Origin of the sequence: Providencia sp. wls1943 (assembly GCF_009706275.1) — a bacterium.
Classification (GTDB): domain Bacteria; phylum Pseudomonadota; class Gammaproteobacteria; order Enterobacterales; family Enterobacteriaceae; genus Providencia; species Providencia zhijiangensis.
Window position 1 is genome coordinate 115,343 of the sequence record NZ_WLTU01000024.1, and the last position, 57,671, is coordinate 173,013.

Sequence of the window (57,671 nt, forward strand, 5' to 3'; positions counted from 1 at the left end):
AAGGAAGTACCTATCAAATGCTTAGTACCAGGGGATATCGTTTTATTATCGGCAGGGGATATGGTTCCCGCGGATTTAAAACTAGTGGAATCTCGAGATCTATTTATCAGCCAAGCCATTTTAACGGGGGAATCTATCCCTGTTGAAAAATATGACACTCTCGCAAATGTGTCCGCAAAAAGCTTGGAGCCCGCATCACCGACAGAAAATGAATTACTTGAAATTTCAAATATCTGTTTGATGGGCACCAATGTGACAAGTGGGACAGCGAGAGGTATTGTGGTTGCAACGGGGAGCAAAACGTACCTAGGTTCGCTGGCCAAATCGATTGTTGGAACTCGAGCTCAAACTGCTTTTGATCGCGGTGTGAATAGTGTGAGTTGGTTGCTGATCCGCTTTATGCTGGTAATGGTGCCGATTGTCTTATTAATCAATGGATTCACTAAAGGCGATTGGTTTGAGGCAACACTATTTTCATTGGCAGTTGCAGTAGGGTTAACCCCAGAAATGTTACCGATGATTGTGAGCTCGAACCTTGCAAAAGGGGCGATAGCCATGTCTAAGCATAAGGTTATCGTTAAACGGCTCAATGCGATTCAGAACTTTGGTGCGATGGATGTACTCTGTACGGATAAAACAGGCACGCTAACGCAAGATCGCATTATTTTAGAGCATTATCTCGACAGCAATGGGCAAAAAGATAGTCGAATTTTGCAATTGGCGTGGTTAAATAGTTTCCATCAAAGCGGTGCCAAAAACATGATGGATCAGGCAATTATTCGACGTGGCCGTGGTAATGATAAGGTCGAGCAGTTGAAGGCTTATCAAAAAATTGATGAACTACCATTTGATTTTATTCGCCGAAAATTATCGGTCACAGTAAAAACCCCTGAAGGTGATGCTTTATTGATCTGTAAAGGGGCTGCGGAAGAGATGTTGGCTGTTTGTCATAGTTATCAGCATGATGGACATACCACCTTATTAGATGCTCAAGCTAAAGCTAGGATTGCGGAGTTAGTCAGTGACTATAATAAACAGGGTTTCCGGGTATTACTGCTGGCAACGCGTTCATTAAATGATGCAGAAGCTTTGTTACCGTTATCAGCTCAAGCAGAGCAACAGCTTGAGTTACAAGGTATTCTTACATTTTTAGACCCTGCAAAAGATAGTGCAATTTCGGCTATTGCTGCACTAAGAGAAAATGGTGTGATGGTCAAAGTGCTTACTGGCGATAATGCCGTGATCACTGAAAAAATTTGCCATGATGTAGGTTTGAATATTGATGAGATTATGACGGGTCTTGAAGTCGAGGCGATGAATGATGAGGAGCTGAAAACAAAAGTTGAACAAGTTTCCGTTTTCTGCAAATTAACCCCACTGCAAAAATCTCGGATCCTAAAATTACTACAAGCAAATGGACATACGGTTGGTTTTCTGGGGGATGGGATCAATGATGCGCCGGCTTTACGGGATGCGGATGTCGGTATATCCGTGGATACAGGCACCGATATTGCGAAAGAATCTGCGGATATTATTCTGCTAGAAAAAGATTTAATGGTATTAGAACAAGGCGTTATCAAAGGAAGAGAAACGTTTGGGAATATTATTAAGTATTTAAATATGACCGCAAGCTCTAACTTTGGAAATGTGTTTTCCGTTCTGATTGCGAGTGCATTTATTCCGTTCTTACCGATGCTAGCTATTCATTTACTCGTTCAAAACCTGCTGTACGATATGTCCCAACTCGCATTACCGTGGGACAAAATGGACAAAGAGTTTTTAAAACGTCCCCGTAAATGGGATGCGAAAAATATTGGGCGCTTTATGATTTGGATTGGTCCAACATCGTCCATTTTTGACATCACGACATTCGCCTTAATGTGGTATGTGTTCCAAGCCAATAGTATCGCCCATGAAGCGCTATTCCAATCCGGTTGGTTTGTTGAGGGATTACTGTCGCAAACCTTGGTTGTTCATATGTTACGGACACAAAAAATCCCATTCATTCAAAGTACGGCTGCGTTACCCGTGTTACTGACAACAGGAATCATTATGGCTCTTGGGCTTTATATTCCGTTCTCATCATTTGGTTCGATGATTGGCTTGCAGCCTTTGCCAATGGAATATTTCCCGTGGTTAGTACTGACATTAGTGAGTTATTGCTTTGTCGCGCAAGGTATGAAGCACATCTATATTAAACGCTTTGGAACGTGGTTATAACCTGATTGGGTTACGTGACTTGAGCGGAATCTATCGCTTGAAGTTAAATAAAAAAGAGCCATATAGGCTCTTTTTTTACAGAATAGTAAGGCTTATTGCAGACCTAAAGCTGTTTTCATTTGTTTCATCGCATCAATGCCTTGCTGGCAAGCTTGATCTTGTTGGTCTTTAGGTAAAGCAGCAACTTGCTTTTTACCTTCTTCTAACTGACCTTTCATCGCATCTAATTGAGCTTTGGCTTGTGGGTTCTCAGAAGCTTTAGCAATTAAGCTATCAACTTCAGCGAAGTAAGCGTTACAAGTTTCAGTTGCACCAGCAACTTGACCTTTTTTCTCTTCTTCTGAGCACGCAGTAATTGTTAATGCCAATAAACCCAGTCCACAAGCTAAAATCATCTTTTTCATAATCAACCTTATTAAAATTATTTATATATAAAACAAATTAAGTATATAAGAGGATCTTCTTTTATCAATGTAACAAATCCTAAAAAGGAAATTGATAATCAATTCAAATAATTAATCTCTGTTATGAAAATTTATGCTTTATAAATGACTTTTGTAGTGATAATTATCTATCATATTTTTTGTTAGCCTATTATGACGAATAAAAAATAAAGATGGATTATTATTAATTAGTATAAATACGTAATTGACACTGAGTTCACATATTTATGAAATAAGAATAACAGCATGAAATACCAAGTGAGTAGCAAACCACTTTGTAAAAAATACGTTAAGTAAAAGTAACTAAAGATTGTCTATAATAAGAGAAAATTAAACTCCTTATAACTTTTCTAATGATGTTAATAACTTTTTTTTATATGCAGTAAAAATAATTAAAATTGAGAATAAATGTAAAAAATAATTTACACTATACGTATAAAACTGGATTATCGAATATTTATAGAATTAATGGCTGTACATTTAAAATGCGATTATAGAAGTGAAAGGTGAGCTGTATCACAAATTTATTAATAAAATGCTTTTCACTATATAATATTGATTTTTAAATTAAATTTCCTTTGAATCGTTAGGGGGTTATCAGGTAAAGTCTCTGCCTCCAAGGGTGTCCCTCTTTCGAATCTTGGTTTTTTAAGTGATAAAACTTTGCTATTTAGGTTAACAACGATTAGGTTCGTTAGGTTGACGCTAGGTCAAATTTACGTGCAAAATTACTCTCATAAGAAATTCGCCAAAGTGTTTTAGACAGGTTAGAATGCTTCGGACAAAGGGAAATAAATTTTCTTACATTACATTCCCAGAAGGATCCACCTTACAAAGGGAAAGTAAGAAAATGAGATAAGGTAATTACACTTATCTCGATATGCAACATAGCAGACAATCATTAATGCTATGGGCATGGTATGTATGTAACCGGATTTATCTTGTTACTTTTTATTTTTATAATTACACACAGGGCTTTACCATTATGTCTGCTTCTATTGTAAAGAAACGGCCGTTGAGTCGTTATATTAAAGATTTTAAACACAGCCAAACTCATTGTGCACACTGTAATAAAACTCTTGATCGTATCTCCCTCGTTTTCAACGATAGTATCTTGAATAAAGAAGCTATCGCTGACATGACCGATTTGGTTGATGAAGCGGCTTGGGGCGAACTTCAAGGGCAATTTACAGCACTTTGTCGTTTTTGTAGTGAAATTTTCTGTAATAGCAATACAGACTATTTCGATATTATGTCTTTTAAACAGTATTTGTTCTTACAGACAGAAATGAGTCATAGCACCGTCCGCGAGTACGTTGTTCGTCTGCGCCGCTTAGATGAACTGCTGTCATCCTCTAACTTTTCAATGAAAGACTTTACCGCAAGTAAAGTTCAAGAACAGTTGAGTGATAGAATGACTGATTCAGCATTTAGCAACTACAATATTGCACTACGTAAATATGAGCAGTATTTAAGCTGGCAGTCAGAAAAAAACTAATAATATTTTAAGTTAATAAAAATAATTAGTTATACGATTATTTTTAATACTAAAATAGGCAAATAGGTGTCCAATAGGGCACCTTTTTTTATTTTTGAATAATAGTCAGTATAAATGATATAAATTGAACAGATTTAGAATTAAATTTCATCAGCTGTTATAGCTAATGCTTAATATATAATAATAAAAATTAATGGGAACTATTTAATTAAATTTATAGATAAATAAGGATGACAAAAAACAAAAAAGGCAGTGAATATTTGGATTTAATGAAAAAGGAATAGAATATTATGAATGTAGTTCAAGAGTTTATAGTGAGGGGAGAGCCTGAGTTAATCAACCTATATTATACTGGGCTGAAAAACTCAGGCTTTTGGCCTATTATCCGATAGTCATTAAGCTTGCATTACCACCTGCTGCGGCAGTATTCACACTTAAAGAACGTTCATGCACTAAGCGTTCAATGAGCAAGTTAGTTTCACCACGCTCAAAGCCTTGGACTGAAATAATCGGCCCTTTGCGTTTGGCAATCGCTTCACAAACGTGTTTCAGTTGATCGCAATCTCCGTGATAAATCACACCTTCAATTGGCTCCACTGTGTTTTGCCAATCTTTGGTGAATGATATAGTTTTGCGGACTTTTTCTGGCAGTGATTTAAATAGCTTCTGATGCAGTTCGCTATTTTCCCACAGTGTTTGACAACCACTTGCGAGCACGGCAGATAACTGAGTCAAACAATCACGTTCATTATCGCTAAGGCATAAAATAGTGCCGCGTGGACGCAAGGTGTAGGTGTTCTTTTCACCCGTTGGCCCTGGTAATAAACGTGTTGTACCGGCTTGCGTTAAACGAGCAAATTGTTCAACCGTAGATTGTTCAATTACAGACTGTTCAACATCCGTTTTCTGTTTTTGTACCCATGCAGAAAAAGCTTCAAATGGTGCGAGTAACTCTGCGCGAGCACTTGCGTCCATTGGTAAGTGGCTGTCTTGCTGCTCCAGTGTTTGGCAAACTGCATTCTCAGGACGCTCGCTTAATAAACGGTAGAGATAAAGCGGCCCACCGGCTTTAGGTCCTGTACCTGAAAGTCCTTCACCACCAAATGGTTGTACACCGACAACAGCACCGACCATATTGCGGTTAACATATAAGTTGCCCACTTTCGCTTTAGCAACTACTTGATTGATGGTTTCATCAATGCGGGTGTGAACACCTAATGTTAATCCGTAACCCGCCGCATTAATTTGGTCAACTAATTGTTCTAATTCATCACGTTTGAAGCGAACAACATGCAGAACAGGTCCGAAAATTTCTTTTTTCAACTCACCAATATTATCTAACTCAATCAGAGTTGGCTTAACGTAGGTTCCTTCGGCTTGTTCTTGCTGATCTTGGCTGTCTGCAAAGACAGCTTGGAAAACGTTTTTACCTTTACTGCGCATTTGTTGAATATGTTGGTCAATATTCTCTTTGGCTTCACTATCAATGACAGGACCAATATCGGTGGAGATGTGTTCAGGATTTCCCATCCGGCACTCTTCCATTGCACCTTTCAACATGCGAATTGTTCGGTCAGCGACATCTTCTTGAACACAAAGAATACGCAATGCGGAGCAGCGTTGACCCGCACTGTCGAATGCAGAAGCGACGACATCGGTGACAACTTGCTCAGTGAGTGCTGAAGAATCAACAATCATCGCATTCAATCCGCCAGTTTCTGCAATCAGAGGCGTTGGGCGACCCTGAGTATCTAAGCGACCCGCAATATTACGCTGCAATAAGCCCGCAACTTCGGTTGAACCAGTGAACATCACGCCACGAACGCGCTGATCGCCGACTAATTTTGCTCCGATAGTTTCACCTTTACCCGGTAAAAATTGCAGAACATCACGAGGTATGCCCGCTTGGTGCATAATGGATACCGCAATAGCACCAATTAATGGTGTTTGTTCCGCAGGTTTAGCCAGCACAGTGTTACCTGCAGCTAATGCCGCTGCGATTTGTCCAGAGAAAATGGCTAATGGGAAGTTCCATGGGCTGATACAAACAACAGGGCCAAGAGGGCGGTGAGTGTTATTATCAAAATCTTCACGGACTTGAGTAGCGTAATAGTTTAAGAAATCAACCGCTTCACGCACTTCAGCAATCGCATTGGCGTAAGTTTTCCCAGCTTCACGCACTAGCACATCCAATAATGGCTGCAACTGTTGCTCCATAATATCGGCAGCACGTAACAGGATAGCTGCACGTTCAGATGGTGGTGTTGCAAACCAAATCGCACCTGCATCAGTGGCGATATTCAGTGCATGTTCAGCTTCTTGTTCGCTGGCTTCACGTACTTTACCCACGATATCGCGATGGCAGGCTGGGTTGATAATTGCGACGGCTTCAGGTAGCGCTTGTTGTGCCACAAATTCGCCACCCAATAGTGGTTCTGCGATTTTTTCTTGCGCCGCGGCATTGAGTAATGCGCTCGAGAGTGATGCTAAGCGGTGTTCGTTAGATAAATCTAAGCCCATTGAGTTAACACGGCGAGTTCCATACAGGTCACGCGGTAATGGAATTTTAGGGTGTGGTAAGCCAATTTGCCCTTCAGTTTTAGATAGCTCACGAACGTCTTTAACCGGATCAGCAACCAATTCATCTAATGGGATCGTGGCATCCGCAATTCGGTTAACAAACGAAGTGTTTGCCCCGTTCTCTAAGAGGCGGCGAACTAAGTAAGCTAATAATGTTTCGTGGGTACCGACTGGGGCATAAATACGACATGGTCGGTTGAGTTTACCGTCTGCCACTTTACCAACGACTTGTTCATATAATGGTTCACCCATGCCATGTAGGCATTGGAATTCATATTGACCAGGGTAGTAGTTTTTACCTGCAATTTGGTAGATAGCCGATAGTGTGTGCGCGTTATGCGTCGCAAATTGTGGGTAAATTAAGTTAGGTACAGACAGTAATTTACGTGCGCAAGCGATATAAGAAACGTCGGTATACACTTTGCGGGTATAAACTGGATAACCTTCTAGGCCGTCAATTTGTGCACGTTTAATTTCGCTATCCCAATAAGCCCCTTTTACAAGACGGATCATCAGGCGGCGTTGGCTGCGTTCGGCTAAATTGATAATTGAGTCGATAACAAATGGGCAGCGTTTTTGGTAAGCCTGAATGACAAAACCAATACCGTTCCAGCCAGCCAATTTCGGTTCAAAACACAATTTTTCGAGTAAATCTAACGAAATTTCTAAGCGGTCAGCTTCTTCAGCATCAATGTTGATACCAACATCGTATTGGTGAGCTTGCAAGACTAAAGAGAGTAAGCGCGGATACAGTTCTTCCATCACGCGCTCGTATTGCGCGCGGCTATAACGTGGATGCAGAGCGGATAATTTGATGGAAATACCCGGCCCTTCATAGATCCCGCGTCCATTCGAGGCTTTACCAATTGCGTGGATCGCTTGTTGGTAAGAGACCATATAATCTTGGGCATCTTTTTCGGTTAATGCAGCTTCACCTAGCATATCGTAGGAGTAGCGGAAACCTTTGTCTTCTAATTTACGTGCGTTGGCAAGGGCTTGGGCGATGGTTTCGCCGGTGACAAATTGTTCACCCATCAAGCGCATTGCCATATCCACGCCTTTTCGTACCAGCGGCTCACCACTTTTGCTGATAATGCGATTTAGCGAGGAGGATAGTTTTGCTTCGTTGTGGGTAGAGACTAATTTACCCGTAAATAAAAGCCCCCATGTTGCTGCGTTCACAAACATTGAGCTGCTTTGACCAACATGGGATTGCCAGTTACCTGTACTGATTTTATCTCGGATCAGTGCATCGCGAGTGGCTTTATCGGGGATACGTAATAGTGCTTCGGCAAGGCACATTAATGCCACGCCTTCTTGAGAAGACAGGGAAAATTCTTGTAATAACCCTTGGACTAAACCTGAACGACCCACTCCATTTTTTTGATTACGCAATTTTTCTGCGATGGAATAAGCCAGTTTATGAGCCGCATCAGCTTGTTCAGGAGGCAGTTCAGCTTGTTGTAAAAGCATTGGAACGGCTTGAGTTTCAGGAATGCGGTACGCCGATGTAATTGCAGAGCGTTTCACCGATTGGGGCAAAATATGTTCAGCGAACTCAAGGAATGGCTGATAAAGGGTTTCTGGAGACGAAATTTCGTCTCCAGAATGCTGATCTTTTGTATCCAAAACCGTTGATAATTCAGGTATAATTTGATTGTTATCGAGTTGCTCTAAATAATTATATATAGCTTGTTTAATAAGCCAATGGGATGTGCGATCAAGACGTTGAGCGGCGGCTTTAATGCGGTCACGAGTTTCTTCATCAAGTCTCACACCCATAGTTGTTGTGCTACTCATCTTAATTTCTTCCTTTTCACAGGTGTTAAATACCAAAAGTTACACACCATTATGATGATGTTGCAACTTTGTGCAACATTGTTAATGTGCTATGTGAAGGAAATGTGAAACAACTCTTATTTTTATGAGTAATTTATGAGACTCATTGATTGGGTTTTTATGATTCACTTGTAAATCAATGTGTTGGGTTTTCTTTGGGGATGATGACAAGTTAAACGCTTAATTAAGAATTTGACTTAAAAGTTTAACATTTGTGATGTGTCTTTTATTTATTGAACAAAAAATAGTTAATTTCTTGTTAAAAGCATCTGAGTCTGTCTAGCATGATGTGGCAAAGTTATTGAGTTATTGCAACACAAACAATCACAACATAGATAAGGTGTGCATCAAAAAATGCAAAATTGTGCAATTAAGTGCAACACCTTGAGATTAAAAGTTATCAAAGAAAATTATAAAGATAACGACAAAATAGACGCACTATGGAGACGACAGGATGACTGTAAGCACTCCGATGATCATTATGTTCATCGTATATATCACGGGTATGTTATTGATCGGCTATTTAGCCTATCGCTCAACGAAAAACTTTGATGATTACATTTTAGGGGGACGAAGTTTAGGTAGTGTGGTAACCGCATTATCTGCAGGGGCTTCAGATATGAGTGGCTGGTTATTGATGGGGTTACCAGGCGCTATTTTCCTCGCTGGTATTTCTGAAAGCTGGATTGCAATTGGTTTATGTTTAGGGGCTTATTTAAACTGGCTGTTTGTTGCAGGGCGTTTACGTGTACAAACTGAAAAAAATAATAATGCCTTAACGCTGCCAGACTATTTCACAAGTCGTTTTGAAGATAATAGTAAGATTTTACGTATTATTTCTGCGGTTGTTATTTTAGTTTTCTTTACTATCTATTGTGCATCTGGGGTTGTAGCAGGGGGCTTGCTGTTTGAAAGCACCTTTAATATAAGTTACGACAAAGCTCTGTGGTTAGGAGCACTGGCGACCATTGCTTATACTTTCTTAGGTGGTTTCTTAGCGGTAAGTTGGACGGATACTGTTCAAGCATCATTGATGATTTTTGCCCTGATCTTAACGCCAATTGTCGTGATTTTATCCCTTGGCGGGTTAGATACTTCAATAGAAGTGATTAAAGCGAAAAACCCTGAATACCTTGATATGTTTAAGGGCATGAACTTTGTTGCCATCTTATCATTGCTGGGTTGGGGACTGGGTTACTTTGGTCAGCCTCACATTTTGGCGCGTTTTATGGCGGCAGATTCACATCGTACTATTCGTTCAGCACGTCGTATCAGTATGACATGGATGGCATTATGCTTAGGTGGAACGATTGCTGTTGGCTTCTTTGGTATCGCCTATTTTGAAAATAATCCTGCATTAGCAGGTTCTGTGATGAAAAATAACGAACGTATTTTCATGGAATTAGCCGGATTACTGTTTAACCCATGGGTTGCGGGTATCTTATTATCTGCGATTTTGGCGGCGGTAATGAGTACATTAAGTTGCCAATTATTAGTGTGTGCTAGCGCATTAACCGAAGACTTATATAAGCCATTCTTCCGCAAATCAGCTAGCCAGAAAGAGCTAGTGTGGGTAGGGCGCGGAATGGTGCTGTTAGTGGCAGCGATCGCAATCTATATTGCCCAAGACCCAAATAACAAAGTCTTAGGATTGGTGAGTAACGCGTGGGCAGGTTTTGGTGCCGCGTTTGGTCCAGTCGTTTTACTCTCTGTTATGTGGAAACGTATGACACGTACTGGGGCCTTAGCAGGGATGATTGTCGGTGCGGTAACGGTATTAGTTTGGATGAAATTCAAATGGTTAGGTTTATATGAAATCATTCCAGGCTTTATTTTTGCGACCATCGCTATCATAGTTATCAGCTTAATAACTAAGGCGCCAAGTGCAGCAGCACAAGCCCGCTTTGATGAAGCAGAAGCTGAATATAATACAAAATAATTGATAGATTTAGATTTTATAGATAGGTCTAGTTATAGATAGTAAAAAGGCTGAAAGGGAAACCTTCCAGCCTTTTGTTTTGTTTGTTAATTGCATATCCGTCAAATAATTAACGTGGTTTACGGCGTTTGACGACTTGGTAGCCAATAAACAGAATAACAAACCACAGTGGCGTCGCAATTAAAGCTTGTCGGGTGTCATGTTGGAATGCGAGTAATACAACCATAAAAGCAAAGAAAGCGAGACTGACCCATGACATAAAAATACCCCAAGGCATCTTATAGCGAGATGCGGCATGTTTTTCTGGGCGATTCTTACGGAAATTCAGGTAGCTTAATAAAATCATACTCCAGATAAACATGAACAGAATCGCAGACACGGTTGTGACTAAGGTGAATGCATGCATGATATCGGGAATAAAGTAGATCAAGACAATACCGAAACTTAGGCAGATACAGGTGAAAATTAAGCCTGTTGCAGGTACCGCTTTTTTTGATAACTGACTAAATTGTTTCGGCGCATCTCCCTCTTTAGATAACCCAAACAGCATACGGCTGGTGGAGAAAACACCACTGTTTGCTGATGAAGCCGCAGAGGTAAGTACCACAAAGTTCACGATACTGGCAGCAGCTGGCAGGCTGATTAGCACGAACATTTCTACAAAAGGACTTTTGTCCGCCAAAATGGTGCGCCAGGGAGTAACGGCCATAATCACAATCAGGGATAATACATAGAAAGCAATGATCCTGATCGGGATAGCATTAATGGCTTTTGGTAGGGATTTTTCAGGATCACGGGTTTCTGCTGCTGCGGTACCCACTAATTCAATTCCTACAAAGGCGAAAATCGCAATTTGGAATCCAGCAAAGAACCCACTGAGCCCCATTGGGAACATACCACCATCGTTCCAAATATTACTTAAAGATGCTGTGTGTCCGGTCGGTGATTGGAAATTCATCGCAATCAACGTACCGCCGACGGCAATTAGCGTGACAATAGCGACAATTTTGATCATCGCGAACCAGAACTCCAGTTCACCAAACAGTCGAACAGAAACTAAGTTAAGTGTCAGTAGCGTGGCAACACAGATAAATGAAGTCACCCATTCCGGGAAATTAGGTACCCAGAAACTGACATACGAGGTGATCGCGATAATATCGGCTATTCCCGTGATCACCCAGCAGAACCAGTAAGTCCATCCCACAAAGAACCCTGCCCATGGACCGATTAAATCCGCAGAAAAATCACTGAAAGATTTATAGTCTAGGTTGGAAAGCAGCAATTCCCCCATGGCTCGCATGACAAAAAACAGCACAAAGCCGATGATCATGTAGACAAAGATAATAGAGGGACCTGCGAGGGAGATAGTCTTTCCTGACCCCATAAATAGCCCTGTACCAATGGCGCCTCCAATGGCAATTAACTGAATATGACGGTTACTGAGGCTACGTTTTAGTTGATTTCGGTCAGAAGATGGCCGAGGGGTGGTTGTCGTTGCATTTTCTTCCATATTGTTATTTATCCGATAGTCATTGTGATATTAGCCCACACTATTTTTTTAAGTTTGAGGCTGTGTTTGCTCGAAATATTGTGACATAAATCTCAATTAGAGTAAGAGAAAATTTACAAATGTCTGAGAGACCGCTGGTTTAACCAACGGATCTATCTAGGTCATTAACATTATTAACGAAAAATTAACCTAAAATTAAAAATAGCAGAATAAGTTGAAATGCACCAAATGCTTCATTCTAAATGATGACAGTTGTGGTGTGGGAAATATATAAAGGTGATGTAGCTCATTTTTTAACTGAAAATATCACGGTTTTTCTTATTTCTAACAGTTATCTTTATTGGCTATTTCTAAATGATAGGGCTAACTGTCACTTTCACATCATATCCCACGACAAATAAGGCTTGTTCTAGCGCTTCAATTTTTGATGCATATTGTAGGTCAAGTAATCGTTCTATTTGTTGAGCGCTGATATTGAGTGTTCTAGCAAGTTTGCTGCGCGGGGTTTGAGTTTCAAGAATGGCATTGTGTAGTGCGATTTTTAAGCAGCTCAATATAGGCAAATGAATAACAAACGCATCAGAGACTGAATTTTGGGGAAGAGGAATAGGATTTCTTGATGTGATCAGCTCAGAAAGCGTGGCTAGCAATGTTTCTTGAGCTTCTAATTCGACATCTTCTGCGCAATAAGTCACACCTTGAATATCGGGGAAGTCACAAAAATTAATTTCGTATACACCTTCATCTTCGATAAATTCAACCGTTGCTAAATAATTAAACATAGTAAACCTCAAAAATTAGTTTCTTCATAAGATAAATAGTACAAAACATCACAGAATAGACAATGAGTAGCATGTTAATAAAATGAAAAACGGATAGTGATAGTTTGTAGATTGAACATTTTTTACCACCTACAAGTCTGATTGGTTAAAGAATAGATGCGTTTCATAATGAAACTGTCATGTAAACCTATTACCTCTTTGTGAGCCAAGTCCCAGTTTTAACAATATTTAATTCACCTCTTGTCCCAGTATCAATATGCCAATTTTACCCTTTTAGTCATCATATAATTTTTTAAATAAAACATATGAGAACGCATATGCATCCTAATTCGAATAAGCAGTTATACGTAATTTTGTCGTTGTGGTTAAGTAATTTGTTAAAATAAAAGTATATAGTAACACAATGTTATAATCATTGGTTGTTACTAACTAATGAATAAACGGCGATATGTCCATTGGAGTAATAAGTTAAATTACTTATTTACATAAGTCATATTTATACTGTCATGATTTTGGATTTACACCTTAAAGTGGTTAATTTAGATGAGAATAATATTGTTTATAAATTCGCTAGCAGAATGGTGCTTAGTTTTTTTATTTTTTCCTTTTATCAATAACTCAGTGCGCTAACTAATGCTGTAGACTGATTTTTTTATGCAAAAAATAATAGCAAAAAAGGTTAATCAAATGTTTGAAAAGTTAATTTAATTAAAATGAGTTTGTCATACAAAAATAACAATCTTGCTTATTAATATGGCAATACTCGATGAGAATTCATGACAATTTTATCTGAAATCTTTAATGGTATTGCCTGTATATAAAACGGGCTTAATTAGAATTTTTAATGTCATTACCATTGGTTAATAATGAAACAGTTAAATTTAATTAATATAAAGTTACTGTGGAATAATAATATGTATGACAAATTTAACTTTAATTTAGGCGAGAAAAAATTGAATTAATTTGATTAAGATTTGTGATTTTGATTAAACACATTGAAAAATAATGTTTAATTTTTCTTCCTAAGATACCGATATTACTAAGCCTGTAAACAAATTACATTTTTACGGGCGTAATAAAGATTGATTTAGATCAATATGTAGATTCTTTGGTTATGCTTGGTGTTTATTGCTTATAAATCCCCTCATATGTGTGAGATTTTTGCTTAAAATACTAGTATTTCGCTTATGGTGAATCTAAATGTTGCGAATATTTGAGATAAGTAGGGTTAAGATATAGTTGTAATAAAGAATTGCTAATATATAGATGGATAATTATCCCGATAGACCAAAAAGAAACATAAATGTCTTGAATAGTTAATTTAGTGGTGCATAATAATTAACGGCTAATAATGAAATCGGTATATTCTGAGATTTACTGAAAATGCTAAATTTTTAGCCACTCGTTATTGTTGTAGGTAATCAGGAAATATATTTAATTTAAGTTTGAACCTATGTGTTTATATACTCCAAACTGGGTATTTCAACGGATCTCATGGGATAGTAACGGATTACGCTATCCAGCTTTAATTATTTTCATATTTAAAATTTTGGCTAACACATTTGGCTCAAATTGATATTTGTTCTTTGTGCATACGGATGTTAATAATTATTCGAAAGGTATAAAAAAATGAGCTCTACCACTGATTTTCTGAAGCATATATACGATATTAATCTTTCATATTTGCTTTTAGCTCAAAAGCTTATCTCCCAGGAAAAAGCCACTGCCATGTTTAGACTCGGGATTTCAGATTCAATGGCAAACACTTTAGCAGAACTTTCATTACCTCAATTGGTTAAATTAGCGGAAACAAATCAGCTAATCTGCCAGTTTAGATTTGAAAATAGTGACATCATTGAAAAACTTACCCGAGAATCTCGAGTCGATGAATTGCAACAAATTCATACGGGTATCCTTCTATCGACTCGATTATTGCAAACGCATAATGAGTCCGATTCAGATATAGCGAGAAAAAGATGAGTAGCGTAGCTGAAAAAAGTATTGTCAAGGAAGCTAATGATATTCGTTTGGCAATGGAATTGATTTCTCTTGGGGCTCGTCTCCAAATGTTAGAAAGCGAAACTCAAATTAGTCGTGGACGTCTAGTGCGTTTATACAAAGAGCTCAGAGGCTGCCCACCACCAAAAGGGATGCTCCCTTTCTCAACAGATTGGTTCATGACATGGGAACAAAATATTCACTCATCCATGTTCTATAACGCCTATCAATTTTTACTGCAAACCGGTCAATGCGAAGGGGTTGATGCTATTCTCAAAGCCTATCGACTCTACCTAGAGCAGTGTTCACCTAATGCAGGAGATGAGCCAATTTTGGCATTAACCCGAGCGTGGACATTAGTTCGTTTTGTGGAAAGTGGTATGTTGCAAAGCTCCGATTGCAATTGCTGTAGTGGTTCATTTATCACCTATGCCCACATTCCTGAAAATAGCTTTACGTGCAGCTTGTGCCAGCCTCCATCACGAGCAATAAAAAAACGTAAACTTTCCGAGCATCTCGCCGATATTACGGAATATCGACAAGATGGCATTACCAAAGCGGTAATGTAATTGGATTAATTTGGTTTACAGGCAATTTCATTGCCTGTCCTTCCTCATATTCCCTTTGACTGCCATCTGTTAACCAACGGAGTGAAAGGGAATACTGTGTTAATACTCATCGGATATATCATTGTTACAGCTGCCGTTATCGGTGGCTATGTCATGGTCGGTGGTCATCTTGGCGCGCTGTACCAACCAGCTGAGTTTGTCATTATTTTGGGGGCTGGTTTAGGCGCATTTGTTGTGGGTAACAGTGGTAAAGCCATCGTTGCATTATGCAAAGTATTACCAAGACTCTTCCGTCGCTCTTCTTACAACAAAGCCATGTCAATGGACTTAATGGCTTTGTTATTTCAGCTTTTGAATAAATCTCGCCAACAAGGCCTACTTGCACTCGAAAAAGATATTGAAAATCCGCAAGAGAGTGAGATTTTCTCTCAGTATCCTCGCATTATCAAAGATCAAACTGCCATGATGTTTATCGTGGATTATTTACGTTTAATGGTGACGAGTAACCTGCAAGCGCATGAAATCGAAGCATTAATGGATGAAGAGCTAGAAACATTCCGTCAAGAAAACGAAGTACCAGCATCCGGTTTGAACATGGTGGGCGAATCCATGCCTGCGTTTGGGATCGTGGCGGCCGTTCTAGGGGTGGTAAATGCGCTAGCAGCTGCAGACCGACCTGCGGGTGAATTGGGCGCCTTGATTGCACATGCAATGGTAGGAACTTTCCTCGGTATTTTAGTGGCTTATGGTTTTGTTTTACCACTGGCTAGTTTGATTCGTCAGCGCAGTAGCGAACAATTAAAAATGATGGAGTGCATTAAAGTTACTTTCCTCTCTTCGTTGCAAGGGTATGCGCCTCAAATTGCGGTTGAGTTTGGTCGTAAAGTCTTATTTAGCGTCGATAGACCATCATTCCTTGAGCTGGAAGATAAAGTCCGCGAAGTCAAAGTCGGTAATCGCGCAACAGAAACCACTGAGGAGTAATCGCTAATGGCAGCCAATGGCCCTCAAATTATTCGTGTTAAGAAAAAAGGCGGTCATCAGCAGCACGCCCATGGCGGTGCATGGAAAATTGCATACGCTGATTTTATGACTGCGATGATGGCATTCTTTCTGGTTATGTGGCTGATCTCCATCTCCAGTCCTCAAGAATTAACCAAGATAGCGGAGTATTTTCGTACTCCGCTCAGTACTGCCATCAATCCAGGAACGAAAAGCGGAGATGCCACTAACCCCATTCCCGGCGGTGGAAAAGATCCGATTTTTCGTGATGGTGATGTAATGCCAGAGCCAAATAACATCATTTCCGGTGATGCAAATTATCGCTTTGAAAAATTAAAAGAAAATCTAGAGCAAGCGATTTTACAAGACCCTCGTTTGAATGAATTAAAACCCCATTTGTTGATTGACATGATCAACGATGGTTTACGAATTCAAATCGTAGATAGCGCCAATCGCCCTATGTTTAAAGTAGGCTCTGCCATCGTTGAACCTTACATGCGCGATATTCTGCGCGCGATTGCACCACTACTCAATGATGTTCCGAATCGCATTAGTATTTCTGGACATACGGATGACTTGCCGTATGCCAGCGAAGCCTATTACAGCAACTGGGAACTCTCATCCGATAGAGCCAACGCTTCTCGCCGTGAGCTGATCATGGGGGGAATGGATGAGCGCAAAGTTTTACGCGTAGTAGGAATGGCCTCGTCCATCCATTTAGACAAAGAAAACGGCTTAGCACCCGTCAACCGGCGGATCAGCATCATCGTATTGAATGAAGATGAAACAAATCAAATTTTACATGAATACGATGGCGCAACACCGATTAACGATGTGCTGAAAAAAGGCCCACAAGATGTGCCAATACCGGCAAACAGTGATGTCGTGACTGTGAAGGTGACAAAGTCACCCGATAAACAGTGATGATAAAAACCATAATCACCCGAATCTCACTACTGCCGGATTTATCCGGCAGTCAGTGTTAAGTGAAACTTAAGCGAAATTGGATAAAAAGCATGGATATTACCGAGTTTTATCAAACATTTTTCGATGAAGCCGATGAGTTGCTTAGGGATATGGAACAGCATTTGCTTGAGCTTGATCCTATTGACCCAGATAGCGAGCAGCTCAATGCCATATTCCGCAGTGCCCACTCAATTAAAGGTGGGGCGGCAACCTTTGGTTTCACTCATCTGCAAAATACCACACATACCTTAGAAAACTTGCTCGATAAGGCACGTCACGATGAGCTGACATTAACGCCAGATATTATTGACGTTTTCTTAGATGCAAAAGATGTGATGGTGTCCCAATTGGATGCCTATAAAAATGACTCATTACCGGATGATGAGACATTCAAACGCATTTGTGATGTGCTCAAAAGCATTGAACATGATGTCAGCGAGATCGGCTCGGAAGAGGTTGCAGCGATTGTTAACGCGAGTACCAAAGAGACTGACGATGTTGTGGATGACAGTGTTGTAGATGACGATGCTGCGACGGATGAGTCTTCCTCAGAAACCGCGATGCAAACTCATGCCGCATTGACAAATAACGAATTCTCTCACTATTTCATCATTACGTTGAACGGTCTGAAATCAACGGAAGTGGATGTATTAGCAGATGAATTAGGCTTATTCGGTAGCTTGTTTGGCTCTGAAAAAAGTGATTCTAGCTTAAAAGCGTGGCTAGGAACCAATACGGATATCGACGATATCTGTGGCGTGCTGTGTTTCGTCGTGGATGAGTCTCAAATCCAGCATAGCGAAATCAGTTTTGAAGAGTGCCAGCGTGCAACACAAGGTAGCAACCAGAAAAGTAAAGTTGCTGCAACTCTCGAAGAACTGGAAGCAACGGTGGAAGAGTTGGCGGCAATGGTTGAAACACCAACCGAGCCAGTTGAATCGCCTAAAGTGGCGGTTGCGGCACCGGCACTTGTTACAGCGCCAGCACCATCATCTGTACCATCATCCGCTGCCGCTAAAAAAGCAGTTGCAGCGAAGCCCAAAGGGGATTCAAGCAGCATCCGTGTTGCCGTTGAAAAAGTTGACCAACTGATCAACTTAGTGGGCGAACTGGTGATCATCCAGTCAATGCTAACTCAGCATAGCCAACAAGTTGACCAAAACGAATATGCAGATTTACTCAGTTCTATCGTTCAATTAGAGCGTAACTCACGGGCTCTACAAGAGTCAGTCATGTCTATTCGTATGATGCCGATGGATTATGTCTTCAGTCGCTTCCCACGTATGGTGCGCGATATTGCCTCTAAACTGGGTAAGAAAATCGAATTGAAAGTGGAAGGTAGCTCAACTGAATTAGACAAGAGCCTTATCGAACGCATCGTCGATCCACTCAATCACCTTGTCCGTAACAGTCTCGATCATGGTATTGAAAAACCAGAAGTTCGTTTGGCAAATGGTAAGCCTGAAGCGGGAACATTGACGCTGTCTGCGGCGCATCAAAGCGGCAATATTTGCATCGAAGTACGCGATGATGGAGCCGGGCTAAACCGCGAACGAATTCTGGCTAAAGCTCGCTCTCAAGGCATTAATGTTCACGATGGCATGACCAATGACGAAGTTGCGATGTTGATCATGGCGCCAGGCTTCTCAACCGCCGAAGTTGTGACTGATGTATCGGGCCGTGGTGTCGGAATGGACGTGGTTAAACGAAACATTCAAGACATGGGTGGGCGCATTCAAATCGGTTTCACGGAAGGTAAAGGCACCATCATTCGTATTTTACTGCCATTAACCTTAGCCATTCTTGACGGTATGTCAGTCAAAGTCTCTGACGATGTGTTTATCGTGCCACTTAGCGCGATTATTAGCACATTACAGCCACGTCCAGAGGATATCTATCGCCTCGCAGGTGAAGAAAAAATGCTGCTCGTTCGCGGTGAATATTTACCACTGGTCGAATTGCATCACGTCTTTTCTATCGAAAACGCCGAACCAAATCTCGCCAATAGTATTGCGCTGATCATCCAAAATGCGGGGCATCGCTTTGCTTTATTGGTTGACAAGCTGGTAGGGCAGCAGCAGGTCGTGGTGAAAAACATCGAAAGTAATTATCGCAAAATTCCGGGAATTTCGGCTGCCACCATCATGGGTGATGGTTCTGTTTCGCTGATTTTAGACGTCGCAGAATTGCAGAGAATGAACAATAACATTTTGATTAATAAGAAACAGACTGTTTCTCAACCAGTAATGCACTAAATAGAGGTTATATACCATGTCTATGTTAGATGACGATTTAAATAAGCTTGAAGAAGAAAAGAATGGCGAAGGCTACCTCATTTTTACGCTTGGTGAAGAAGAGTACGGCATCGAAATTTTAAAAGTGCAAGAAATCCGCGGTTATGAGCAAGTGACACGGATTGCGAACACCCCTGACTTTATTAAAGGCGTCACCAACCTGCGTGGCGTGATTATTCCGATCATCGATCTGCGCATTAAGTTTTCCCATGAAAATGTGGTCTACAACGACAATACCGTCGTCATTGTTGTGAACTTAAAAGATCGCGTTGTTGGAATTGTGGTTGATGGTGTTTCTGATGTGCTAGTTCTACATGAAGAACAAATTGCACCGCCGCCAGATTTCGCTGTGACGTTATCGACTCAGTATCTAACAGGGTTAGGTACTGTGGGGGAGCGCATGTTGATTTTGGTTGATATTGAAAAGTTATTGACCAGCGAAGAAATGGCGTTAATCGACAACATCGCGGAATAATGCGCAGTTAAATCCGCTGATAATTTGCTCAAAAATGGTAAGTGATTAACTAAAGTTTTTGAGCAACTGTCCGATATCCAAACTACAACAACACTATGTTAGTAAAACACCATGTACAGTCGAATTAAAATCGTATCAGGACTTTTGTCCGTTATTTTTGTATTTATTTTATTGCAGCTGGTATCGAGTGGTTTGATGTTTACCAAACTCGGGGATAACAGCGACAGTATTAATTATTTGAATTCTCTCCAACGCCAAAGACTCGTTCTGACTCAAAGCTGGGTCAACTTATTGCAAGCTCGTTCTGATTTAAACCGCTCCATTAACGCGTATTTATTAGAAGAGTTAAGCATTAAAGATGATGCTTCTGCTGCGGATCTTATTGCTTCAGCGAAAGGTAAATTTAAAGCCGCCGATGAAGCGTATGACAGCTACAGAAAGTTGATGGCAAATGCAGATGTGGATAAGGGGTTATTTGATAACTTACTGAAATCCTATGAGGATTACCGTGTTGCATTAACCAAATTGGCGGAATATGCAGAGAAGGGGGACTTAAACGGCTTCTATGCGCATAGAACCTCAGGGCTACAAGCCAAATTTGAAGAGCAGTTTGGCCTCTATTTTGGTGAAATTTCTTCAGATTTTGAAAATGAAGTGGTGAATGCAGAATCCAATTACCGTCAATCTCTATATTTACTGGTTATTTTATCGGTACTGTTAGCGGTGATCAGCGTGATTAGCTATCGCTATGTACGTAAAGGGATTACTGAGCCATTAAATACACTGATCGAGCGCATTAAAGTGTTCGCTTCAGGGGATTTAACACCAAAAATTGATACCTCAGCGAACAACGAAATTGGTGAGCTAGCACGTGGTGCCCAGCACATGCAACAAGAGCTGATCAATACGGTTCGTGGTGTACTGGATGGTAGTGAAACTATCTATCAAGGTACCACTGAAATCGCAGCGGGTAATAATGACTTATCTTCACGTACTGAGCAGCAAGTGGCTTGCTTAGAAGAGACGTCTGCTAGCATGAGTGAGCTGACAGCAACCGTTAAGCAAAACACGGAATATGCTCATCAAGCCAGTGAGTTTGCAAGCCAAACTTCTGTTATTGCAAAAGAAGGCGGCAAAGTGGTGTCTAACGTGGTTCATACCATGCGTAACATCGCCGATAGCTCACAAAAAATCTCTGATATTACCGCTGTTATCGACAGCATTGCTTTCCAAACCAATATTCTTGCACTGAACGCTGCCGTTGAAGCCGCGCGTGCTGGTGAACATGGTCGTGGATTTGCGGTGGTTGCCGATGAAGTTCGTAGCCTTGCTCAACGCAGTGCAGATGCAGCAAAAGAGATCAAAGGCTTGATTGAAGACTCTGTTTCTAGAACAGACGTCGGGGCTCGCCAAGCAGAAGATGCTGGTGAAACAATGACAAAAATTGTCGACTCAGTCACACGTGTTACTGACATCATGACGCACATCGCAACCGCGTCTGATGAGCAGAGCAAAGGTATTGCTCAAGTGAGTATTGCCGTGGAAGAGATGGACAAAGTGACTCAGCAAAACGCCTCACTCGTTGAGCAATCCGCTGTTGCTGCAAATGTACTGGAAGAGCAAGTCGCTAAGCTTTCTCAGTTGATCTCCATTTTCCGTTTACCTGCAATGGATCAAGCAAAAGTACGCAACGCACAACCTGCACCAAGAACAGTATCTAATATTGTTAAAACACCAGATTTATCCAAAATCGCATCGAAAAATCATAAAGATGACGATAACTGGGAAACCTTTTAAGGGTAAATCTGTTCGAGCGCTGTGAGAGTTTCTCTCGCAGCGCTTTTATATGTTTAAGCTCGATAATTAAAAAAGGGCCAAACTTTTGGCTGGCATAAGTAGGGGATTAAATATGTTAGGAAAGAATATCCGAATTTCAGTGAGCTTATACTTACTCCTGATTTTATTTTGTGGCATGCAGTTAACCTCAAGCGGCGTCTCTGTCGGTATCGTTAACAGCGAATTAAAAGCGCTAGAAAGAATCGATATGGGTTCTAAGAAACGCGCATTACTGGAAGAGACTAGTAAAAACTTAATGCAGGCGCGTAATAGCCTGACCCAAATTGCCTTATTGATGAAAGTGGGCGACCACGTCCCATTAATCGAAGAAACCCGTGTTGTTTTCGATAACTACTTAGTTTCAGCTAACAAATCGTATAACGAATTCAAAACTCAGCCAGTACTAAGCGAAAAAGAAAACTTAGCGGTATTGGAAGAGAAATATAATGCCTTTGTCGTCACATTAAATGCATTGAAAGGCAATCTTGATAACAACGATGTTGCAGCTTATATCAATCTGCCAGCACAACAAAACCAAGATGAATTAATCAGTGTTATTAATAACTACCTCTCTGTTTTAAACGACGAAAGCAACGCTTCTATTGCGGATGCAAGATTTTATAACCAATTTGCATGGGGCTCATTCTTCACCGTGATTGTCATTATTTTCGGTGTGATTGCCGTTGTACACCTATGGTTAAAACGTAAAGTCATTTCACCATTAAACAGCATGAGTGAACACTTTATGCACGTTGCGGAAGGGAAACTAAATCAGAATATTGAAATTAATTTCCGTGATGAAATCGGTGATGTATTCGAAAAATTAAAAGTCATGCAGCAGTCACTGGCAAAAACCGTCACCTCTATTCGTTCTAATACAGACCAAATGTATACGGGTATTCGTGAGATTGCTTTAGGGAATAATAATTTATCATCAAGAACAGAACAGCAGGCTGCCTCGTTAGAAGAGACGGCGGCGAGCATGGAAGAATTAACGGCGACGGTGAAACAAAACGCGGATAACGCCCGTCAAGCTAGTGAACTTGCAGTAAGTGCATCGCGTACGGCGACCAAAGGCGGTGAAATCACGGAAGGTGTGATTGACACCATGACTGCAATTTCGAACAGCTCTCAGAAAATTAGCGCCATTATCAGTGTTATTGATGGCATCGCTTTCCAGACCAATATTCTTGCATTGAATGCAGCAGTAGAAGCGGCGCGTGCGGGTGAGCAAGGTCGTGGATTCTCGGTAGTTGCAGGTGAAGTTCGCGCATTAGCACAGCGAAGCGCTGAAGCGGCGAAAGAGATTAAAGGCTTGATTGACGAATCGGTTGGACGCGTGAACCAAGGTTCTCAGTTGGTGAATGAAGCAGGTCAAACTATGAATGAATTGGTTGCCGCCGTTAATCAGGTGACCGAATTGATGGGCAACATTGCGTCTGCATCGAATGAACAGAGCCGAGGTATTGAGCAAGTCGCGATTGCGGTAACCCAAATGGATTCTGTTACACAACAAAACGCCGCATTAGTAGAGCAATCAACGAGTGCAACAGCGGCACTTGAAGACCAAGCCAATAATCTGGTCGAGACAGTGGAGTTTTTCGAATTACCAGAACAATCCACCCGAGTTAGACGGTAATGGGTATCCACGCAATAGCGTGAATAATGAAGTCTCAATCTAGATAACGTGAGTTGGGGTGAGACGGTTAGCTAGACAATTCACAAGTTAGACGATGATAGTTAGGCAGCCACTTTCGGCTGCCTCGCCGGTTTTTATTGAATAGGACGACAAGTACGATGCTATTAGTACCACAGATAGAACCTTTGACTGATGACGAGTTTGGTCGGGTTTGTCGATTTATTCATAAAAAGTCTGGAATAGTCCTTACGATGAATAAGAAAAATATGGTCTATAACCGCTTATTAAAGCGTTTACGTGACTGTAATATCGACAATTTTTCTGACTACTTACTAATGTTAGAACGTGAACCGTTGAATGCGGAATGGCAAGCATTCATCAATGCACTGACCACAAACTTAACGGCATTCTTTCGAGAGCCTCACCACTTTGCGACATTGACGGATTTTTTAAAAAGCCGCCGAAATAGCAATATCAATATTTGGTGTTCGGCCTCTTCGACAGGGGAAGAACCTTATTCTATCGCCATGACAGTGAGTGATGTTCTGGGAGCTAACGCCATCAATGCCAAGGTTGTTGCCAGTGATATTGACACGGAAGTATTAGAGAAAGCGAAGCAAGGGATCTATCGAATCGAAGAGCTCAAAACCCTGACAGCACTCCAACGGCAGCGCTACTTCATGAAAGGGGTGGGTGAATACGAAGGGTTTGCTCGCGTAAAACCCGCTCTTAGCAACATGATTGAGTTTCGTTACTTAAACCTGACTGAAGGCGATTGGCAATTACAACATCGCTTCGATGCGATTTTTTGTCGTAACGTCATGATTTATTTTGACAAGGAAATGCAGATAAAACTGCTAGAGCGCTTTGCGCCACTGCTCAAGCCGGATGGCTTATTGTTTATTGGTCACTCTGAAAATATTTCGCAATTGACAAAACAGTTCGTGATCAATGGGCAGACTGTCTACAGCTTAGCGTCGGCGAGGAGAGAACAATGAAAAAAATAAAAGTATTGTGCGTCGATGACTCTGCACTAATGCGCCAATTGATGCGTGAAATTATCAACAGTCACTCTGATATGGAAGTGGTCGACACGGCGCCAGATCCGTATGTTGCTCGGGATTTGATTAAGCAACTGGAGCCAGATGTTATTACCCTCGATGTTGAAATGCCGAGAATGGATGGGATTGATTTCTTAGAAAAATTGATGCGGCTACATCCAATTCCGGTCGTCATGGTATCCACATTAACCTCTAAAGGTTCTGAAGTGACATTAAAGGCTTTAGAGCTGGGCGCTGTGGATTTTGTGACAAAGCCACAAATTGGTATTCGCGAAACCATGATGAGTTATCGCGATATGATCGGTGAAAAAATTCGCGCAGCGGCGATGTCTAAAATGTCGCAGCGTAACCGTTTTGCTCGAACAGAGAAAAAAGTCGCAGAGCCGACGACTCTAGCTAAACCTCTGACGCCATACGTGTGCAACAACCGCGTGATAGCAGTGGGCGCATCAACCGGTGGAACAGAAGCAATCCGTCAATTTTTAGAGATGCTGCCTAGAGAGTGCCCTCCTGTGGTGATCACTCAGCATATGCCTGCAGGCTTCACCCGCTCTTTTGCTGAACGTTTAAATAAACTGTGTGCACTCACGGTTAAAGAGGCAGAGCACAACGAAGTTTTACAAAAAGGCTGTGCGTATATCGCGCCGGGTGATTCACATATGCTGATTGCCGATAAAGGTAAAGGCTACCAAGTGGTGTTGGAGCAGAGCGATCCGGTTAACCGCCATCGTCCTTCCGTTGATGTGCTATTTGACTCAGTCGCTAAGCATGTCGGACGTAAATGTATTGGTATTTTGTTGACGGGGATGGGAATGGATGGTGCCAAAGGCCTACTCAACCTGCGTCAACAAGGGGCTTTCACTTATGCCCAGAACGAGAGTAGTTGCGTGGTATTCGGCATGCCTCGTGCAGCAATTGAAATGAACGCAGCGGATGAAGTACTCGACTTGCTAAAAATCGCGCCAAGCGTATTAACAAAACTTTCTACTGTTACCGTGTAGTGGTGGCAGTTTTTTATCATTGTATTTTTGAAGGAGTGGTTATGGCCGCTAAAGATCTGAGTTTTCTGGTTGTCGATGACTTTTCTACTATGCGTCGCATCGTCCGTAACTTATTAAAAGAACTTGGTTTTAACAAAATTGAAGAAGCGGAAGATGGCGTTGATGCCCTCGAAAAAATCCGTGCTGGGAATATTGATTTTGTGGTTGCAGACTGGAATATGCCAAACATGGATGGTTTAGAGTTACTTAAAACCATTCGTGGTGATGATGCACTAAAACATATCCCTGTCTTAATGGTGACCGCAGAAGCGAAAAAAGAAAACATCATTGCGGCAGCACAAGCTGGTGCAAGCGGCTATGTTGTGAAACCGTTTACCGCCGCTATCCTCGAAGAAAAATTAAATAAAGTATTTGAAAAAATGGGGCTGCAATAATCGCGGGCGGTAAAGGAGACAGTGATGATTGAACAAGTAGCAATGAATGGCAGCCGTAGTGGCACTGGCAACGAAGATCTAAAACACGTCATTACACGCATTGGAACTCTGATGAGAACCTTACGTGAAAGTATGCGTGAGTTGGGTCTTGAGAAAAGTGTTCAGCAGGCAGTAGCAAGTATTCCAGACGGTAAAGATCGCCTGCGTTATATTGCCCAAATGACAGCCCAAGCGGCAGAAAAAACACTCAACGGCATTGATGTTATCAAACCGCTGCAAGTGGAAATGAACAAAAATGCGATTGCGTTGCAGCAACAGTGGGAAGAAGTGGCATCCGGTGAAGTCTCCGAAGCGTTACGCGGCTCCACTCAAGCATTTTTGGGACAAGTTATCCAAGATAGCGAAGTGACTAAAGCTGAATTACTAGAAATCATGATGGCGCAAGACTTCCAAGACTTAACGGGTCAAGTCGTCAAAAAAATGATGGAAGTGGTTGAAGAAGCAGAGAAACAGCTATTAGCGTTGCTGATGGAAAATACACCACCAGAAATGCGCGTGAAGACTCAAAGTGAAAGCCTGCTCAATGGTCCTCAGATTAATAAAGAAGGTGTGAATGTGATGGCATCACAGTCGCAGGTGGATGATCTGTTAGATGAATTAGGTTTCTAATTCGTTCGCTTCTTCGTGATATTTTGAGCTATAGCGTTATTGGCTGAGTTTGCCTTCTTGCTATGGCTCAAATTATTTAGGGTAGTTGTGCATCATTATTTTATTCGCGATTTTTAATCAAAACCCATCGACCAGTAGGTCTATCGCACTTTTGATTTTATCTCTTTGGTACTCAATGCAAATAATCTCTTTTCCTAGCATGGATTTAGAGATGGCTGACATCAAATGAGTCATCAGTACAAAGGGTTGCCCTTCAATATCAATAATTGGGTTAAGTCGAATCGGCAGGGCAGCTTGCAGATGACGTGTATCAAATAATGGAATGATAAGGCGTGTTGTTAGGTCATCAATAATGTCACTTTGTACATCCAAAAGATAAGGATAGTTGGTTAGCTCTTCGTAGAGGGTGTGCAATAAGATGCAATTTCTGATAAATGGCTGGATAGCGCGCCGAAAAATGAAACTATAATGCTGGAATAGAGAGACGAAGGCTGGAAATGCAAGGCTAACAGTCGGAAGAAACGCAGGCTTGAATAGCATTTCAAACCTGCGAGAACAAAATGCGGATGCGATTATTTCTTTTTATCTAGCATCGCTTTTAAATCGGCAAATGGGTTATAAGTGGCTTCACCCACATCTTTTTGTGCATCTTCACCCGCAACCACATTCGTTCCATACTGGTCGGCTTCTGTATACTTAGAATGTTCATGATCGTGACAGAAGAGACACAATAACTCCCAATTACTCCCATCTTCAGGGTTATTGGTATGGTCATGATCGATATGATGAACGGTTAATTCTCTCAGATTCGAATAAACGAATTCCCGCGTGCAGCGCCCGCATATCCATGGATAAATTTTAAGTGCTTTTTCACGGTACCCACTTTCTAAGCGAGCATAGTTTTTAGGGATCAGAGCCATAACGAATATCACCTGCTATAAATAGAGTATTTTACATTGATGTTATCAATATACCCCATTTTACGGAGTGGGTATTATAGGACGTGATTTTTTAGGTCATCTTTTTTGACTTTCTTTCTTTTTACCTTTCATTTACCTCTTTGCGAAGCGCTTCGCAAAGTTGTTGTCATATTGCTCAATAGCCAAAAAACCCCTGCGAAGTACGTCTATTTTCCACCATTGATTTTTTTACACTCTGTCATGCTATAGCGACTATGCGTATAGCCTAATTTTTTGGAAGTCACGTGTCCGACGAAAGTGATGTAGAAAAAACAGAAGAACCCACGCCCCATAAAAAGCAGAAAGCGAAAGATGACGGGCAAATTGTTCGCTCCAAAGAATTAAGCTCCCTCATGATGATGTTGGCTGGAGTCAGTTTGCTGTGGCTAAGTGGCGGGCATTTGGCAAACCAGCTACGACAAATCATGCGCCAAGGATTTATCTTTGACGGTCATTATCTGCAAAACACCGGGTTGATGCTCAGTTATTTGGGGAGGGTAGTTAGTGAGGCGTTATTTGCGCTATTTCCAATCATTGGGGGGTTAGCGCTGGTGGGGATCTCTGCATCGTCATTGGTGGGTGGATTGTTATTTAATAGCAAATTGATTAAGTTTGATTTGAAAAAATTAAATCTAATCAAGGGATTAAAGCGAATTTTCTCCATGAATGCCTTATCTGAATTGTTTAAGGCAATATTAAAATCACTGTTTGTGGGGTTAGGCGCGTCCATATTTCTCTGGCAAAGTTGGCCATCGTTACTCCATTTGGTGATGGAACCACCGACAACGGCGTTGGCAAACGCACTCGAGAAGGTGATTTTTGCAGGTTATTTAATTGTTTTTCTATTAATCCCAATGGTGGCATTTGATGTGTTTTATCAATTTCGCTCTCACTTGAAAAAGTTACGGATGAGCCGCCAAGAAATTAAAGACGAATTTAAGCAACAAGAGGGCGATCCTCACATTAAAGCCAAAATTCGTCAGCAACAACGAGCGATTGCGCGTAACCGAATGATGGCAGATGTACCCAGTGCGGATGTGATTGTCACCAACCCGACTCACTACGCTGTCGCCCTAAAATATGACGATAAAAAAATGGGGGCGCCGAAAGTCTTGGCAAAAGGCGCGGGGGTTATTGCCCAACGTATTAAAGAAATTGGTGCAGAGCACCGTATTTTACAGCTTGAAGCTCCACCGCTCGCGCGTGCGTTATATCGCCATGCGGAGATTGGACAAAGTATCCCTGTTGCGCTGTATGCAGCGGTAGCAGAAGTTTTAGCATGGGTTTACCAATTACGCCGCTGGCGTCGTGAAGGTGGCCTGAAACCAAAGAAACCGAAAAATTTACCAGTGCCACCGACGCTGGATTTTGCTGGAGATAACAATCGCGATGGCTAATTTGGCTACACTTTTAAAATTGCCGAAAAATTTACAAGGAACTCAGTGGCAAATCCTCGCTGGACCCGTGCTGATATTACTGATTCTGTCGATGATGGTTCTGCCATTACCGGCATTCCTGCTGGATTTACTATTCACCTTTAACATCGCGCTGTCCATTATGGTGCTGTTAGTGGCGATGTTCACCAAACGGACATTGGATTTTGCCGCATTCCCCACCATTTTGCTGTTCGCAACCTTATTGCGCCTATCTTTGAATATCGCTTCAACGCGTATCATTCTGCTAGATGGTCATACTGGACCGGATGCCGCAGGGCGCGTTGTCGAAGCCTTTGGTCACTTCTTGGTTGGCGGTAACTTTGCCATTGGTATTGTCGTTTTCATTATCTTGGTTCTGATTAACTTTATGGTTATCACCAAGGGTGCGGGGCGTATCGCCGAAGTAGGCGCTCGCTTTGTGCTTGATGGAATGCCGGGTAAGCAAATGGCCATCGATGCTGATTTAAACGCCGGTATTATCAATGATGATGAAGCGAAAAAACGCCGAGCAGAAGTGACCCAAGAAGCCGATTTTTACGGTTCAATGGACGGTGCGAGTAAATTCGTCCGTGGTGATGCCGTCGCCGGAATTATGATCATGGTGATAAATGTCATCGGTGGTTTGATTATCGGTGTAGGACAGCACCATATGACCCTCGGTGATGCAACGAGCGCTTATACCTTATTAACCATCGGTGATGGTCTAGTCGCTCAAATTCCAGCATTGATTATCTCGACAGCAGCGGGGGTTATCGTCACTCGCGTTGCAACTGATGAAGATGTTGGTGAGCAGATGGTCACTCAACTGTTTAATAACCCGCGCGTGATGTGGCTCAGTGCTGGGGTATTAGGGTTGATTGGTCTTATTCCGGGGATGCCTAACTTTGTTTTCCTACTGTTCACCGCGGCATTGGCTGCATTAGGGTGGTATCTGGTAAAACGTGCTCGCAATCCAGAAAAAACGATGGATGATAGCCAAGCGCAACATTTCCAAGAGGCCAATAAAGTGGTCGAAGCCACATGGGATGATGTGCAGTTAGAAGATTTACTGGCAATGGAAGTCGGTTATCGCCTAATTCCGCTGGTTGATAACGATCAGCAAGGGGAGCTATTGGGTCGACTTCGTGGGCTACGTAAGAAATTTGCTCAGGAAGTTGGATACTTACCTCCAGTAGTGCATATTTGCGACAATCTAGAATTATCCCCATGTGAATATCGCATTCTTATCAAAGGGGCTGAGGTGGGGCGCGGAGAAGCTCAACCAGGACGCAACTTAGCGATTGACCCAGGCAATGCGGCGGGAACCTTACAAGGGGATATGACTAAAGAGCCTGCATTTGGTCTACCTGCAGTATGGATTGACGATGACTTGCGCGAACAAGCTCAAATTCAAGGTTATACCGTTGTTTCCGCAAGTACCGCGGTAGCAACGCACTTCAATCAAATCTTACTGCAATACTCGAGCACGCTTTTTGGTCGTCAAGAAGCCCAAATGTTGTATGACCGCGTGAAAAAAGAGATGCCAAAACTGGCGGATGACCTGATCCCAGACACCATTTCTCTGACCATCTTGCACCGCGTTTTACAAAACCTACTCATGGAAGATGTGGTCATCCGCGACATGCGTACCATTATTGAGACGCTGGCTGAAATGGCGGGTGAAAATGGTGAACAAAAAGATACCGATTACCTCACTTCTCAGGTGCGTATTGCTCTAGGACGTGCTATTACCCAGCAATGGTTTGGTAGCGCTGAAGAGATTCAAGTGATTGGGTTGGATGCGAAGTTGGAGCAAATCCTGCTACAAGCTGCGAAGAATGGTGGTGGTTTAGAGCCAAATTTAGCCCAGTTTATTCAAACTCAAGCTGAAGAGGCGGTGGGGCATCAAGAAGCCATGGGCGCACCAACGGTGCTGTTAGTGAATCATGCACTGAGACTGATTTTATCCCGCTTCCTGCGTCGTAGCTTGCCGCAGTTAGTGGTGATGTCCAATTTAGAAATGTCAGATCACCGTAAGATTAGAATGACATCAATGATCAGCGGGTCATAAACAGTCGATTGATTTCAAGTTAACGAAACACAAATAAATATCACAATAGGCAGTGTAGTGAGATGAGCGTCATAACTCCTCACTCACTGCCTATTTTCTTGCGCGTTAGTTTTATACAAAAGCACCGTTAAGGTCTTTGCGGACTTTAAACCGAATGGTGCGAACGGCATCAAGTCTTACGAATATGAGCCAAAAAATGCTAGATATTAATCATTAAAGTGCATCGATATCTATACATAATCATAGTGTAAATAACATAACAGACACATTGAAGGAATTATTGGAATTTGTTAAAGGACTAGAAAAAATCGGGGTTACAGATGGAGAGGTTGTGAAATGTATTGAGGTGAGAATAAAAGCAAGAAAAGCGAAATTTAATCGGCCAAAAGGCTGAGTTTAATAAACCAAAAAGACTCTGATCATTTAACCAGATAAAAATAGGGGGTGAGGAAAATAGGTTTAGCCAGAAATCTAAATTGAAATTTTCTTTCCTAACGCAGGGCGTTTAGATTCTAAGCCGTCAGCACCGTAAGTTGACTGATTATTATGCTTTTTCACAAAATTTAGACGTTGTGCATTCAGCTCAATATGCAGTTGAAGCATTTGGTGATTACGATAATTTAAATCTTTTAGCTGAGCCGTCAGGTCTTTAATTGTATTCCAAGTGTGGCTAAGCGCTGGGTTACCTTCATACGGCGCAACGATTTTTGCTTGCTCTTCCAGTCGTAAACGGTGGTTCTCGCCATGACTGATAGCGGCAACTAAAAAACGCTTTTGCTCCGTTGTTTCCTGAAATGGAGAAGGTGGTACACGATGGTAACCCAGTAATAGCTCTTCATTTTTCATCACAATTTCCAGTGACTGCAAATGACCAAGCTGCTGTTCTAATAGGAGTAATAATTCGTCGTTCATAGTCGTTCAGTTTATTTCATAGAAAGCATGCATTCGTGCGCATCACGTAAAATGCCATCAGCGATTTTACCTGCATCCATAGTTAACGTGCCGTCTTTAATGGCTTGTTTGATTTTTTCAACTTTAGTCACATCAATATCAGAAGCTTGAGGCTGAAGTAATTTCTTTTGTAATTCACTCGGTGCGAAAGTACTCTCTTTGACCGTCTCGTTAGCGGAGACTTTTTTCTCACGCACTAGCGCAGCGGTTTCCTGTGGGTCACGAGTGGTGACCTGAGTCAAGGCAGAGATTGCAGATGTTTGCTCAATAGCCATAGTATTTTTCCTGTTCCCGATATTTTTGATATAGAAGGTTATCGGCAGATATTAGTGAACCTTTAATATTCGGTTAGTTTTCAAATTACCAGCGAGATAAGTAATTTTACTTAAATCGCGATGTAAATCATGATAATTAACTGCATATTTAACTACTTCAGACGAATTGCAAAAATTATACCTGTAATTCGCTTCAAAAACAGAAAATTATCACGCTATAACTTGATGATTTAATTTTAAATTAAGCTAGTTAAGCGCCACTTGAACACTGCCATTTTCTTGAGCTTCACCATTGACCACTTGCCCATTGATGAGTCGAACCCGAATATTCTCACCCATCGCAGCATTATTAATGGCTCGGCCTTCATACTTAACGGAAAAGTTATTGCCAGTAGCAAATACATACACGGTTTGACCCGCTTTAATAGCCCAAGGGCGCCTAACCATTGAGCGAGTAAACGTCTGCCCAGCAGTAATATTGCGAAGGGCTAACGTACCACGCAGTGCCATTTTGTCGGTAGATGCCCCAGATGGCAATTGATGAATAAGCCCTTTTTTGGTGCCAATATCTACAAATTCAATGGTTTCTCCCCGCTGAATATTGCGGGTAGCAACATAATATTGCCCGGTGACATTCACCGTCAGCTGTAAATACTGTTTTTTCTTATCGCACTGCACTGGCAATGAGATATTCCCCATATTACGACCCCCACTGGGTAAGCCAATTTGCGGCTTATCACAATTTGGCCATTTATCAATTGGGGTTTTTATTTCAATTGAAACGCTATTTTGTTTTCCATGAATTTTACGGAAATACTGGTCAATATCTTGTGGAAGAGATGCTTGCACAGAAAAAGAAAATAGGTTTAATATACTGATAATTAAAATATATTTAATTGAAAAAATAGTTTTTATCATCCCATTTCCTTTTTCATCCAATACCTTTTCACCCTTGAAGTTTACCTACATCGTCAATAATGAATGAGGCAAATAGGTCAATTATTTTGCCTTTATCTCGCCATTAGATTTTTTATCTGCCAGCTAATATGAGCATCGAATTTCTATATTCAAACTTTGCGTTTATAAAAACTGCAATTAAAAGATTCTTAATTTTCGTCTAAATCGATTAGGAATTAACTGAAATCCATTGAGGAAACCATGATTGATAAATTAGATGCCACCTTTGCTTTTCAGCAACGGGCTTTGTCCATAAGAGAAGCAAGACAGACTGTTTTGGCTTCTAACATCGCCAATGCGGATACCCCCGGTTATCAAGCGCGTGATATTGATTTTAATCGTCAATTACAACAAGCGATGGATAAAGGCGTGGTGAAAGGAAAGGGTATTTCACTGGCAGTGACAGCCAAAGGACATATTGAAGGTCATGATATGAAGCCTGCTGCACTGGATCTGAAATATCGCGTGCCTTATCAAACTTCAATGGATGGAAATACGGTTGATATGGATGTTGAACGCAGCCAATTTGCTGATAACACATTGAAATATCAAGCCGATCTTACATTCATCAATAGCCAAGTCAAAAGTATGTTGGCCGTTCTACAACAAGGGTAAGGGTTATGGGTTTACTCAGTATTTTTGATATCTCCTCTTCTGCATTAACCGCGCAATCTCAGCGTTTAAACGTTAGTGCGAGTAACATGGCGAACGCAGAAAGTGTGGTGGGTCCTGATGGTGAACCATACCGCGCGAAGCAAGTGGTTTTTCAAATGGCACCACAAGGTCGTAACCAAGTCGGTGGCGTTCGTGTGAGTGAATTAATCGAAGATCCCGCTCCCCCGCGTATGGAATACAAGCCCGGTCATCCTCTTGCAGATGAAAAGGGCTATGTGAAGATGCCTAACGTCGATACCGTGGGTGAAATGATCAACACCATCTCCGCATCGCGTAGCTATCAAGCCAACTTAGAAGTCATGAATACCGCTAAAACATTGCTACAGAAAACCTTAACGCTAGGTCAGTAACGGAGACGCGCAATGGGAATTTCTGCCTCAATGAATGATTCTTTGGATAACACAGTTGCTGGACCTGCAGCTGCAGCGAGTAACATTCCAAAGAAAAGTCAAAGTGATGATATGCGTGACACATTTTTAACCATGATTGTCACGCAAATGCAGAACCAAGATCCGACCAAACCAATGGATAACGCGGATTTAACGGGGCAATTGGCGCAGATAGCCACGCTTGAGAGTATGAATAAACTCAGCGATAGCGTTACCGGAATTTCGCAACAAATTGGGTCTGGACAGTCATTACAGGCGACGCAACTAGTGGGCAAGGGGGTGCTTATCCCGCGCAATGAAATTGTGCTTGCGCCACTGAAAAAAGAGAGCAACGGCGAAAATAGCAATGTGGCTAAGCCGGCTAACCCGTTACCTGATGATGTGATTAGCGCGAATAGCCCATCTAATTTTGGGCTCAGTAATTTTGGCGCAACAGAAGGTAGTGAAGGCGGAGAAGGCACTGAAGAGCCGCAAACCGATTACATTTCATCGCCATTTGGTTTCTTCCTACCGAAGATGGCCGATAGCGTTGAAATTACCATTCGAGACAAAAACCGTACCGTAGTCCGCACCATCACCTATGACTCAGAAGTGAAACCCGATATTTACGATATGGCATGGGATGGTCGCGATAACAACGGCAACGTGGTTGCCGATCCGAAAGGTAAATATTTCTTTGATGTGAAAGCCGTCAGGATGGGGTCTGAAATTGAGGTCACCAAACTCGGTTATACCCGTGTCAATGGTGTCACACCTGGCTCAGATGCACCATTACTGGATGTTGGAATAGGGCAAAGTGTGCCACTAAGCAGCATTTTTAAAGTGTATCCCGCATCTTAATTTTATTCCCCAAACTTTTATTCCCCGAATATTTATGGAGAAAATATGTCTTTTTCACAAGCAGTCAGTGGCTTAAATGCAGCATCAGCGGGGCTAGACTCTATTGGTAACAACATTGCCAACTCCGCAACTAACGGTTTTAAAGGGGCGACAACCTCGTTTGCTGATATGTTTGCCGGTTCTGGTGTTGGGCTAGGTGTTAACGTTGCAGCCGTCACTCAAAACTTCAAAGATGGTCCAATTACCCGTACTGATAGAGCAACCGACGTTGCGATTTCCGGTAACGGTTTTTTCCGTGTTCAAGACCAAAACGGTGATGTTTATTACAGCCGTGACGGTCAATTCCTGCGTGATAAAAGCGGTAACTTAGTCAACAACCAAGGCATGGTAGTGACTGGATATCCGGCAAGCGTGGATGAGAAAGGCAATATCACAGTACAAAGTGGTGGTGTTCCGGCTGGCATGAATATCCCAACGGATATGATGGATGCGAAGCAATCTGATTTAGCTAAGTTAACGATTAACTTGAACTCAGAAGATAAAGTTAAAGATAAGCCTTTTGATCCAAACAAGCCTGATGATATCGCGACCTATAACTTCAGCACTACCATGACAGCTTATGACAGCCAAGGTAACACCCATGAAATTTCTGTTTATTTTGTGAAGGATGCAGATAACAAATGGAGTGCATACGCTAAAGATTCTAGTGAAACTAAAGCTGAAAAGCTGGGGGAGCTAGAATTTGACGGTAACGGTAAGCTAATGACTGAAAAAGTTGTCAAAGGCCCAAACCCTGGTGACCCAGATACTACGGTTCAATTACCAACAACGTTTGCTTTCCCATTCAAAGGCTTAAATGGTGCGAATGATGGTACTCTACAAGTTGATTTGGGCAAAACCCGTCAACAAAAAGTGAGCGAATCTTCAGTCAGTGCTATTGATGTTAACGGCTACCCTGCGGGTGAATACACCACCTTCAAAATCGAAGATAACGGTCTGATTGTTGCTAACTACTCCAACCAACAAAAACGCGTTGTGGGTCAAATTGCATTATCCGCATTTGCTAACCCGAATGGTTTAGTTTCCCAAGGTGGTAACGTCTGGGCTGCATCAAATGCTTCTGGTAACCCAATGGATGGCGTTCCGGGTGTAGGTCAATTCGGTAAATTAACCAGTGGTGCGCTGGAATCGTCCAACGTGGATATGAGCCAAGAACTGATCAGCATGATTGTGATGCAGCGTAACTATCAGTCCAACGCCCAAACCATTAAGACCCAAGACCAGATGTTACAAACACTGGTTAACTTACGTTAATCCTAGAGGCTGGCGATGGATCATGTCATTTATACCGCAATGGGCGGGGCGCGTCATGCGCTTGAAAACCAAAGTATTGTGTCGAATAACATTGCGAACGTTTCAACGGCGGGTTTTAAAGCTCAGCTGTCAGCGATGCGTGCAGTGCCTATTCATGGTGATACCGAGCAGACGCGTACGTTAGTTGTCGCATCAACACCCGGTGCGGATATGAGCCAAGGTCAACTGAACTATACCGGTAGACCGATGGATGTTGCGTTGAATGATAAACACTTTTTGGCAGTCGCTTTAGGCGATGGCACTGAAGCGTATACCCGCAACGGTAACATTCAAATTTCGCCAGACGGTGAATTGATGATTGGTGAGCGCGTGTTACAAGGTGATGGCGGTGCTATTAACGTGCCACCGAATGCGGAATTAACTATCGGTAACGATGGCACCATTACCGCGTTGCTGGCAACCGATCCACCAACCATGTTGGGACAGATTGGCCGCCTCAAAGTGGTTGAAGCGCAGCCGCAAGACTTAGTCCGTGGTGAAGATGGATTATTCCATTTATCCCCTCAGGCGCAAGCAGCGAATGGAGAGGGATTACCGATGAGCGAGCGTGCTGTCGTGACTTCTGGGGTGATTGAGGGCAGTAACGTCAATGCCGCTGAAGCCATGGTCTCCATGATTGCCAATGCTCGCCATTTTGAAATGCAAATGAAAGTGATCCACAGCGCAGACGAAAATGCGCAGCGTGCCAATCAACTACTTACGATCAGCTAATCACTAACAGCTAGCCGCTGGACGGCAATTGTTAGTAAGGAATGACTATGATCCGCTCTTTATGGATTGCAAAAACAGGGCTTGATGCTCAACAAACTAACCTAGACGTAATTTCCAATAACTTGGCAAACGTCAGCACCAACGGTTTTAAACGCCAACGTGCGGTATTTGAAGATTTACTGTACCAAAACATCCGTCAACCGGGGGCGATGAGTTCAGAACAAACCTCATTACCATCAGGTTTACAAATGGGTACCGGTGCGCGCCCAGTGGCGACAGTACGTATTCATAGCCAAGGTAACTTGAACAAAACCGGGACGACCACGGATATCGCCATTAAAGGTCAAGGTTTTTTACACGTTCAGATGCCTGATGGTACCGATGCTTACACCCGTGATGGTGCGCTTCAGCGTAACCAAGATGGCCAGTTAGTGACATCGAGTGGCTATCAAGTGGTTCCGGCGATCATGATCCCAGAAAATGCCAACAGCTTGAGTATTGCCCGCGATGGTACGGTTTCAGTCACCGTGTATGGAGACAACCAACCACAGCAAATCGGTCAAATCACGTTAACCACTTTTATTAACGATGCTGGCTTAGAAAGCATGGGTGAAAACCTGTACATGGAAACCGCAAGTTCAGGTGCACCGAATGAGAGTGCTCCGGGCACCAACGGTGCAGGCTTGCTGTATCAAGGCATGTTAGAAACCTCAAACGTTAACGTTGCTGAAGAGTTGGTGAACATGATCCAAACTCAACGTGCATACGAAATTAACAGCAAAGCAGTTTCTGCATCAGACCAAATGCTGCAACGTCTGACACAGCTGTAAGTAAGGATGGCAGTTCATGAATAACATCGTGAACTGCCTTTCGTGATGACAAAGGTATCCAGTAGCAAAAGAGTCGCATGATGATTGAAAACGGTATTGTTCCTAAGCGGAGAAAAACAGTGTTACAGACCACGAAATCCGTCTGTTTGGTTGCGGCAGTTGCGGTCACATTAAATGGCTGTGCACATATTAAGCCACGCCCGCTGGTGGACACACAAACCAGTGCAGTACCGACTGCACCCACAGCACCCGCTCCTAACGGTGCTATTTTTCAGAGTGCTCAACCTGCTTACTACGGCTACCAGCCGCTATTTGAAGACAGAAGGCCTCGTAATGTTGGCGATATCTTAACGATCAACTTACAAGAAAACGTGAGTGCGAGTAAAAACTCGTCTGCAAATGCAAACCGTAGCGGAAAAACCGGATTCTTGGCAGCGATTCTGCCTGGGTTTATGCAAGGTTGGTTAGGCGGTAGCAACACAGAAATTGATGTGAAAGGAAACAGCGACTTTAACGGCAAAGGTGGCGCAAATGCCAATAATACCTTTAAAGGCACAATTACCGTGACCGTTGACCAGTTATTAGCAAATGGCAATTTACATGTCGTGGGTGAAAAACGCATTGCGATTAATCAGGGAACGGAATCTATTCGTTTCTCCGGCGTGGTGAACCCGCGCACGATTGGCGCAGATAACAATGTAAGTTCCACGCAAGTGGCTGATGCTCGGATTGAATACGTTGGTGATGGCTATATCAACGAGTCCCAAACAATGGGGTGGCTACAGCGCTTTTTCTTAAATGTATCCCCTTACTAAGTGAATATCCGTCAGCTAATAGCCGAGAAAAATCAATGAAAAACAAATTATTCGTTCTCATTTCATTTGTTTGCCTTTTCGGGAGCCTATTTGTTGCTCCTGCCTACAGCGAACGAATTAAAGATCTCACCACGGTGCAAGGGGTGAGAGATAACCCATTAATTGGTTATGGTTTAGTGGTCGGATTGGATGGAACGGGTGACCAAACCATGCAAACCCCATTTACCACTCAAAGCTTAAATAACATGCTGTCCCAGATGGGCATCACTGTTCCACCGGGCACCAACATGCAGCTGAAAAACGTCGCAGCGGTCATGGTCACGGCAAAAATGCCGCCATTTGGTCGCTCTGGTCAATCGGTGGATGTGGTTGTTTCCTCGATGGGGAACGCAAAAAGTTTACGTGGTGGTACCTTGCTGATGACGCCATTAAAAGGGGTTGATGGGCAAATTTATGCGATGGCGCAAGGTAACGTTTTAGTGGGTGGTGCAGGGGCTAGTGCAGGCGGAAGCAGCGTCAAAGTCAACCAACTTAATGGTGGACGTATTACTGATGGTGCAACCATTGAACGCGAACTGGCCAGTAGCTTTGGTCAAAGTGGTGCTATCAACCTGCAACTTAATGAAGACAGCTTCGCATTAGCACAAGACATTTCAGATGCGATTAACCGTCTGGGTGGAATGGGTTCTGCGCGCGCATTAGATTCGCGAACTGTTCAATTACTCGTTCCTGCAAATAACACAGACCAAGTCCGCTTTTTATCGCGAGTTCAAGAGCTGAACGTACGTACGCCGATGGCAGAAGCCAAAGTTATTCTGAATTCACGCACCGGCTCTGTGGTGATCAACCGCAGTGTGACGTTGGATAGTTGTGCGGTCGCGCATGGCAGCTTAGCTGTGACAGTTGACCGTCAAACCCAAGTTAACCAACCCAATACGCCATTTGCTGGCGGACAAACGGTGGTCACTCGTAACACCAATATTGGCGTGAAAGAGCAAGGTGGGGCGCTGCAAAAAGTGAATGCAAGCGTTCAACTTAACCAAGTTATCCAGGCGCTCAATACCTTAGGGGCAACGCCAACAGATTTAATGTCTATCTTGCAAGCGATGGAAAGTGCGGGCTGCCTACGTGCGAAACTGGAGATCATCTAATGAGCGATATGCAGTTATTACAAGGGGCTGCGTATGATGTCCAGTCGTTAACCAGTTTAAAAGGCGAGTTAAACAAATCGCCGGAACAAGGGCTGCGTCAAGTGACGCAGCAACTGGAAGCAACATTCGTGGAAATGATGCTCAAAAGCATGCGTTCTGCATTACCGCAGGATGGCATGTTTTCCAGCGACCAAACGCGCATGATGACCAGTATGTATGACCAACAAATTGCTCAAGACCTTGCCCAAAAAGGGCTTGGTTTTGGGGAAATGATGTATCAGCAACTGACCCGTGACCAATCACCAAGCTCACCCGCACAAGGCGCTTTTATGCCACTCAATGAGCAGGATCTGCAATCGTTGCCACCGTTCGCGTTAGAGCAAATGGTACGACGATTCGCCCCTGCTATGGGGGATGCACTGGCATCAACTTTTAAGCAAATCAAATCCTTATCACTCAATAGCAGCAATTTTATCAATCAATTGATTGAGCCTGCTAAAAATGCCAGTGAAAAAAGTGGTATTTCCCATTTCTTAATTCTGGCGCAAGCGGCATTAGAAAGTGGTTGGGGAAAACGAGAAATTCTGACTGCGGAAGGTAAAACCAGCCATAACTTATTTGGTATTAAAGCGGGTAAAAATTGGCAAGGACCGGTCACGAATATTATGACCACGGAAGTGATCAACGGTAAAACCATCAAAATGCGCGATGATTTCCGGGTGTATGGCTCCTATGAAGAGGCGATTTCCGACTATATCAGCCTGTTAACGGAAAATCCTCGCTATAAAGATGTTAAACACGCCGCAACCCCAGAAATTGCAGCACGTCGCCTCCATAAAGCAGGGTATGCGACCGACCCTGGATATTCAGACAAATTGATCACGTTAATTAACCAGATTCGTGGTTCGGGCAGTGTGGCGAATACCTCGGCGTCACGGGCGATTCAAGCTTATAACATCGACTTAAACGATATCTTTTAAAGCATCTTAATAAATCAAAGTTTGCGCTAAACATTTGCGCCAATTTTCCGATAAATAAATAAGTGAAAAATTTTGAGTGGCTAGCGCTGAGATTGAGTCAGCCAATCAAAGCGCTCAGTCCCAAGAATAGGAAAAGCTTATGCTGAACAATGTAATGAATAATGCGCTCAGTGGTGTGAACGCTGCGCAAGGCGGGTTAAGTGTTATTTCTAACAACTTAGCGAACGCTGGCGTAGGTTACTATCACCGCCAAAGTGCTGTTTTCGGGGAGAATCCCGGTACGATGACACCTAATGGTTATTTTGGTAACGGCACCTATTTCAGCCATGTTCGCCGTGAGTTTGATGAATTTGTTAATGCGCAATACAGCCAATCCCGCGCGCGTAGCGGTGATTTCGAAGCGTATGTGAAAAACTGCAACAAAGTGGATGACCTACTGACAAACAATGTCGAAGACTTGTCTGGTAGCATCGGTAGCTTTTTTACAGCGCTGGATACAGCTAGCAGTGACGCGAGCGACAAAACGCTGCTTGACGTTTTCTTAGGGCAATCCAACGCGCTAGTTTCTCAATTCAAAGAAGCAGATAAACAACTGCAAGAGATGGAACGTGATATCAACCGCCAAATTGAAAATAAGGTGAAAGATATCAACATCTACGCAGAAAAAATTGCGGGATTAAACCAACAAATTGCACGTGTGCGCTCCGTCAGTGGTTCAGAGCCTAACGACCTGCTGGATGTGCGTGACCGCTTAGTGAATGAAGTTAACTCGTTGATTGGCGTTAAAGTTATCGAACAAAATGGCAACTATAACGTGACCTTTGCCAACGGGCTACCACTGGTTACTGGCGAAAAAGCTAACCATTTAGAAGCAGTGCCATCCTCAAAAGATGACAGCCGTTTTAGCATTGGTTTTGTGGGGGCAAATGACCAAGTTCGTGAAATCCCTGACGAAGCATTCAAAGGCGGTGAATTGAGCGGTATTTTACGTTCACGCCAAGAAGTGCTCGACCCTGCTTATCAAAAAATCAATAAATTAGCGTTAGTTTTCGCGACTAAATTTAATGAAATTCATCAAAAAGGTTTTGATTCTAATGGCGAAACTGGCAAAGACTTTTTCGCGATTGGTAAAGGCTCTGTGGTCAGCAACACCTTCAATACCGGTAAAACTGACTTTGATTTGAGTTACAGCGATGTTTCTCAAGTGACGGGCAAAAACTATGAAATGCGTTTTGATGGTGGCAAATGGAATGTAACCCGTTTACCGGATGGCGTTGACGTTAAAGTTGATACTAGCACTCCAGGTTCACTGAAATTTGAAGGTATTGAACTCAAAATCACGACCAATTCTCCTGCACAAGGAGACACTTTCGTCGTTAAACCGATGAATGGAGTGGTTAACGGGATGTCAACGCTGGTAACCGAGTCTTCGCAGTTTGCAAAAGCAGGCAGTAAAGATGGTGGCCCGGGTGACAACGAAAATATTAAAGAGTTAGTTAAGCTGCAAGACCAAAAACTGATTGATGGTGGCTCGACGTTCTCTGATTTCTACGCAACATTAGTCAATGATGTGGGAAGTCGTACTAAGCAAGCGCAAATTGATTCTGAAACCCAGAACAAAATGACCGAAAGTTTCTATCGCCAAGAGCAAGAAATTTCGGGGGTTAACATGAATGAAGAGAGCATTCAGATGCAAAAAATCCAGCAATTCTTTAACGCCAATGCTCAGGTATTAAAGACGGTTGATGATTTATTTAATGCATTAATGCGTGCGTTCTAATTGATGGCGTTTTGAGTGATCAAAAACACTGGGTTTTAATCAGAATTTAATAAGGATTTAAGCGATGCGTTTAAGTACGAATATGATTTTCCACCAACGCTTACAGGACATGAATGGCGCTCAATCTCGTTGGATGGAGGCGGGTAGTCAATTAGCTTCAGGGCAGCGTGTAAACAAGCCTTCAGATGACCCGCAGGCATCATCTCAAGCGGTGCGTATTAACCAGTCTGAAAACCGCAACCAACAATATGTGACCAGCCGCGGTTTTGCGAAAACCGGTATGACGTTGCAAATGAGCATCCTGACGCAAATGACGGATGTCACGACGCAAATCGATACCACCATCATTCAAGCTTCTAACCAAGGCGCTTTGAGTGATAAAGACCGCAATTCACTAGCAGAGCAACTGACTGGCCTGAAAGAGCAATTAGTTGCGCTGGGCAATACCACCGACGGTAATGGTCGCTATATTTTTGCGGGCTTTAAATCTGATAAGCCACCATTTGAAATTGATGCGGATGGTGAAGTGCTGTACCACGGTGGCGATAAGCCAATCACTCAGAATGTCGCGAGTGAGCGTGAAATGACTACCTATTTCACGGGCGCACAAGTGTTTGAAACCGATGGTACGGGTATGGTCAATGTATTTAAAGCATTGAACGAAGGCATCAAAGCGCTGGGCATTCCACAAGAAAATGCACCGCAAGCGGATTTAGACAGAGCGCAAGCGGGTATGGACACGGCTAACCGTGGCATTAAAGCGGCATTGGATCAAATCTCCAATATCGAAGCGAAACAAGGTTTACAGCTGCAAGAGATTGATAAACTTGATTTCTTAGCGGATACCCGTTCTATCCAGAATGCGGCGCGTAAAAGTGAGTTGTTAGAGACGAACTGGACAGCGACCACAACGGATTATTATAAAGAGAAGGCGATGTTCCAAGCTTCTCAAGATATTTTTAAAGATCTGAACAGCATGTCATTATTTGGCGGCCGTTAATTGATTTTTACCGCACCCTGTAGCAGTGGCATGTGTATCGGGTGCGGGGTTTTCTTGATTCCTTTCGTTATGATTGTTCTATTTCTTCCTTGCTATTTTTTCGCTCTGTACATTTCTGAGTACCTTTATCTATAGGTTTATTTCTCTTTCACCATTGCTGAATTTCATTTTGTGCGTATAGTTTATCGTGTCGATTGGATGATGTATTTGACCTTTATTTTTTGCTATTTAAAAAATCGTCTAATAAACAACAGGTTATTATACGCTCTAAAATAAAGGGTATTTTCAGTCTTTTGGCGCTAACCGCCTGTTGTGATTTATTTTATTCCTGATAATTTATAGTTCACTGCCATACAGGCAGCTTAGAAAATATAGCCAAAAAACTGGCGGGAACGGCTGAAGTTCACTGCCATACAGGCAGCTTAGAAACGGTTAGTATCGGCGAGATTGTGCAAGGGTATGTTCACTGCCATACAGGCAGCTTAGAAATTGCTTCCGCCAACAGCATACATTTGCTTATTGTTCACTGCCATACAGGCAGCTTAGAAACTTTCGGCGCTCTAAACTTACGCATGAAATTGGTTCACTGCCATACAGGCAGCTTAGAAACAGTGAACTCAGACAGAACAACATCAGGCTTGGTTCACTGCCATACAGGCAGCTTAGAAAATGATGACTTTTACGATTTCATGATGTGTATTGTTCACTGCCATACAGGCAGCTTAGAAATGAAACCGTTACTGAACAGCCTGAAACCGTTAGTTCACTGCCATACAGGCAGCTTAGAAAACATTAATCTTCATATTCATTCACCGGGTGGTGTTCACTGCCATACAGGCAGCTTAGAAAAACCAGCCATGCCAGCAATGCCGCCTGCGATTTGTTCACTGCCATACAGGCAGCTTAGAAATATCACCGATTGCACTCACTGGATTTGCATCGGTTCACTGCCATACAGGCAGCTTAGAAAAGACCGTAATCCGTTAGGCGCAGAGTTAATGAGTTCACTGCCATACAGGCAGCTTAGAAACCCACAGAAAACCATCATGCACAATCTCGCAGGTTCACTGCCATACAGGCAGCTTAGAAATGACAGGTTATAGGGAACGCCTATAGGATGATGTTCACTGCCATACAGGCAGCTTAGAAAATATCAGCCTACACCACAAGGTATGTTGTAATGTTCACTGCCATACAGGCAGCTTAGAAAGTATACCTCACGAGCCATTGACAGCCACACAAGTTCACTGCCATACAGGCAGCTTAGAAATTGGCATACCAAAGAAAATCCTGTGGTTTAATAGTTCACTGCCATACAGGCAGCTTAGAAATGTTAAAAAAATGCTCGACGGACATTCCGAGACGTTCACTGCCATACAGGCAGCTTAGAAAGATTATTAAACTCAGCTAATTCTTGAATTCTATGTTCACTGCCATACAGGCAGCTTAGAAATTTTTCAGATTGTGGTCATTCACGATTAACGTGTTCACTGCCATACAGGCAGCTTAGAAACGATATCTGGGGCATTTCTTTGTTGTTCAATTGTTCACTGCCATACAGGCAGCTTAGAAATCCATGCTCTCTCTTTTTATAGCAGCTAAAACGTTCACTGCCATACAGGCAGCTTAGAAACAAAGAAAAACTAAAAGAAATAGACGAAAAGTGTTCACTGCCATACAGGCAGCTTAGAAATTACGGAAGAAATTAGAGAAGCGCTATACCGCGTTCACTGCCATACAGGCAGCTTAGAAATCAACGCAGCCTCTTTTAAATCACAAGTCTTTGTTCACTGCCATACAGGCAGCTTAGAAAAAACTGTTTGTAAAATTTCGTCATAGCTTCTTGTCCACTGCCGTATAGGCAGCTTAGAAATCCGGCAATACTGTATGATGTCTATCGCATCCGTTCACTGCCGTACAGGCAGCTTAGAAATATGGTGAGAAAGTGCTTGCAGAGGCGACAGCGTTCACTGCCGTACAGGCAGTTTAAAAATCGATAAGTCACTATTATTTTTCTTAAACTATTAATCACAAGTTTATAGGGTAGCAACTCATTAAGGTAGGTAATAGAAGGATTGCGAAGCATCTCGCAAAATGAACCTTCAATTTTTTTAAAGCTTGTATTGATATGAGAGACAGACTTAAATGAAATAAATGATTCAAAAAAATTATTATTTTAAGCAAAGGAATATTGGCATGGATGACTTTTCCTCATCAGATTTAAAAACTATTTTGCACTCAAAACGTGCCAACATGTATTACCTCGAGCATTGCCGAGTGATGCAAAAAGATGGGCGAGTTCTCTATTTTACGGAAGCGAAAAATGAAAACTTGTATTTCAATATTCCTATTGCGAATACCACCGTTTTACTTTTGGGAACGGGAACTTCGGTCACTCAAGCAGCAATGCGTATGTTATCGCAAGCGGGGGTATTAGTTGGCTTTTGTGGTGGCGGTGGAACACCACTTTATATGGCGACAGAAGTCGAATGGTTTACACCACAAAGTGAATATCGTCCGACGGAATATCTGCAAGGCTGGCTCAGTTTTTGGTTTGATGATGCTAAACGATTATCCGCTGCGAAAAGTCTACAACAATCACGCATTCAATACTTACAAACTGTATGGCAGGGCTCGAGAGAACTGCAAAATGAAGGGTTTATTTTCAAGCAAGATATTATTCAATCCTCTTTGCAGGCATTTCATACACGTACAGATGCTGCGAATGACACGCAAGAATTACTCTTAACGGAAGCCCAACTCACTAAAGCACTCTATAAATACGCGGCTAACAATACACAACACAAAAATTTTTCCCGTCAGCATCAATCTTCCGATAAAACCAACGCATTTTTAAATCACGGTAATTATTTGGCTTACGGTTTAGCAGCAAGTTGCCTATGGGTGCTTGGTATTCCACATGGTTTTGCTGTGATGCACGGTAAAACACGGCGAGGCGCATTAATTTTTGATATAGCGGATTTAATCAAAGATGCCATTGTGCTCCCTTGGGCGTTTATTTGCGGGCGGGAAGAGGCAACGGAACAAGAGTTCCGCCAGCAAATATTGCAGTCATTTATCGATCACCATGCATTGGATTTTATGTTTGATACCGTAAAAGAACTCGCACTGCAACAAGGTGTAATACCGCCGAAGGAACATCAAGCATGATGGTAACGTTTGTTTCTCAATGTGAAAAACATGCACTCAAAAGAACTCGACGTGTTTTAGATGCGTTTGCCAATCGCATCGGTGATAACACTTGGCAAACGTTGATCACCCAAGAGGGATTATTAACAGTTCAAAAAATGTTACGCAGAAGCGCTAGCCGTAATACGGCAGTAAGCTGTCATTGGATACGCTCTCGATCGCGAAGCCAGTTATTGTGGGTAGTCGGTCAGAAAAATAAATTTAACCAGCAAGGGTATGTCCCTGTAAATCGAACCGAAAAATCGTTATTGGGTAGTGAGCTAGAAAATAGTTGGAAATACCTACCGTTAATCAATGGGTTTGCCCGCCTTGCCGCTTTACTTCACGATTGGGGAAAAGCCTCTCAGTTATTTCAAGATAAATTAAACCCAGAATCAAAAAATCACTTTAAGGGCGACCCATTACGCCACGAATGGATATCGTGTTTGCTATTTAACGCGCTGGTTAAAAGCCGAAATGAACCTAAAAATGATGAAAGTTGGCTTGATGCACTTATTTTATCTACGTGGGATGAACACCAATTACAAATATGGGTAAAAGAGCATAAAGAATCTCTGAAACCCTTGAATGCACTTCCTGATGCTGCATCTCTGCTGACTTGGTTGATTGTTTCGCACCATCGTTTGCCTTTTGCGGAAAATAAATATGAATTTGCGGATAAAGCCTGTCATTCCTTACCGGCGCTACTCGATACCATTGATCCAAAATGGGGCTATCAAAATGGTTTTAATGAAAATGAATATGAACAGCGGGTTGAACAGTGTTTTGAATTTCCACAAGGCTTATTGAACCAATCTTTAGTGTGGCGACAAGCAGTTAGCCGAGCGGCAGAGCACTTAAAGCATCAATTACCGTTGCTGAACGAAGCCATGGGAAATGGCTGTTGGCGTTTAATCGCCCAGCATGCTCGCTTGTGTTTGATGCTGGGGGATCACAACTACTCCTCAAAAGAGGCAGACCCCGATTGGCAATCCGATATTCCGCTATATGCGAACACCCAGCGTGTTGGTGAACGTGTAGAGTACAAGCAGAAGCTTGATGAGCACTTAGTTAACGTTGCAAATGTTGCTTCTAATATCACGGAGTACTTACCTTTTTTTGAGTCGGAACCGCCTCTCGCTCGGGATATTAACGAACTTAAACATGACAAAAACGCCTCTGGCAAATTTAGTTGGCAAGAGGATGTGGTTAATTCGCTTTATCAGTATCGTGATGAACAACAGGATAAAACCCAAGGGTATTTTGTGGTTAACATCGCCAGTACAGGCTGCGGAAAAACCACTGCCAACGCCAAAATCATGCAGGCGTTATCGGAAGATAAACACAGCATGCGGTTTATTTTGGCGCTAGGTCTTCGAACATTAACGTTGCAAACGGGTGATGAATATCGCGACCGTTTAGGTATAAAAGACGACAATTTAGCGGTGTTAATTGGTTCAAAGGCAGTATTAGCGTTACACAAAGAAGGATTGGATAAACAGAGTGATATTGAAAAAGAGCAACCGCTGACGGAGTTAGGCTCGGAGTCACAAGAAAGTTTGTTTGGTGAGGAAGAACTTGAACTAAATTGGTCGGATGCAAGCTGGCAAGGTAGCTTGCCAGAAGATGAGCTTTCGACTGTCTTGACTCGCCCAAAAGATAGAGCGCTACTCTATGCCCCAGTTTTAGCCTGTACGATTGACCATATTATCGGTGCGACAGAAACCATTCGCGGTGGACGCTATATTTTACCTTACTTGCGTTTAATGTCCTCTGATCTCGTGATTGATGAAATTGATGATTTTGTGGATAAAGATTCGATTGCTATCGGACGGTTAATTTACCTTGCTGGGTTACTGGGTCGCAAAGTGATGATTTCGTCCGCGACAATTCCGCCAACATTGGCGTTGTTTTATTTTAAAGCGTATCAACAAGGCTGGCAGATTCATGCACTTAGTCACCAAAAATCGTTACAGATAGGGTGTACTTGGGTTGATGAAGGGCGGTACAACCCGAAAAAAGACAAATGCACGCAGGCATGCCAAATTGCCACGCTTAATGCGGATGACACGGAAGCGACGCTATCGCTTTATCAGCAATACCATAACGCGTTTATCCGCAAACGTATTAAGAATTTAATGCAACTGGTTAGCCGTCGAAAAGCCTATATTGCATCGATAGTTAAAGGGCAAAGTAGTGAACCGAAGAAAACCTATTTTCAGGTTATTCAGCAAGCGGTTGTCGATTTACATCAAAAACATCACTGCGAGGATAACCAAACGGGTTTGCACGTCTCTTTTGGGGTAGTCCGTACCGCGAATATTGCGTTTTGCGTTGAACTTACTCACCACCTTTTGTCTTGTGAGTGGGATGAAGAAATTGAAATCCGCACGATGGCTTATCATAGCCAGCAAGTTTTATTGCTGCGTCATGAGCAAGAACAGCACCTTGATGCGGTATTAAAGCGTAAAGAAAAAACAGGTGAACAGCCTGATGCTTTTACTAATCTGATTATTCGCCAGCACTTAGATAATGTGCATCAACAAACAAAAGCTAAGCATCTTATTTTTATTCTGGTCGCGACACCCGTTGAAGAAGTAGGGCGGGATCATGATTTTGATTGGGTGGTGGTTGAGCCATCATCCTATCGGTCGGTTATCCAAATGGCAGGGCGCGTTCGGCGACATCGTGACGGCGAAATTACCGAGCCAAATATGGCGCTTTTGCAATATAACTGGAAAGGCTTTAATGAGAATGAAAATGATCCTAAAGATGTGTTTTCTCGCCCGGGTTATGAGAATAAAGAAGTAAACCTTCAATTAGCCACTCATGACTTACGTGAATTGGTGGATGAGCAACAGTTACTCAAGTCCGTTGATGCTACCTCTCGTATTCAGCGAATGGAAAACTGGAAAAGCCTGCAAAAAACCAATTTAGCGTGTTTGGAACATGCGTCTATTGAGCGGTTAATGGGCAATTCTACAGAGACACAGCAGAAAAGAATGACAAACTCACGTTTATTCTCTCAACGCGCATCCGCAGTTCAAAATACGCCCCATACATTATGGGGATTTACGCGTGACGCTTGGGGAATGACCGCTCTTTCTCAACAGTTTGCTAAATTCAGGGAAAGCTTGCCAGAAGTGCGTTTATTGTTAGTGATATCCGCTAAGAATAAATTGAATTTTTGTCTGTATGATAAAGACGACGGCTGGGTAACAATGGATAAAAAATGTGGAATTGAGCTTCAAGAATTGAACGAGCCATTAAAACAGAAATTATGGTTAGACCGAAATTATCAACAATCATTAGAAAATCGAGAGAGTGAATATGAATCACTTGAGCAACTTTCTAAAAAGTATGGTGAAATTAGCATTATAATTCATGAAAATAGTCGGTCTTACTACAATGACCAGTTTGGGATCAGTACATTTAACGTTTCCGTGTAAAAATTTAAGTCACAAGGACCATTGAATATGTTAGATCCAGCAATAACGGCTTTTTTTACAGAACGTAAAGACGGCTGGCTTAAAAAGAATATAAAGGCATCCATGAGTGAGGGTGAAATACAGGCGTTACAGCACGAGTGTGATGCACTGTTTTCCTTGGCTCAGTGGTTACCCAATGCGGCAAAACGTGCAGGGCAAATTTCGTTATCTACTCATCCTTGTACGTTCAGTCATCCCAGCTCCAGAAAGAATAAAAATGGTTATGTGACTGCGGTCGTAGCACAGACAGAACGGCGTCCAGATGGGTTTCTTCGTTCGGGTAATTTAGCGGTTGAAACGGATGCTCTGGGGAATGCAGCGGCACTCGATGTATACAAGTTTTTGACCCTTGAGCTGCAAGATAACAAAACGTTACTGGCTCATATTCAGAGTGAAACCAGTATAGCTAAAGCGATCTTAGAACAAGGTGATGAGGCATATCAAACACTCCGAGATGGTTTTTTGGCGATGGTATCCAGCGACGATACTGACGTCACCAGTTCGAAGATCAAACAAGTCTATTTCCCTGTTTGGCAAGAAGACATTGAATATCATTTACTGTCTCCATTAACCCCATCGGGGTTAGTTTTTGAACTCAGACAACGCATTGACAAAATACGTTTTTCTGAGCAGACCAAAGCGCTGCGAGAGTTAAAGAAAAAAGGCGCATATAGCGAAGTGGGGTACAAAGAAATTTACGATATCACGACCATTGGCTATGGGGGCACTAAGCCGCAGAATATCTCTGTTCTGAATAACCAAAATGCGGGTAAAGCACATTTGTTAGCGTCTTTACCGCCGACAGTACAACAGCGTGGACGCCGTTATCCAACCCGCAATTTTTTCACAGAAACGTTAAATCCTTGGCAAATAAAAGAAACATTAGAAGCGTTTCACGGGTTGATATCGTTGCCGAAAGAACAGCGCAATAGCCGCTTTGTGGAATACCGTGATAGACGTATTCAAGCCTATATGGATTATATTCTGGTGGTGATGTGGGAAGTGCGTAGAGAGTTCGAAAAAAATGAAGCACGGCTGCCAACGGCACTTCTCAAAGAACAACAAATTTGGTTATTCCCGAACCAAGCAAGGGAAGACTCGGATGTCTGGCTATCGGAGATTATTTTCTCTGTTACCCAATGTTTTATGCAGCACTACGAAAAAGTGATGGGGAAAAAAGCCATCAAGTTAGGAAATGACGAATTTGATGCCATTAAAGACGTTATCGCAACCAATAAGGCGCTTTTACGATGACTTCAACGTATATTCTCAAGCTTCCGCACCTTAAAGTTCACAATGCCAATGCTCTCTCTAGCCCTTATACCATTGGTTTTCCGGCAATGACGGCATGGTTGGGTTTTATGCATGCGTTAGAGCGCAAGCTAAGAGATGATGGCTCATTAAACATTGTGTTCGATTCAATCGCCGTGATTAGTCATGCGTGTGATTTACAGACTCATCGCGGACCTAATGATTTTGTTAATTCGATTATTGGTACGGGTAACCCGTTAAATAGCGATGGTAGCCGCTCTGCATTTATTGAAGAAGCGCGTTGTCACTTAGATGTTTCACTGCTGATAAAATATGAAGTGGGTGTCAATGATAGAGGTGAAGGTATTCCCGAAAACTCACCTATTTTAGACGTTTTTCATCAAGTGATTATGAGTATGAAGTTAGCGGGGGGCGATATTCTTTCGCTAAGCAAACCGACTGTGCATATTATCCCATCAGAAGACTTGAATGGAGAATCAAGGCGGAAACTGCTCAACAGTGTGATGCCAGGCTATGCCTTAATTGAGCGTCGAGATTTAATGCAAATGGCAATGGAAGAAGGACAAGATGCCCTTGATGCTTTATTAGATTATGTGGTCGTAGAAAATCAGTGCATCGAAAAACCTCGAGTGGAAAAAGAGGTCGCTAATGAAAGTCACGGTGAAGAGAAGCGTCATTATGAATGGCGCACTCAACGAAAAGCCGCGGGCTGGATTGTGCCTATCGCAACGGGGTATCAAGGTATTTCCTCACTCGGTCAGGCTAAAAATCAGCGTGACCCTGATGTGCCCCACCGTTTTGCAGAAAGTGTTGTGACTCTGGGGGAATTTATTCTGGCGAACCGAGCAAATAATATCCATGAAATTTTATGGGAATTTAAATTTATTGAATCCCAAAACCTGTATCTATGCCAACAAGTGGCTTTTGAATCGATTTCTAATGGAGAGTAAATAATGGCGAAGAATCATGATGTTGCGTCTGTTTTAGCATTTGAGAAAAAATTGGTTCCATCGGACGGTTATTTTTACGGAACACGTTGGAATAATAAATCGCAATTTGCGCCATTATCATTACAAGAGAAATCAGTGCGTGGCACCATTTCCAACCGCTTAAAAGGTCCGGTGAAAAATGACCCAATGAAGCTAAATGCAGAGGTGGAAAAAGCCAATTTACAAACAGTTGATGCCTGTGCGTTAGGTGTCGATGAAGATACCTTAATGCATCAATTCACCTTAAAAGTGCTGGGTGGGGTTGAAACACCATCGGCTTGTAATAATGCAAATTTCAAGACAAGTTATCAGCAAGCGGCAAAGGCTTACATTGAAAAGCAAGGTTTCCGGGAGCTCGGTTATCGTTATGCACAGAATATCGCCAATGGACGTTTTTTATGGCGTAATCGAGTAGGTGCAGAGCAGATTGAAGTCGTCGTTAAAGTGCTTAATAAAGGACAAAGTGCGCAGTGGACGTTTGATGCCACCCAATACAGTATTCATCAATTTGATACCCCAGATGAAAAAGTAAAGCAGCTAGGCGAAAAAATTGCTAGTGCATTAGCCGCGCCACAAGGTTCTTTATTACTTGAAATCACAACGTATTCTCAACTGGGGAACGCTCAAGAAGTCTACCCGAGTGAAGAATTAGTCTTGGACAAAGGTAAAGGTGAAAAGAGTAAAATTTTATATCACCTCAATCAACATGCTGCGATGCATTCCCAAAAAATTGGCAATGCGCTACGTTCTATAGATACCTGGTATCCAGCCTATGGAACAGAGGGCGGAGCAGGGGCGATAGCGATTGAACCCTATGGTGCAGTAACCAACTTAGGGACAGCGTTCCGGACGCCAAAAGAGAATCAAGATTTCTATACCCATTTTGATAAATGGGCGCGTGGTGAAAAACTGCCTCGAGAAGAGGATGAACACTATGTTATGGCTGTTCTGGTGCGTGGTGGCGTATTTGGTGAAAGCGATAAATAAGGTGAGCTATGAATTATTATCAGGAGATTACGTTATTGCCTGATTCAACGGTTCCGCTGGATTTTCTGTGGCAAAAAGTATACCAGCAGATTCATATTGCGTTGGTAGAGAATAAAACGGAACGTGGAGATAGCAACGTTGCGGTGGCATTTCCAGAATATGGTAGCCCAGGTTTTCGCTTAGGGAAAAAGATCCGTTTAATTGCAAAAGATACTGCAATGCTAGAGCAGTTAACTCTGGTTAAATGGTTATCAAGGTTATCCGATTATGTGCATGTAAAATCTATACAAACGGTTCCCTCGAATGCTCGACCGGTGAGTTATCTTCGTCAGCAAGTCAAAGGCGCTGCACGTATTGAATCTGATATGCATAAGAAAGCAGCGCTTTGGGCTAAAAAATCAGGGCGCTCATTGGAGGAATGCTTAGCAGATTTAGAAGCGTCTCGCCCAACGAAGCGCAGTTTACTGCCTTTTATTTGGGTGGAAAGCTTGCATGGTAAGAGTGAGCAAATGGGAAGTCGTCCATTTCCACTTTTTATTCAGCGCGTTGAAGCGGAACAGGTCATTGAGGGGCATTTTAATTGTTATGGACTTAGCCAAGCCGTTGAACGTAATAAAATGCCGACAACAGTCCCTCATTTTTGACCTTTGTTTTTTGCTCTTTAATAACAAGGCGTAAAATCAATAAGTTACAGTAGTCGGTGAAATAAAGGGTATTTTATTAAAAATGTCCTTAACTGATTGTTGTAACTTATTTTTTGTTTGATATTCTCTAGTTCACTGCCGCATAGGCAGCTTAGAAAACGTACTTAAAGCGAATTGTTACCCCTGAAAGGTTCACTGCCGCATAGGCAGCTTAGAAAATCAGCATAAATCTTGATGGGGTCATTTCTATGTTCACTGCCGCATAGGCAGCTTAGAAAACATGAAGCCCCGCCAACCACGGGGATTTTATGTTCACTGCCGCATAGGCAGCTTAGAAAATTTTTCCGTTAATCCTGTCTATTTTTCTGTAGTTCACTGCCGCATAGGCAGCTTAGAAAGAACGTGTGGCCAACGAACAAGCCGAAGAGCTGTTCACTGCCGCATAGGCAGCTTAGAAATTTCAATAAAAACATTATAGTCCCCTATAAGGGTTCACTGCCGCATAGGCAGCTTAGAAAGCTGAACGTGCAGAGCGTGAAAAGCAGGAAGCGTTCACTGCCGCATAGGCAGCTTAGAAATTACTGTCGCCCTATAAACGCCAAGCTCTCTTGTTCACTGCCGCATAGGCAGCTTAGAAAATCAGCTTAGTTAATTACACAGCTCATTTACGGTTCACTGCCGCATAGGCAGCTTAGAAAATAATCGAAGCTACTCGTTGTTGCAGAAAAACGTTCACTGCCGCATAGGCAGCTTAGAAATAGCTTAAGTTCTTACAGTGGGCAAATTGTTAGTTCACTGCCGCATAGGCAGCTTAGAAAATTGCAAAATAGAGTGATTAAATTTAACTCAAGTTCACTGCCGCATAGGCAGCTTAGAAACTCTGGATTTTATCTGCATTAGCTCACGAAAAGTTCACTGCCGCATAGGCAGCTTAGAAAATAGAAGCTACCACAAAAAGGAGCTTCTTTTAGTTCACTGCCGCATAGGCAGCTTAGAAATTGCTGATTTTTTTTGAGGTTTGTTAGAACACTTAGATTGCTGAGATATAGCGGTCATAATCTCGGAGGTATTGAATTATTGCTTTATTTTTAATGGGTAAGCGGTTACATTCATCAGGACTGTCATCTAGACAGCTTAGAAATGAATAATATTACTAATTATTAGTATTGTTCACTGCCATGCAGGCAGATTAGCACTACCTTTATGAAGGCTACTTACTTTTCATCGAGTAAGTAGCCTTTTTATTTTAATCCTGAATAATATTACTAATTAATTTTGACATGATGAGTTTGTGTGCTAGTATTTGTTCGTTACCTGCTCAAAGAGGTAAAGCATTTAGGTTAAGGGGGGGATTATAGAAAGCTAGTTTTATCTATATAGCCTGAATAATATTACTAATAAATGTAAATAATAGACCAAGGTGGGCTATGGAGGAAAGGATGTTATTAAATTTAATAAAACTTTTAGGAGGTTTAACCATGCAGTGGCAATTTGAGCTTTGCATAGGTCGGTTTAAGATACGACTATCTATAACAAATTAATAGTATGTTAAATAATAAATTTGGGTAAAGCGTAGCGTATCACCTTTTACCCTTTGCTTCACATCAAACCCACAAATTAAACATTAACGACAGCTGCTCAAACGCTTGATGGATCAGGCGTTCTGTATAGCGTGGAAGAATAGAAATAATCAGCCCCAACATGCTGATACCGATAGTTAATGTGAGAGGGAAGCCCACCACAAACACAGATAATTGCGGCGTCATTCGGTTTAGAATACCGAGGGACAAGTTGAGAATTAAAAACAGCGTAATAAACGGCAGGGCAAGCATTAACCCATTGATAAAAATGGTATTAGCAAATTGTAAAAACACCCAAAAACCATCGCGGTGCAAGGGCGCGGTTTGAATAGGGATCAGCTCAAACGAGTTCGTCAGAATATAAATCAGCCACAAATGCCCATCGAACGACAAAAACAGCAGCAACGTGATTAAATTTAAAATTCGTCCGAGGATCGGCATATTAGGGCCGCCGGTCGGGTCAAAGAACGTTGCGAATGACAATCCCATTTGTAAACCAATCACTTCCCCTGCATGACGTACCGCGGCGAAAGCCATCTGCATGGTCAATCCCATGGCAGCACCAATCACAATTTGTTGAACACAGACCCATAATCCCATAGCTGAAAATAGAGGGATAGTTGCGACAGGTAATTGTGGGGAAATGACTAAAACAGTGAAAAAGGCGAGGGCGATACGTACCTTACTGATAGCTTGTTTTTCATTAAAAAACGGGGCAGTACCAAACAGGGCTAATAGGCGAACAAAAGGATAAAAACCTTGGCTTAACCATAGCGTGAGCGTTTCGCTGGTAATGGTTAACATGATCAGCCAATGATAAACGGTAAGTTACTAAATAACGTGCGGATATAGTCCGTAAGCAGGTTCAGCATCCATGGTCCTGCGATGATTAATACCGAAATCACCGATAAAATCTTAGGAATAAACGATAAGGTCATTTCGTTAACTTGGGTCGCTGCTTGCAGCAAGCTGATAATCAAACCCGCTGCCAGTGCGGCTAACAGCAAAGGCGCCGCCAGCATCAATGCGATTTTCATCGCTTCTGTTCCCATTGCCATTACAGATTCAGGTGTCATATGTGCTCCTAATTAAAAAAGCTTTGGGAAAGGGAACCGAGTAGCAACTGCCAGCCATCGACTAACACAAATAGCATTAACTTAAATGGCAAGGAAACCGTCGCAGGTGGCACCATCATCATCCCCAGCGCCATCAATACGCTGGCAACCACTAAGTCGATAATCAAAAATGGAATAAAGATAGTAAAACCAATCTGGAACGCGGTTTTTAATTCACTGGTAATAAACGCCGGAATTAAAATACGCATCGGCACATCTTTGGCTTCTTGGATATCACCCACTTTGGCGATGCGGGCAAAGAGCGCTAAATCAGATTCACGGGTTTGCCCTAGCATAAAGGTACGCAGTGGCGCTGTGCCTTTTTCTAATGCAGTTTCTAGGCTAATTTTATCTTCGCTAAAAGGCTGATACGCCTCCCGATAAACTTGGTCGGCAACTGGGGACATCACAAAGAATGTTAAAAATAAAGCTAAGCCCAGTAATACTTGGTTTGGTGGCGCAGACGGTGTACCAAGGGC

46 protein-coding genes and 2 CRISPR repeat arrays (2 of these 48 running past the window's edge) are annotated in these 57,671 nt (G+C 42.3%); of the genes, 34 read left to right on the forward strand and 12 right to left on the reverse strand.

Features of this window, described 5'->3' with window-relative positions:
- Nucleotides 1–2,220 carry the 3' portion of a magnesium-translocating P-type ATPase gene (gene mgtA / locus GKR48_RS13385; protein ID WP_154628436.1) on the forward strand. Its footprint begins 483 nt before the window's first position, so only the last 2,220 of its 2,703 coding nucleotides appear in the window; its start codon lies off the left edge, out of view; it ends in the stop codon at nt 2,218–2,220.
- 92 nt (nt 2,221–2,312) lie between these two features.
- Here the strand turns inward: mgtA and GKR48_RS13390 are convergent, their stop codons facing one another.
- The gene (locus GKR48_RS13390; protein WP_006657479.1) at nt 2,313–2,624 is read right to left on the reverse strand and encodes a DUF5339 domain-containing protein; all 312 of its coding nucleotides are present in this window, start codon (nt 2,622–2,624) and stop codon (nt 2,313–2,315) included.
- Nucleotides 2,625–3,648: 1,024 nt separating this feature from the next.
- Between GKR48_RS13390 and fliZ the strand changes: the two genes are divergently transcribed.
- On the forward strand, nt 3,649–4,161 hold the full coding sequence (gene fliZ, locus GKR48_RS13395; protein ID WP_154628438.1) for a flagella biosynthesis regulatory protein FliZ: 513 nt from the start codon (nt 3,649–3,651) through the stop codon (nt 4,159–4,161).
- A gap of 381 nt (nt 4,162–4,542) precedes the next feature.
- Here fliZ and putA read toward each other — a convergent pair whose 3' ends face one another.
- The gene (putA, locus tag GKR48_RS13400; protein WP_154628439.1) at nt 4,543–8,541 is read right to left on the reverse strand and encodes a trifunctional transcriptional regulator/proline dehydrogenase/L-glutamate gamma-semialdehyde dehydrogenase; all 3,999 of its coding nucleotides are present in this window, start codon (nt 8,539–8,541) and stop codon (nt 4,543–4,545) included.
- Nucleotides 8,542–9,034: 493 nt separating this feature from the next.
- Here putA and putP point away from each other — a divergent pair, with 493 nt between their 5' ends.
- The gene (gene putP / locus GKR48_RS13405; protein WP_154628440.1) at nt 9,035–10,519 is read left to right on the forward strand and encodes a sodium/proline symporter PutP; all 1,485 of its coding nucleotides are present in this window, start codon (nt 9,035–9,037) and stop codon (nt 10,517–10,519) included.
- Between the two features lie 109 nt (nt 10,520–10,628).
- On the opposite strand, the gene cycA is transcribed toward putP, so the two are convergent.
- Together cycA and GKR48_RS13415 are read right to left on the reverse strand one after the other, a co-directional pair.
- A complete protein-coding gene (gene cycA / locus GKR48_RS13410) occupies nt 10,629–12,029 on the reverse strand; it encodes a D-serine/D-alanine/glycine transporter (protein WP_154628441.1) in 1,401 nt (466 codons plus the stop codon).
- Between the two features lie 350 nt (nt 12,030–12,379).
- Complete coding sequence (locus tag GKR48_RS13415) at nt 12,380–12,811, reverse strand: hypothetical protein (protein WP_154628442.1); 432 nt, start codon at nt 12,809–12,811, stop codon at nt 12,380–12,382.
- Between the two features lie 1,629 nt (nt 12,812–14,440).
- On the opposite strand from GKR48_RS13415, the gene flhD reads away from it, so the two are divergent.
- From flhD to GKR48_RS13475, 12 genes are all read left to right on the forward strand, one after another.
- Nucleotides 14,441–14,791, forward strand: a complete 351-nt coding sequence (gene flhD / locus GKR48_RS13420; protein ID WP_154628443.1) for a flagellar transcriptional regulator FlhD — start codon at nt 14,441–14,443, stop codon at nt 14,789–14,791.
- On the forward strand, nt 14,788–15,378 hold the full coding sequence (flhC, locus tag GKR48_RS13425) for a flagellar transcriptional regulator FlhC (RefSeq protein ID WP_154604184.1): 591 nt from the start codon (nt 14,788–14,790) through the stop codon (nt 15,376–15,378). The genes flhD and flhC overlap by 4 nt, the downstream gene beginning before the upstream one ends.
- Before the next feature lie 96 nt (nt 15,379–15,474).
- The gene (gene motA / locus GKR48_RS13430; protein WP_272521203.1) at nt 15,475–16,362 is read left to right on the forward strand and encodes a flagellar motor stator protein MotA; all 888 of its coding nucleotides are present in this window, start codon (nt 15,475–15,477) and stop codon (nt 16,360–16,362) included.
- A 6-nt stretch (nt 16,363–16,368) separates the two neighbouring features.
- The gene (gene motB / locus GKR48_RS13435) at nt 16,369–17,304 is read left to right on the forward strand and encodes a flagellar motor protein MotB (protein WP_154628444.1); all 936 of its coding nucleotides are present in this window, start codon (nt 16,369–16,371) and stop codon (nt 17,302–17,304) included.
- Nucleotides 17,305–17,396: 92 nt separating this feature from the next.
- Nucleotides 17,397–19,601, forward strand: coding sequence for a chemotaxis protein CheA (cheA, locus tag GKR48_RS13440; RefSeq protein ID WP_154628445.1), 2,205 nt, complete (start codon nt 17,397–17,399; stop codon nt 19,599–19,601).
- A gap of 16 nt (nt 19,602–19,617) precedes the next feature.
- Entirely contained in the window at nt 19,618–20,115 is a 498-nt protein-coding gene (gene cheW, locus GKR48_RS13445; RefSeq protein ID WP_006662059.1) for a chemotaxis protein CheW, read from the forward strand.
- A gap of 111 nt (nt 20,116–20,226) precedes the next feature.
- Entirely contained in the window at nt 20,227–21,912 is a 1,686-nt protein-coding gene (locus GKR48_RS13450) for a methyl-accepting chemotaxis protein (protein WP_154628446.1), read from the forward strand.
- A gap of 112 nt (nt 21,913–22,024) precedes the next feature.
- A complete protein-coding gene (locus tag GKR48_RS13455; protein WP_154628447.1) occupies nt 22,025–23,590 on the forward strand; it encodes a methyl-accepting chemotaxis protein in 1,566 nt (521 codons plus the stop codon).
- A 158-nt stretch (nt 23,591–23,748) separates the two neighbouring features.
- Entirely contained in the window at nt 23,749–24,588 is an 840-nt protein-coding gene (locus tag GKR48_RS13460) for a CheR family methyltransferase (protein ID WP_154628448.1), read from the forward strand.
- A complete protein-coding gene (locus tag GKR48_RS13465) occupies nt 24,585–25,652 on the forward strand; it encodes a protein-glutamate methylesterase/protein-glutamine glutaminase (RefSeq protein WP_154628449.1) in 1,068 nt (355 codons plus the stop codon). Before GKR48_RS13460 ends, GKR48_RS13465 begins: the two co-directional genes overlap by 4 nt.
- Nucleotides 25,653–25,693: 41 nt before the next feature.
- Entirely contained in the window at nt 25,694–26,086 is a 393-nt protein-coding gene (gene cheY, locus GKR48_RS13470) for a chemotaxis response regulator CheY (protein WP_036951481.1), read from the forward strand.
- Between the two features lie 24 nt (nt 26,087–26,110).
- Nucleotides 26,111–26,755, forward strand: a complete 645-nt coding sequence (locus GKR48_RS13475) for a protein phosphatase CheZ (RefSeq protein ID WP_154628450.1) — start codon at nt 26,111–26,113, stop codon at nt 26,753–26,755.
- 117 nt (nt 26,756–26,872) lie between these two features.
- Here the strand turns inward: GKR48_RS13475 and GKR48_RS13480 are convergent, their stop codons facing one another.
- Nucleotides 26,873–27,169: a CcdB family protein gene (locus GKR48_RS13480; protein WP_230088679.1), complete on the reverse strand. Its 297-nt coding sequence runs from the start codon at nt 27,167–27,169 to the stop codon at nt 26,873–26,875.
- A gap of 158 nt (nt 27,170–27,327) precedes the next feature.
- A complete protein-coding gene (gene yajD, locus GKR48_RS13485; protein ID WP_154604173.1) occupies nt 27,328–27,675 on the reverse strand; it encodes an HNH nuclease YajD in 348 nt (115 codons plus the stop codon).
- Nucleotides 27,676–27,959: 284 nt separating this feature from the next.
- Here yajD and flhB point away from each other — a divergent pair, with 284 nt between their 5' ends.
- Together flhB and flhA are read left to right on the forward strand one after the other, a co-directional pair.
- Complete coding sequence (flhB, locus tag GKR48_RS13490) at nt 27,960–29,111, forward strand: flagellar biosynthesis protein FlhB (protein ID WP_336431167.1); 1,152 nt, start codon at nt 27,960–27,962, stop codon at nt 29,109–29,111.
- A complete protein-coding gene (flhA, locus tag GKR48_RS13495) occupies nt 29,104–31,200 on the forward strand; it encodes a flagellar biosynthesis protein FlhA (RefSeq protein WP_154628452.1) in 2,097 nt (698 codons plus the stop codon). Before flhB ends, flhA begins: the two co-directional genes overlap by 8 nt.
- Nucleotides 31,201–31,671: 471 nt before the next feature.
- Here flhA and GKR48_RS13500 read toward each other — a convergent pair whose 3' ends face one another.
- From GKR48_RS13500 to flgA, 3 genes are all read right to left on the reverse strand, one after another.
- Nucleotides 31,672–32,112 carry a flagella synthesis protein FlgN gene (locus GKR48_RS13500; RefSeq protein ID WP_154628453.1) on the reverse strand — a complete coding sequence of 147 codons (441 nt, stop codon included), beginning with the start codon at nt 32,110–32,112 and terminating at the stop codon, nt 31,672–31,674.
- Nucleotides 32,113–32,123: 11 nt separating this feature from the next.
- Nucleotides 32,124–32,426, reverse strand: coding sequence for a flagellar biosynthesis anti-sigma factor FlgM (flgM, locus tag GKR48_RS13505; protein ID WP_154628454.1), 303 nt, complete (start codon nt 32,424–32,426; stop codon nt 32,124–32,126).
- Nucleotides 32,427–32,672: 246 nt separating this feature from the next.
- Entirely contained in the window at nt 32,673–33,344 is a 672-nt protein-coding gene (gene flgA, locus GKR48_RS13510; RefSeq protein WP_154628455.1) for a flagellar basal body P-ring formation chaperone FlgA, read from the reverse strand.
- A 240-nt stretch (nt 33,345–33,584) separates the two neighbouring features.
- Between flgA and flgB the strand changes: the two genes are divergently transcribed.
- From flgB to cas6f, 17 genes are all read left to right on the forward strand, one after another.
- On the forward strand, nt 33,585–33,998 hold the full coding sequence (gene flgB / locus GKR48_RS13515; protein ID WP_006657508.1) for a flagellar basal body rod protein FlgB: 414 nt from the start codon (nt 33,585–33,587) through the stop codon (nt 33,996–33,998).
- 5 nt (nt 33,999–34,003) lie between these two features.
- Nucleotides 34,004–34,408: a flagellar basal body rod protein FlgC gene (gene flgC, locus GKR48_RS13520; protein ID WP_036951457.1), complete on the forward strand. Its 405-nt coding sequence runs from the start codon at nt 34,004–34,006 to the stop codon at nt 34,406–34,408.
- Between the two features lie 12 nt (nt 34,409–34,420).
- A complete protein-coding gene (locus tag GKR48_RS13525) occupies nt 34,421–35,287 on the forward strand; it encodes a flagellar hook assembly protein FlgD (protein ID WP_154628456.1) in 867 nt (288 codons plus the stop codon).
- Between the two features lie 45 nt (nt 35,288–35,332).
- Nucleotides 35,333–36,601 carry a flagellar hook protein FlgE gene (gene flgE, locus GKR48_RS13530; RefSeq protein ID WP_036951452.1) on the forward strand — a complete coding sequence of 423 codons (1,269 nt, stop codon included), beginning with the start codon at nt 35,333–35,335 and terminating at the stop codon, nt 36,599–36,601.
- 15 nt (nt 36,602–36,616) lie between these two features.
- On the forward strand, nt 36,617–37,372 hold the full coding sequence (locus tag GKR48_RS13535; RefSeq protein WP_154604164.1) for a flagellar basal body rod protein FlgF: 756 nt from the start codon (nt 36,617–36,619) through the stop codon (nt 37,370–37,372).
- A gap of 47 nt (nt 37,373–37,419) precedes the next feature.
- The gene (flgG, locus tag GKR48_RS13540; protein ID WP_006657513.1) at nt 37,420–38,202 is read left to right on the forward strand and encodes a flagellar basal-body rod protein FlgG; all 783 of its coding nucleotides are present in this window, start codon (nt 37,420–37,422) and stop codon (nt 38,200–38,202) included.
- A gap of 80 nt (nt 38,203–38,282) precedes the next feature.
- Nucleotides 38,283–39,017 (forward strand): flagellar basal body L-ring protein FlgH, encoded by a 735-nt coding sequence (locus GKR48_RS13545; RefSeq protein ID WP_154628524.1) that lies wholly within the window; start codon nt 38,283–38,285, stop codon nt 39,015–39,017.
- 35 nt (nt 39,018–39,052) lie between these two features.
- On the forward strand, nt 39,053–40,168 hold the full coding sequence (locus tag GKR48_RS13550) for a flagellar basal body P-ring protein FlgI (protein WP_036951445.1): 1,116 nt from the start codon (nt 39,053–39,055) through the stop codon (nt 40,166–40,168).
- Entirely contained in the window at nt 40,168–41,148 is a 981-nt protein-coding gene (gene flgJ / locus GKR48_RS13555) for a flagellar assembly peptidoglycan hydrolase FlgJ (protein WP_154628457.1), read from the forward strand. Before GKR48_RS13550 ends, flgJ begins: the two co-directional genes overlap by 1 nt.
- 139 nt (nt 41,149–41,287) lie before the next feature.
- Complete coding sequence (flgK, locus tag GKR48_RS13560; RefSeq protein ID WP_154628458.1) at nt 41,288–42,928, forward strand: flagellar hook-associated protein FlgK; 1,641 nt, start codon at nt 41,288–41,290, stop codon at nt 42,926–42,928.
- A gap of 64 nt (nt 42,929–42,992) precedes the next feature.
- Nucleotides 42,993–43,928 (forward strand): flagellar hook-associated protein FlgL, encoded by a 936-nt coding sequence (flgL, locus tag GKR48_RS13565; RefSeq protein WP_154628459.1) that lies wholly within the window; start codon nt 42,993–42,995, stop codon nt 43,926–43,928.
- Nucleotides 43,929–44,269: 341 nt separating this feature from the next.
- Nucleotides 44,270–45,921: a CRISPR direct-repeat array (repeat unit 28 nt; unit sequence GTTCACTGCCATACAGGCAGCTTAGAAA).
- Between the two features lie 203 nt (nt 45,922–46,124).
- Nucleotides 46,125–47,099, forward strand: coding sequence for a type I-F CRISPR-associated endonuclease Cas1f (cas1f, locus tag GKR48_RS13570; protein WP_154628460.1), 975 nt, complete (start codon nt 46,125–46,127; stop codon nt 47,097–47,099).
- On the forward strand, nt 47,096–50,566 hold the full coding sequence (gene cas3f / locus GKR48_RS13575; RefSeq protein WP_154628461.1) for a type I-F CRISPR-associated helicase Cas3f: 3,471 nt from the start codon (nt 47,096–47,098) through the stop codon (nt 50,564–50,566). Before cas1f ends, cas3f begins: the two co-directional genes overlap by 4 nt.
- 27 nt (nt 50,567–50,593) lie before the next feature.
- A complete protein-coding gene (gene csy1 / locus GKR48_RS13580) occupies nt 50,594–51,859 on the forward strand; it encodes a type I-F CRISPR-associated protein Csy1 (RefSeq protein WP_154628462.1) in 1,266 nt (421 codons plus the stop codon).
- Entirely contained in the window at nt 51,856–52,827 is a 972-nt protein-coding gene (csy2, locus tag GKR48_RS13585) for a type I-F CRISPR-associated protein Csy2 (RefSeq protein WP_154628463.1), read from the forward strand. Before csy1 ends, csy2 begins: the two co-directional genes overlap by 4 nt.
- Nucleotides 52,828–52,830: 3 nt before the next feature.
- Complete coding sequence (gene csy3 / locus GKR48_RS13590; protein WP_154628464.1) at nt 52,831–53,853, forward strand: type I-F CRISPR-associated protein Csy3; 1,023 nt, start codon at nt 52,831–52,833, stop codon at nt 53,851–53,853.
- Between the two features lie 8 nt (nt 53,854–53,861).
- The gene (gene cas6f / locus GKR48_RS13595; protein ID WP_154628465.1) at nt 53,862–54,497 is read left to right on the forward strand and encodes a type I-F CRISPR-associated endoribonuclease Cas6/Csy4; all 636 of its coding nucleotides are present in this window, start codon (nt 53,862–53,864) and stop codon (nt 54,495–54,497) included.
- A gap of 130 nt (nt 54,498–54,627) precedes the next feature.
- Nucleotides 54,628–55,495: direct repeats of the CRISPR family, unit length 28 nt; unit sequence GTTCACTGCCGCATAGGCAGCTTAGAAA.
- Between the two features lie 606 nt (nt 55,496–56,101).
- Here the strand turns inward: cas6f and fliR are convergent.
- The 3 genes in view from fliR to fliP are tightly spaced (at most 8 nt apart) and all read right to left on the reverse strand, a layout consistent with a single transcriptional unit that may run on beyond the window.
- Nucleotides 56,102–56,881, reverse strand: a complete 780-nt coding sequence (fliR, locus tag GKR48_RS13600; protein ID WP_036951417.1) for a flagellar biosynthetic protein FliR — start codon at nt 56,879–56,881, stop codon at nt 56,102–56,104.
- A 2-nt stretch (nt 56,882–56,883) separates the two neighbouring features.
- Entirely contained in the window at nt 56,884–57,153 is a 270-nt protein-coding gene (gene fliQ, locus GKR48_RS13605) for a flagellar biosynthesis protein FliQ (RefSeq protein WP_006657520.1), read from the reverse strand.
- An 8-nt stretch (nt 57,154–57,161) separates the two neighbouring features.
- A protein-coding gene (gene fliP, locus GKR48_RS13610; RefSeq protein WP_154628466.1) for a flagellar type III secretion system pore protein FliP crosses the window boundary here: on the reverse strand, nt 57,162–57,671 show its 3' portion. It continues 234 nt past the right edge of the window; the window shows 510 of its 744 coding nt (coding positions 235–744); its start codon lies beyond the right edge, outside the window; it ends in the stop codon at nt 57,162–57,164.

Excerpts from the sequence above, each read along its gene's own strand:
- GKR48_RS13390 (WP_006657479.1), bottom strand. The coding sequence starts at position 2,624 with ATGAAAAAGATGATTTTAGCTTGTGGACTGGGTTTATTGGCATTAACA.
- fliZ (WP_154628438.1), top strand. The coding sequence starts at position 3,649 with ATGTCTGCTTCTATTGTAAAGAAACGGCCGTTGAGTCGTTATATTAAA.
- putA (WP_154628439.1), bottom strand. The coding sequence starts at position 8,541 with ATGAGTAGCACAACAACTATGGGTGTGAGACTTGATGAAGAAACTCGT.
- putP (WP_154628440.1), top strand. The coding sequence starts at position 9,035 with ATGACTGTAAGCACTCCGATGATCATTATGTTCATCGTATATATCACG.
- cycA (WP_154628441.1), bottom strand. The coding sequence starts at position 12,029 with ATGGAAGAAAATGCAACGACAACCACCCCTCGGCCATCTTCTGACCGA.
- GKR48_RS13415 (WP_154628442.1), bottom strand. The coding sequence starts at position 12,811 with ATGTTTAATTATTTAGCAACGGTTGAATTTATCGAAGATGAAGGTGTA.
- flhD (WP_154628443.1), top strand. The coding sequence starts at position 14,441 with ATGAGCTCTACCACTGATTTTCTGAAGCATATATACGATATTAATCTT.
- flhC (WP_154604184.1), top strand. The coding sequence starts at position 14,788 with ATGAGTAGCGTAGCTGAAAAAAGTATTGTCAAGGAAGCTAATGATATT.
- motB (WP_154628444.1), top strand. The coding sequence starts at position 16,369 with ATGGCAGCCAATGGCCCTCAAATTATTCGTGTTAAGAAAAAAGGCGGT.
- cheA (WP_154628445.1), top strand. The coding sequence starts at position 17,397 with ATGGATATTACCGAGTTTTATCAAACATTTTTCGATGAAGCCGATGAG.
- cheW (WP_006662059.1), top strand. The coding sequence starts at position 19,618 with ATGTCTATGTTAGATGACGATTTAAATAAGCTTGAAGAAGAAAAGAAT.
- GKR48_RS13450 (WP_154628446.1), top strand. The coding sequence starts at position 20,227 with ATGTACAGTCGAATTAAAATCGTATCAGGACTTTTGTCCGTTATTTTT.
- GKR48_RS13455 (WP_154628447.1), top strand. The coding sequence starts at position 22,025 with ATGTTAGGAAAGAATATCCGAATTTCAGTGAGCTTATACTTACTCCTG.
- GKR48_RS13460 (WP_154628448.1), top strand. The coding sequence starts at position 23,749 with ATGCTATTAGTACCACAGATAGAACCTTTGACTGATGACGAGTTTGGT.
- GKR48_RS13465 (WP_154628449.1), top strand. The coding sequence starts at position 24,585 with ATGAAAAAAATAAAAGTATTGTGCGTCGATGACTCTGCACTAATGCGC.
- cheY (WP_036951481.1), top strand. The coding sequence starts at position 25,694 with ATGGCCGCTAAAGATCTGAGTTTTCTGGTTGTCGATGACTTTTCTACT.
- GKR48_RS13475 (WP_154628450.1), top strand. The coding sequence starts at position 26,111 with ATGATTGAACAAGTAGCAATGAATGGCAGCCGTAGTGGCACTGGCAAC.
- yajD (WP_154604173.1), bottom strand. The coding sequence starts at position 27,675 with ATGGCTCTGATCCCTAAAAACTATGCTCGCTTAGAAAGTGGGTACCGT.
- flhA (WP_154628452.1), top strand. The coding sequence starts at position 29,104 with ATGGCTAATTTGGCTACACTTTTAAAATTGCCGAAAAATTTACAAGGA.
- GKR48_RS13500 (WP_154628453.1), bottom strand. The coding sequence starts at position 32,112 with ATGAACGACGAATTATTACTCCTATTAGAACAGCAGCTTGGTCATTTG.
- flgM (WP_154628454.1), bottom strand. The coding sequence starts at position 32,426 with ATGGCTATTGAGCAAACATCTGCAATCTCTGCCTTGACTCAGGTCACC.
- flgA (WP_154628455.1), bottom strand. The coding sequence starts at position 33,344 with ATGATAAAAACTATTTTTTCAATTAAATATATTTTAATTATCAGTATA.
- flgB (WP_006657508.1), top strand. The coding sequence starts at position 33,585 with ATGATTGATAAATTAGATGCCACCTTTGCTTTTCAGCAACGGGCTTTG.
- flgC (WP_036951457.1), top strand. The coding sequence starts at position 34,004 with ATGGGTTTACTCAGTATTTTTGATATCTCCTCTTCTGCATTAACCGCG.
- GKR48_RS13525 (WP_154628456.1), top strand. The coding sequence starts at position 34,421 with ATGGGAATTTCTGCCTCAATGAATGATTCTTTGGATAACACAGTTGCT.
- flgE (WP_036951452.1), top strand. The coding sequence starts at position 35,333 with ATGTCTTTTTCACAAGCAGTCAGTGGCTTAAATGCAGCATCAGCGGGG.
- GKR48_RS13535 (WP_154604164.1), top strand. The coding sequence starts at position 36,617 with ATGGATCATGTCATTTATACCGCAATGGGCGGGGCGCGTCATGCGCTT.
- flgG (WP_006657513.1), top strand. The coding sequence starts at position 37,420 with ATGATCCGCTCTTTATGGATTGCAAAAACAGGGCTTGATGCTCAACAA.
- GKR48_RS13545 (WP_154628524.1), top strand. The coding sequence starts at position 38,283 with ATGATTGAAAACGGTATTGTTCCTAAGCGGAGAAAAACAGTGTTACAG.
- GKR48_RS13550 (WP_036951445.1), top strand. The coding sequence starts at position 39,053 with ATGAAAAACAAATTATTCGTTCTCATTTCATTTGTTTGCCTTTTCGGG.
- flgJ (WP_154628457.1), top strand. The coding sequence starts at position 40,168 with ATGAGCGATATGCAGTTATTACAAGGGGCTGCGTATGATGTCCAGTCG.
- flgK (WP_154628458.1), top strand. The coding sequence starts at position 41,288 with ATGCTGAACAATGTAATGAATAATGCGCTCAGTGGTGTGAACGCTGCG.
- flgL (WP_154628459.1), top strand. The coding sequence starts at position 42,993 with ATGCGTTTAAGTACGAATATGATTTTCCACCAACGCTTACAGGACATG.
- cas1f (WP_154628460.1), top strand. The coding sequence starts at position 46,125 with ATGGATGACTTTTCCTCATCAGATTTAAAAACTATTTTGCACTCAAAA.
- cas3f (WP_154628461.1), top strand. The coding sequence starts at position 47,096 with ATGATGGTAACGTTTGTTTCTCAATGTGAAAAACATGCACTCAAAAGA.
- csy1 (WP_154628462.1), top strand. The coding sequence starts at position 50,594 with ATGTTAGATCCAGCAATAACGGCTTTTTTTACAGAACGTAAAGACGGC.
- csy2 (WP_154628463.1), top strand. The coding sequence starts at position 51,856 with ATGACTTCAACGTATATTCTCAAGCTTCCGCACCTTAAAGTTCACAAT.
- csy3 (WP_154628464.1), top strand. The coding sequence starts at position 52,831 with ATGGCGAAGAATCATGATGTTGCGTCTGTTTTAGCATTTGAGAAAAAA.
- cas6f (WP_154628465.1), top strand. The coding sequence starts at position 53,862 with ATGAATTATTATCAGGAGATTACGTTATTGCCTGATTCAACGGTTCCG.
- fliR (WP_036951417.1), bottom strand. The coding sequence starts at position 56,881 with ATGTTAACCATTACCAGCGAAACGCTCACGCTATGGTTAAGCCAAGGT.
- fliQ (WP_006657520.1), bottom strand. The coding sequence starts at position 57,153 with ATGACACCTGAATCTGTAATGGCAATGGGAACAGAAGCGATGAAAATC.